The following is a 55,164-nucleotide window of genomic DNA, read 5'->3' as shown; positions in this document are numbered from 1 at the left end:
GCAGCAGCGTGATGTGTTCCATTTACCCAGGCAATCGTTCGACGTCATTGGCACGTGGAACGTAGGCAACTTGAGTGAACAGAAGATGAACTGAGCAGGGCGCTGCGGTGACCCCCGGAGCGGTGGCCGGGCGGCGCGGGGCGGGGCCGGAAAGGATCTTCGTATGAGTGACCGAGAGCACGTGGCGATCGCCCGGGGATGGGAGGCGGTCGTCGCCGCGGCGCGCCGCACGGCGGCCGAGGGACTGGTCGTCGGAACCTCCGGGAACGTGTCGCTCCGGGTCGGCGACACGGTGCTGGTCACCCCCAGCGGAGTGCCGTACGACCGACTGGGCCCCGAAGACCTGACCGGCGTCGATCCGGAAGGCAACCAGACCTTCGGGACACTCGCCCCCACCAGCGAACTCCCCCTTCACCTCGCCGTCTACCGGAACACCGACGCGCGGGCCGTCGTGCACACCCACGCGGTCCACGCCACGGCCGTCTCCACCCTCGTCGCGGAGGTCCCCCCGGTCCATTACGCCGCCGCGACGCTCGGCGGCACGGTCCGCGTCGCCCCCTACGCCCGGTACGGCACCCCCGAACTGGCCGCGAACATGCTCACCGCCCTCCGCGACCGCACCGGCTGCCTCCTCGCCAACCACGGGACCGTCACCTACGGCGCCACCCTCGACGAGGCGTACGACCGCACCGCCCAGCTCGAATGGCTCTGCCACGTCTGGCTCACCGCGAGCGCCGTACCCGGCCGCACCCCGGCCCTGCTGTCCGAGGGCCAGCTCGGCGAGGTCCTGGAGGCGCTGAAGGGGTACGGGCAGCGCCCGGAAGGCACCGGAGGCCGCTGAAGGGGGACGGGCGGCGGCGCCGGGACACGCCGAAGGGGCGCGGGCGGCCGGCGCCGAGGCGGCACCGGACGGCCCTGCCCACTGGCATTGCGCCGCCCGGGACCCGACACTGTGGGGGTGCGCCCGGTTACCGCGACGGCAGCGGCCGTCACCACACTCATCGGCGCCGGTGCGGCAGCGGTCGCGGCCGGCCGGTTCGCGGGCGACGTCGCCCTCAGGACGCCGCCCGGACGACCGCTCCCCGCCGACCGCGAACTCACCGTCCACGCGACGGCCGCCGGGCAGATCACCCTGACCCGGTCCCTCACCTCGCTGCGCCCCGGCACGTACGGGCTGACCGGCAAGGACGTCCACGCCGTCGTCGGCCCCGTGCTCGACCGCGCCCACCAGGCCGCCGACACCGTCGTGCGCCGGCTGGAACGCGTCGACCACGGCGTCCTGGCCCCCGGCGACAAGGTCCGGCTCACGCCCCAGGTGTACAGCGGCGACCCCGGCAGCGCGCTCGGCCTGGCCTTCCGGGAGGTGCGCATCCCCGGCGAGCTGGGCGAGCTGCCCGCCTGGTACGTCCCGGCCCCCCGCCGGATCTGGGTCATCACCGTGCACGGCATCGGCGCCACCCGCGAGCACCCGCTCAACGTCCTGGACTTCCTGCACGGCCGGCAGCTGCCCGTGCTCGACCTCGCCTACCGGGGCGACCCGGACGCCCCCCGCTCCCCGGACGGGCTCGGCCACCTCGGCGAGTCCGAGTGGCGCGACCTGGACGCGGCGATCCGCTTCGCCGTCCGCAACGGCGCCGAGCAGGTCATCCTGTACGGCTGGTCCACCGGCGCGTCCATGGCGCTGCACGCCTGCGCGGGCTCCGCGCTCCGCGACCGGATCTCCGGCCTCGTCCTCGACTCGCCGGTGCTGGACTGGACCGACACCCTGCGCGGCCTCGCCGCCGCACGCGGGGTCCCCGGCGCGCTGCTGCCGCTGGCCGTGCGCGCCGCCCAGGGGCAGACCGGACTCCACGGCACCGGGCTCCTGGACACCTCGGTCCCGGTGACCCTGCACGTGCCCACGCTCGTCTTCCACGGCCCCGACGACACCCTGGCCCCCTGGACCCACTCCCGCCGGCTCGCCGCCGCCCGCCCCGACCTCGTCTCCCTGCACACCGTGGACCGCGCTCCGCATGCGGCGATGTGGAACGCCGACCCGGCCCACTACGAGGAGACCCTGCGCCGCTTCCTCACGCCCCTGATGTGAGGTGATGCACCGGTTCGGCCGATTGGTCCCGGCCGGTGCGCGGGCCCGTCAACGCCGGTGACCCGGGTTCCGTTTGGGCTTTCGGGCCGTCAGGGGCAAGACTGCTCCCGTGACGTCCCGTACCCCGCGCGACTCCAGGCTGCGTCTTGTCCGCCCGCGACCCCTCGCCACCGCCCGAAGGGCTGTGACCACCCGGCGCACCAGGCCCGCGCCGCGCCCGCCCGAGGGCACCCCACCCCGGGCGGAGCTGGCCCGCCAGGCCAGGACGGTCCTCGCCGACGCCGTACGGATCGCCCGCTGGGCGGCCGACGGGGCGGCCCCCGGCACCACGCCCCCGGCCGCCCTCGAACACGCCGCCGCCGCGCTGGACATCTCCCCGGCACAGGTGCGCTCCGGCTGGGACCGGGCCCGGCTCGCCGGACTGGTCGAACTCCACGGCGACACCGCACGGCCCGGCTGGCGGCTGCGCGCCTGGGACCGGGACGACTCCGCGGTGCTGCGCGGCTGGGTGGCGCTCTTCGACGCCTGGTCGCTCGTCCACCCCGCGCCCCGGGGCGTCGAGTCCACCGCCGTCGCCGAGGCCGTCGAGGCCGTGCCCCAGGTCCTCTCGCTGCTCCAGCTCTCGGCCGGCCCGGTCACCGTGCCCGCCCTCCTCGACCTCCTCGGGCAGCGCGTCGCGGAGCTGCACGAGGAGCGCTGCGAGGTGCCGTACGGCCCCGAGCCGCTGCCGGCACCCGCCGAACCGGCGCCCACGGCCCACCCGCCGGCCCTCGTCGCCCGTCTGCTCGACTGGGCCCTGGAGGGCCTGGCCGACGTCGGGGCGCTCACCCTCGGCGCGGGCCAGGCCACGCTGACGCCGCTCGGCAACTGGGCGGTATGGGTCAAGCTGGAACAGATCTGCGTCGCCGCCCAGAGCCCCGCCGGCAACATCGAGCAGGCCGCCGCCGACATGCTCCTCGGCTGCGCCCGCCTCACCCCCGGCCCCGCCCGCGCCGAATACCGCGCCTGGCTGGCCGCCCGTCCCGTCGGCAGCGCCGTCGCCGAACTCCTCGACGTCGCCCGAGGCGAGGACGCCCTCCTGCGCGGCCTGGCCTTCGAGGCCCTGCGCGTCGTCGGCGCCCCCGCGGAGCCGGAGGTCCGGGCCGTCCTGACCGACCCGTCGCTGCGCCCGTACGCGCTGCTCTGGCTCGCCGAGTACGACGGCACGGACCCCGAGGACGCCCAGGAGGTCCTCAGCCGCGCGGAGGCCACGTGGCTCTGGGTCGACACGGCGGCGGCGGTCGCGGACCACGGTGAGACGGGCCTCCTGGTCCGCCACCTCGACTCGGCGGTCCAGGGCACGGTCCCGGCCCTCCTGGACGAGATCCGGGCCGTCGGCCACCCCCGTACGGTCCAGGTCCTGGTGGCCCTGGCCGCGGCCCACCCGGACCCGGCCCTGGCGAAGGCGGTCCGCAAGGCGGCGTTCCAGGTCCACACGGGCGGCTCGTGACCCGGGGGCGCTGCCCAGGATCCCGGGCCGGAGCCCCGAAGAAGTCGTTGGACACCGCCAGTAGACTGGTTTCCATGGCAGTTCTCCTTGTGCGTGTGCGTGAGTAGCGGCGTCGATCCGTCACCACCCGTCGTTCCTCCGCCCTTCCTTCCGCTCAGGAGTACCTCCCCGTGATCACCGCCTCCGGTATCGAGCTGCGCGCCGGCGCCCGTCTGCTCATCGAATCCGCCAGCTTCCGCATCGCCAAGGGCGACCGCATCGGCCTCGTCGGCCGCAACGGCGCGGGCAAGACCACCCTCACCAAGTGCCTCGCGGGCGAGGGCACCCCCGCCGCCGGCACCATCACCCGCTCCGGTGAGGTGGGCTACCTCCCGCAGGACCCGCGCACCGGCGACCTCGACGTCCTCGCCAGGGACCGGGTCCTGTCCGCGCGCGGCCTGGACGAGATCCTGCGCAAGATGCGGGAGAACGAGGACCGGATGGCGAACGGCAAGGGCGCCACCCGCGAGAAGGCGATGAAGAAGTACGAGCGCCTGGAGACGGAGTTCCTCACCAAGGGCGGTTACGCCGCCGAGGCCGAGGCCGCCACCATCGCCGCCGCGCTCAGCCTGCCCGACCGCGTGCTCGGCCAGCCGCTGCACACCCTCTCCGGCGGTCAGCGCCGCCGCGTCGAGCTGGCCCGCATCCTCTTCTCGGACGCCGACACGCTGCTCCTGGACGAGCCGACCAACCACCTCGACGCGGACTCGATCGTCTGGCTGCGCGACTACCTGAAGACCTACCGCGGCGGCTTCGTCGTGATCTCCCACGACGTCGAGCTGGTCGAGACGGTCGTCAACAAGGTCTTCTACCTCGACGCGAACCGCTCGCAGATCGACGTCTACAACATGGGCTGGAAGCTCTACCAGCAGCAGCGCGAGGCCGACGAGAAGCGCCGCAAGCGCGAGCGCCAGAACGCCGAGAAGAAGGCCGCCGCCCTCAACGCGCAGGCGGACAAGATGCGCGCCAAGGCGACCAAGACGGTCGCCGCGCAGAACATGGCCAAGCGGGCCGACCGGCTGCTGTCCGGCCTCGAAGAGGTCCGGGTCGCCGACAAGGTCGCCAAGCTGCGCTTCCCCGACCCGTCGCCGTGCGGCAAGACGCCCCTGATGGCGGAAGGGCTCTCCAAGTCCTACGGCTCGCTGGAGATCTTCACCGACGTCGACCTGGCCATCGACAAGGGCTCCCGCGTCGTCATCCTCGGCCTCAACGGCGCCGGCAAGACCACGCTGCTGCGGCTGCTCGGCGGCGCCGAGGCGCCCGACACCGGCCGCGTCGTGGAGGGCCACGGCCTCAAGCTGGGCTACTACGCCCAGGAGCACGAGACACTGGACCCGGACCGCACGGTCCTGGAGAACATGCGCTCCGCGGCGCCCGACCTGGACCTCGTCGCCGTCCGCAAGACGCTCGGCTCGTTCCTGTTCTCCGGGGACGACGTGGACAAGCCGGCCGGGGTGCTCTCCGGTGGGGAGAAGACCCGTCTGGCCCTGGCGACGCTGGTCGTCTCCTCCGCCAACGTGCTCCTGCTCGACGAGCCCACCAACAACCTGGACCCGGCCAGCCGCGAGGAGATCCTCGGCGCGCTGCGCACGTACAAGGGCGCGGTCGTCCTGGTCACGCACGACGAGGGCGCGGTCGAGGCCCTCCAGCCCGAGCGGATCATCCTGCTCCCGGACGGGATCGAGGACCTGTGGGGCGCGGACTACCGGGACCTGGTCGCGCTGGCCTGATCGCCCGACCGGATCATTCGGCCTACTCGTGATCCGTCATCTGTGTGAGTACGTCTCGTACCCCGGCGCGGCGCCCGGCGGATAGCTGCCGGGCGCACCCATGTCCGCCCCCCGGCCCGTGCGGGCCCTGACCTGGACGTTCCTTCCAGGACGCCCGTACGACACCTCGCGCGGCCTGTTGGAATGAGGCATTCCGGTCGCACCGGCGCACTCCCGGGGCGCGAATCCGCTCGCAGAGACCTTGCCGAATGGGTGGCCAGGAAGCGCCCGAGGGGTGATCATGAGAGTCCAGAGCGCACTTCCCATGAGGAGGCACGGGTGGCCGAGACTCTGAAGAAGGGCAGCCGGGTGACCGGCGCCGCGCGCGACAAGCTCGCGGCAGACCTGAAGAAGAAGTACGACTCCGGTGCGAGCATCCGGGCGCTGGCCGAGGAAACGGGCCGCTCCTACGGATTCGTCCACCGGATGCTCAGCGAATCCGGAGTGACGCTCCGCGGACGCGGCGGCGCCACACGAGGCAAGAAGGCCGCGACGGCCTGACGGCCGGCAGCGGATCGGGGCACGTCACGGGACGGCCCCGGGAGGTCCCTGGTTCCGGGTGCGCCCACCCGGTCGGCCGCAGGGTCGATCCGGTGGTTACTGTTCAGTCACTTAGCTTGATGTGCTGACTGCACCCGAACCGGAGGCCCCGTATGACCTCGCTCGACTCCGTGCTCGACCAGGACGGCGTACGACTCGTCGTCGACGACGCGGTTGCCACGGTGACCCTCACCAATCCGGCGAAGCGCAACGCCCAGTCTCCCGCTCTGTGGCGGGCGTTGACCGAGGCCGGACGGGCTCTGCCCGGCAGCGTGCGGGTCGTCGTGCTGCGCGCCGAAGGCGTGTCGTTCTCCGCCGGACTCGACCGTCAGGCGTTCACTCCCGAGGGATTCGACGGCGAGCCGTCGTTCCTCGACATGGGGCGCGGCCCGGAGGCCGAGCTCGACGCGCTGATCGCCGAGTACCAGGAGGCGTTCACCTGGTGGCGCCGCAACGACATCGTGTCGATCGCGGCCGTCCAGGGGCACGCCATCGGTGCGGGCTTCCAGCTCGCCCTCGCCTGCGACCTGCGCATCGTCGCCGACGACGTCCAGTTCGCCATGCGCGAGACCAGCCTCGGCCTGGTGCCCGACCTCACCGGCACGCATCCCCTGGTGCACCTCGTCGGGTACGCCCGCGCGCTGGAGATCTGCGCCACCGGCCGCTACGTCCACGCCGAGGAGGCGGAACGCACCGGCCTGGCCAACCTCGTCGTGCCCGCCGCCGAGCTCGAAGGCGCCGCGCGCGACCTGGCGGGCGCCCTGCTGGCCGCCCCGCGCGACGCCGTCATCGAGACCAAGGCCCTGCTGGGCGGCGCCGTCTCGCGCACCTACGAGGAGCAGCGCGCCGCCGAACGGGCCGCGCAGGGCCGACGCCTCCGCGACCTGGCGAGCGCCCTCGGCTGACGTACGGGCGGGCCGGCCGGGGCCGTGACCGGCCCCCGCCGGCCCGCATCCGTACCGAGGCTCAGTCCGCCGCGCCGTCCTCCGAGACCGCAGTGACCAGCACCGCGACCGGCGGCCGTCCCCCGGCCGCGTCCGACACCGCCGCCCGCACCGCGCGGGCCACGTCCAGCGCGCGGTGACCGCTCTCCGTCGCCAGCTCGACGCGCACATGGTCCTCGCCCGTCCGCACCGCCGGACCCAGCACCCCGGTCAGCGCCGCAACGCCGGCCACCGACGCGGCGGCCCGCCCCGCGGCGTCCTCCGGGTCCACCGGGCGCACCTCCACCGGCTCCGGCGCCACCCGTTCGGGTGCGTGGTCGAGCAGTTCCGTCACCCGCAGGTCCACCTCGGACACCACCAGGCCGAGCCGGCGTGCGGCGGCCGACAGAAGGGCCGCGCGCAACGCGTCCGCGGCTGCGGTCAGGGGCCGGTCGGCCGTCGCGGTCATCGTCGCCTCGATTCGTAGGGGGCCCGGCGGCAGCGCGCTCGGGGGCGGGGGCACCTGTGCGGCGGGCGCCGCATCCGGGTTGGCCAGGGCGATCCGCAGCCCGCCGAGGACCGGACCGGGGCCCGGGCCCGCCACCGCCCGGCGCAGCACCGCGACCGCCGCCCGCTCCGCGATCCAGGCGCCGTCCGCCGGGCCGCCCAAAGGGAGCAGCCGGCCCAGCGAGAGCCGTTGCCGCACCGCGGCCGTCCACGCGTGGGCCCTGTGCGGGCCGTCAGCCGTCGTCATGGCCACCAGACTGCCGTATCCACGGCGCGAGTCGGGGCAAGCGCCCTTAATGTGGGCAAAGTAGTCAAATCTGCCCCGAAGGGAAGAGTGGCGATGACCGAGACCCCACAGCGGAACCGGCCCGAGAACTCCGACGGCAACGCCTCGGGCGGCAGCAGCCTGACCAAGCGCGGCGGAGGCGACCCCGGCACCCGCGGCCGTACGACGATCGCCGACGGAGTGGTCGAGAAGATCGCCGGAATGGCGGCACGCGACGTCGTCGGGGTGCACGCCATGGGCAGCGGCCTGTCCCGCACGTTCGGCGCGGTCCGCGACCGGGTCCCCGGCGGCTCCAAGTCCGTCACCCGCGGCGTCAAGGCCGAGGTCGGCGAGACCCAGACCGCGCTCGACCTGGAGATCGTCGTGGACTACGGCGTGTCGATCGCCGACGTCGCCCGCGACGTACGGGAGAACGTCGTCGCGGCCGTCGAGCGCATGACGGGCCTGGAAGTCGTCGAGGTCAACATCGCCGTCAGCGACGTGAAGCTGCCCGACGAGGACGACGATGACGACGACTCAGAATCCCGCGTCCAGTAGTCCCGGCGTCCCCGAGCGGTTGAGGAGCACACGATGAGCATGGCTGTGGCCGGCCTGTTGGCCGGCATGACGCTCGCTTTCGCCGGGTACTTCGGCGGGTTCGGCGCGTTCGTGCTGGTGGCCGTCCTCGGAGCGGTCGGCTTCGTCGCCGGCCGCTTCTTCGACGGCGACCTGGAACCCGGCGACTTCTTCCGCAGTCGCGAGCGCGGCGACCGACGGCGGTGACGGCGGTGTCGGGGGCGAGCGGCCCGGTCCCGGCCGGGCAACGGGGAGAGACGCGGATCGCCGACCGGGTGGTCGCGAAGATCGCCGCGCAGGCGGCCAAGGAGGCGGTCGACGCGACCCCGAAGGAGGCGGCGTCGCCGCGCGCCACGGTCACCGTGCACCGCGACACCGCCCGCGTACGGGTGAGCCTGGAGCTCGGATATCCCGCTGACATCGGCCACCAGTGCGGTGCCGTGCGTCGGCGGGTCGCCGAGCGGGTAAAGGCGTTGGCGGGGATGGAGGTGCCCGAAGTGGCCGTCCAGGTCGAACGCCTGCATCCCACCGGAGCGAGCCTGGCGGCACAGGGGAGGATTCGATGACCGAGCCCCACGATCCGGACGACGGCACGCGGCGACCGGCCGAGGCCGAGGCGGGGGAACACGGCAGTGTCCTCGCGCTCGACCAGTCGGCCTCCGCCGCGGCCTACGACCCCGCGCCCGACAAGGAACGGCCCGAAGGCGGCGCGGGGCGCTTCTGGTCCGCCCGCCGGATTCCCGCGGGCATCGTCGCCGCGGTGGTCCTCGGCGCGAGCGGCCTGCTCCTCTACGACGTGGCGGCGGTCCGCGCCGGACACTCCGCGATGCAGTGGCGCCGCACCCTGGCGGACGAGCTCGCGACGCGGAAACTCGACGACGTCTGGGTACTGACCGGCGCGTCCGTCGCGGCGGCCCTCGGCCTGTGGCTGCTGCTCCTCGCGCTCACGCCCGGGCTGCGCGACCTGCTGCCGATGCGCCGTGAACACACCGACGTGCGCGCCGGGCTCGACCGGACGGCGGCGGCCATGGTGCTGCGCGACCGGGCCGTCGAGGTGGCCGGCGTCCAGTCGGTCCGGGTCCGCATGGGCCGGAGCAAGGTGGAGGTGCGTGCCGTCGCGCACTTCCGGGAACTCGATGACGTACGGGCCGACCTGGACACCGTGCTCTCCACAGGCATCCGGGAACTGGGACTCGCCAGGCAGCCGAGCCTGTCGGTCCACGTCCGCCGGCCGGCGAAGAAGGGGTGAGCGGCGTGCTCAGGACCGTCAACCGGGTACTGCTGGCCCTGGCCGGACTGGTGCTGCTCTGCGTGGGCGGCGGGGTGCTCGCCGCGGCGGCGGGCCTCTCCGTGCCGTCCTGGTGGCCCTGGTACGGCAAGAACGACGTCCTGCTCAGCGAGGCGGACCGGGACCGCTGGCGCGCCGAGGGCTGGTGGTGGCCGACGGTGATCGCGGTCCTCGCCGTCCTCGTGGTCCTCGCCCTGTGGTGGCTGCTGGCGCAGTTCCGCCGCTCCCGCCTGAACGAGGTGCTGGTCGACAGCGGCGACGGCGAGGGCGCCCTGCTGCGCGGCCGGGCCCTGGAGAGCGTGCTCGCCGGGGAGGCGGACGCCCTGGACGGGGTCTCCCGCGCCCAGGTCACCCTGACCGGCAAGCGCTCCACCCCGGCCGCCCGGGTCCGGCTGCTGATGGAGCCGCACGCCGCGCCCGGCGAGGCGCTGGGGAGGCTGAGCGACGAGGCGCTGGCCCACGCCCGGGACTCCGCCGGGCTGGCCCGGCTGCCCGCCGAGGTCCGGCTCAAGGCCGTCAAGCACCGGGCGGCGCGGGTGAGCTGAAGCGATACGGGGGCGGCGCCGCCGCCCCCGTATCACCGCGTACGGCTCAGAAGCCGTGCCGGTGGCCGCCGTCGACCGGCACCATGATGCCCGTCAGGTACGAGGCGGCGGGGGACAGCAGGAACGCGGCCGTGCGGCCGAACTCCTCCGGGGTGCCGTAGCGGCGCAGCGGGATGTTCGCCTCGTTGGCGGTACGCGCGGCCTCCGCGTCGCCCGACAGCGCGTCCAGCTCCCGCACCCGGTCCGTGTCGATCCGGGCCGGGAGCAGGCCCACCACCCGGATGCCGCGCGGGCCCAGCTCGTCGGCCATCGACTTGGCGACGCCGGCCAGGCCGGGGCGCAGCCCGTTGGAGACGGTCAGCCCGGGAATCGGCTCGTGGACGGAGCCGGAGAGCACGAAGCCGATGACCCCGCCCTCGCCGAGCGCCGCGGCGGCCGCCCTGGCCAGCCGTACCGCACCCAGGAACACCGAATCGAAGGCCGCCTGCCACTGCTCGTCGGTGTTGTCCGCGATCCCGCCCGGCGGCGGGCCGCCGACGCTGATGAGGATGCCGTCGAGCCGGCCCAGGCCCTCCTGGGCCGCCTCCACCAGCCGTTCGGCCGCCACCGGGTCGGCGTTGTCGGCGGCGAGACCGACCGCGTCCGGGCCCAGATCGGCGGCGGCCCGCTGGGCGCGCTTCTCGTCCCGGCCGGTGACGATCACCTTCGCACCGTCCGCCACCAGGGCCCGCGCGGTGGCGTAGCCGAGCCCGCGCGTCGCTCCGGTGACGATGTACACACGGTCCTTCAGTCCAAGATCCATGGCCCTATCCTGCCGTGCCGCCCGGGCCCGTGTCCTCGGCGGCCCGCTCCTCCGCGGGCCGCGCCCCGGCCAGCGCCACCGCCGTACCGACCAGGCCGATGTGGCTGAACGCCTGCGGGAAGTTGCCGAGCTGGCGCCCCGCCGCCGTGTCGTACTCCTCGGCCAGCAGGCCCACGTCGTTGCGCAGGGCGAGCAGCCGCTCGAAGAGCTCGGTGGCCTCCTCGGCGCGCCCGGTCAGCCGCAGGGCGTCCGCCAGCCAGAACGAGCAGGCCAGGAACGCGCCCTCGCCGCCCGGCAGCCCGTCGATCGAGCCGCCGTCCGTGCTGTAGCGGCGCACCAGGCCGCCGCTGCCCAGCTCCTCGCGGACCGCGTCCACCGTGCCGATCACCCGGGGGTCGTCCGGCGGCAGGAAGCCGCTCCGGGCGATCAGGAGCGTCGCGGCGTCCAGCTCGCGGGAGCCGTACGACTGGGTGAAGGTGTTGCGCACCGGGTCGTAGCCCTTCTCGCACACCTCCCGGTGCACGGCGTCCCGCATCGCCCGCCAGCGGTCCGCGTCCCCGGCCAGCGAGGGGTCGTCCTCCAGGCTGCGCACCGCCCGGTCGGCCGCCACCCAGGCCATCACCTTGGAGTGCACGAAGTGGCGCCGCTGCCCGCGGATCTCCCACAGGCCCTCGTCCGGTTCGCGCCAGGTGGACTCCAGGAACCCGAGCAGGCTGAGCTGGAGGCTCCAGGCGTGCGGTTTGTCGTCCAGGCCCGCGTCACGGGCCAGCCGGAGCGAGTCGATGACCTCCCCGTACACGTCCAGCTGGCGCTGGCGCACCGCCGCGTTGCCGATCCGGACCGGGGCGGAGTTCTCGTAGCCGCGCAGCCACGGCAGCTCGGACTCGGGCAGTCTGCGCTCGCCGGCCAGCCCGTACATGATCTGGAGGTCGGCCGGGTCCCCGGCGACCGCGCGCAGCAGCCAGTCCCGCCAGGCGGCGGCCTCCTCCAGATAGCCGGCCGAGATCAGCGCGCCGAGGGTGAGCGTGGAGTCCCGCAGCCAGCAGAATCGGTAGTCCCAGTTCCGTACGCCGCCGATCTCCTCCGGGAGCGAGGTGGTCGGGGCCGCCACGATGCCGCCGGTCGGGCCGAAGGTCAGCGCCTTGAGGGTGATCAGCGAGCGGATCACGGCGTCCCGGTACGGCCCCTCGTACGCGCAGCGGGCGGACCACTCGGTCCAGTCGGCAAGGGAGTTCTCCAGCGCCTGGTACGGGTCGACGAGCTTGGGCCGGGGCGAGTGCGAGGGGTGCCAGGTCAGCACGAAGGCCACCTTCTCGCCCTCGGAGACGGTGAAGGACGAACAGGTGGAGAACTGCTGGCCCCACGTCTTGACCTGCGGTTCGCTGCGCAGCCAGGCGGAGTCCGGGCCGGCGACGGCGACCCGGTGGCCGTCCGAGCGGCGCATCCACGGCACGATGGACCCGAAGTCGAAGCGCAGCCGGATCACCGACGACATCTCGACGGTGCCGCTGACCCCCTCGACGATCCGCATCACGTCCGGCTCCTTGTCGCGCTGCGGCATGAAGTCGATCACCTTGACGGTGCCGGTGCGCGTCTCCCAGTACGTCTCCAGGACGAGGGACTCGCCCGCGTAGCCGCGCCGGGTGCAGGTGTCCGCGCCCTTCGGCGCGATCCGCCAGTGGCCGTTGTCCTCGTCGCCGAGCAGGGCGGCGAAGCAGGCGCCCGAGTCGAAGCGGGGCAGGCACAACCAGTCGACAGAACCGTTTCTGCCGACCAGGGCCGCGGTCTGGAGATCGCCGATGAGGGCGTAGTCCTCGATGCGTGGGGTCACGTTCAGGCGTCTTCCCGAACCCGGCCCCCGTTAAGCAGACTGCGTGCCGGAAGAGGCGGGTCTCACCCCTGGGCGGGCTCGGGCTCCGGCTCGGACGCCGCTTCCTCGGCCGCCGCCGCCGCGGCGGCGACCCGGTCGCGCTTCTCGCGCCGGGCCAGGACCACGAATCCCACCGGGACCCCGGCGGCGAACAGCCACCACTGCACGGCGTACGCCATGTGCGGGCCGATGGAGCTGTCGTCGGGGGCCTCGATCGGCTCGGGGGAGCCGTTCTCCGGCGCCGGGCCGGTCAGCTCGATGTAGCCGCCGAGCACCGGCCGGTCGAGCAGCCGGGCCTGCTGGGCGCTGTTGATCAGCATCACCTGACGGTCCGGAAGGTCCGAGATGTCCTTGATGCCGCTCGCGCCGGTCGTCTCGTCCGCCTTGAGCCGCCCGGTGACGGTCACCTCGCCCTTCGGGGCGGCCGGCACGTCGGGGAAGGCGTGCTGGTCGTCGGCGGAGGGGACCCAGCCCCGGTTGACCATCACGGTGCCGCCGCCCTTGAGGTCGAACGGGACCAGCACATGGACGCCGATGGAGCCGTCGGTGGCGGTCCTGCGGCGGACGACGACCTCGTGCTTCTCGTCGAACGTCCCGGTGGCCGTCACGGTGCGCCAGTAGTCCGCGCGCGGAACGGTGTGCCCGGGGGAGGTGAGCGCGGACACGGCGACCGGGTCCGCCTTGAGATTGCGCGAGATCAGGGCGTTCTGCGCGACCTTGTGCTCGTGCCGGTGCAGCTGCCAGAAACCCAGCTCGATCATCGTGGGGATGAGGACGAGCGAGAGGAGGGCGAGGATCAGCCACTGCCGGGTCATCAGGAAGCGGTACACCCCACGACGGTACAACCGGCCGCGGGGTGCCCCGCGCACGGGGTGGCCGAAGGGGTGGCCGCCCCGCGCCCTCACACCCGGTCGACGATGCCCACCTTCCCCTCCGCGCGGGCGCAGTGCCCGCCGCAGAACCAGTGCCCGTCGACCTCGACGCCCTGGCCGATGACCTGGACCCGGCAGTGCTCGCAGATGGGCGCCATGCGGTGGATGGCGCAGGCGAAGCAGTCGAAGACGTGCACCGCGCCCTGCGCGTGCACCTCGAAGGACATCCCGTAGTCGTTTCCGCAGACCTCACAACGTGCCATGCGCCACAGGGTGGGACGCGGAAGCGGCGACGGGCGGCCGGCGGGCGGCGAGTCGCCCCCGGTTCACTCCGATGACGGCGTGGGCCCCGGCACCTTCGCGACGGCCGGGGCGACGTCGCGCAGCAGATGCGTGAACGCGCTCTCGTCCAGGATCGGGGTGCCGTACGCCTTCGCCTTCACCGTCTTCGACGTCGCCGAGTCCGGGTCGTTGGTGACGAGCAGGCTGGTCAGCCGGGACACGCTGGTCGCCACGTGCAGTCCCGCCTCCACCGCGCGGTCCTCCAGCAGTTCGCGGTCGACCGAGGTGTCCCCGGAGAACGCCACCCGCATGCCCTGCATGAGCGGTTTGTCCTTCTCGTACCGTCCCGGATTCGGATACGGGCAGGCCGGTCGCTTGCGCGAGGCGCGCCAGGTGGTGTGCCCCCCGTACGAGGGAGAGGAGCCGGACCGCGGGGCCACCGGCGAGTGCGACCACTCGGTCAGCGGCCGGCACTCCAGCAGCGGCAGCCGCACCCCGCCCCGCGCCGCCGCGTGCAGGCTCGGCCGGAACGCCTCCGCCAGCACCCGCGCGTCGTCCAGCGCGTGGTGCGCGTGCTGCTGGACCACGCCGAAGTGCTCCGCGAGGGACGCCAGCTTGTGGTTGGGCAGCGGCAGCCGGAGCTCTTTGGCGAGCGCGATGGTGCACAGCCGCTGCCGGACCGGCGCGGTGACCGAGGCGCGCGCGTACTCCCGCGCCAGCATCGACCAGTCGAACGCGGCGTTGTGCGCGACGAGCACCCGGTCCGCGAGCCGTTCGGACAGCTCGGCGGCGATCTCCGGGAAGAGCGGCGCCCCCTCCAGCACATCGCTCGTCAGCCCGTGAATCCAGACGGGGCCCGGGTCGCGCTCCGGATTGACCAGCGTGTACCAGTGGTCCTCGACCTCGCCCCGCGCGTCCAGACGGTAGACGGCAGCGGACACTATCCGGTCGTCCCGGGCGAGCCCGGTGGTCTCCACGTCGACGACCGCGTACCCCTGCGGGTAGGCGGCCGGCCATGGTGCTGCGGTCTGCGGGTCGTCGAGCATGGTCACAGAGAATACGGGCCGTGTCGGACAGTCCCCTATTCGACCGTCCACCCGGCTCGCGACCGGACGCCGCCGAACCCGTCCGTCCCGCGGCCCGTCTGTGGCAGGCTGATCCGCTACCGGACGGGCCCGAGGGGGAGGCGACGAAGGCCGTGGGGGACAGCAGGCAGGCACTGATCATCGCGGTGCCGCAGTACGAACTGAGTGACCATTTCCCGGACCTGACCCAAGCGGTGGTCAAGGACACGGAGTTGCTGGACTCGGCGCTGCGGTCCTCCGGGTACACCGTCGAGACGCTGGGGCTCACCGCCGACCGCCCGGCGCTCCGGTCCCGGATCATCAGCGCCATCAGCCGCGTCTGCTGCACGGCTCCCGAAGGCGGCACCGTTCTGATCCACTTCACCGGACACGGGCTCTCCGTGGACGGCTCCGACTACCTCGTCCCCTCCGAGGCCCAGCTCAACTGGTCGACCGATCCACCGCACGTCGACGTCGCCGGCTTGATCGGCCTCGACCTGACGACCCTGCTCAGAGGCTGCCGGGCCGGCACCGTGCTGCTCACCGTCGACGCCTGCCGCGACGTCCAGCCCGACGCGGAGGCCTCCTTCGGCGGTCCTGCCACCAACTTCCCCTCCTGGCGCGACCGGGTCGCCGTCCTCTTCGGCTGCGCGGCCGGCCAGACCTGCGGCTCCGACGACCACGAGGGCAGCCACTTCACCCGGGCGCTCGCGGAGGCACTCGCCTCCGACAGCTCCCCGCGCACCGTGGGCGAGGTGATCACCCACACCGTCCGGAGGACCACGGAGTTCGCCCGCGCCGCCCAGCACGAACAGCGGCCCGCCCCGCAGTACGCGCCGAGCGGCCCCGGCGCCATCGACGACGTCGAACTCTGCGCCGGGCGGACCCTCCAGGAGGAGTGGTCCGTGGCCGTCGGCGATCCCGAGCTGTGGGCCGCCGTCCAGTGCGACGACGACCGCCGGCGCGAGCTCCAGCACGCCCTGCGGCAACTGGTCCTGGAGTGCGCCAAGTGGCGGGCCGCCGCCCTGGCCGCGGTCACCGACCCCTGGGCCGACGACAACTACCCCGTACGCGTGCTCACGGCCGGGCTGCGGGCGCTCCTCGCCCCGTCCGTCACCCAGGGCGGCCCCCTCCTGGACCCCTGTGAGTTCGCCGTCCTCATGGCCGCCCCCTTCGTCCGCGAGGCCGTCTACGCGATGGGCGTGAAGGAGGCCGCCGCAGCCGAACCCCTCCGGCTCGACCCGGCCACCGGGGAGCTCGGCGCCGACGCGGCGCGCATCGACCTGGAGCACACGTACGCCGCCCATCCGCTGATCTGGCGCAAGGGCCGCGAACTCGCCGGACGGGGGACCGCCGAGGAGGCGGGCGCCGTCGCCGCCTGGCTGCTGCACCGTCACGTCATGGGCCGCGAGGATCTGTGGGACGTCTACGCGCCGGGCCTGCTGCGCCCGCTGGCCGCCGCGATGCTCGGCAGCGAGGAGTCCGCCCGGTTCGCGGAGACCCTGGACGGCCTGATCCGGGTCTGCCGGCAGACCGCCGTCCCGCCCACCCAGCCGGACGCGGGCGAGCGCGAGGCCGCCGACGAAGCGCAGCGCCCCTCGGACATCACCCCGCGCACCGGACCCGTCGAGCGGTGGCGGGCCAGGGAGCTGTCCTGGCTCATCGGGCTCGCCGGGCTGCTCGGCGGTGACCTGCGGGACATGCCGGGCGTCCTGGTCGACAACATCGGCGTCACGGACGGCCTCGTGCCCGCCCAGGCCGTCACCGGCGTCCAGGAACTGCGCTGGTCCCGCGGCCCGCTCGGCACCGGCATCGACCTCGACCTGCCCTGCCCGCACCCGGCGGTCCACGCCGCGCTGGAGACGCTGACCGGGTGGGCGGACGACGCCGTCCAGCACATCAAGCAGCACCTCGGCTCCGCGGGCTCCGCCGGGCCCCTCGCCCACCTCCCCGAACGCGTCACGTGCCGCAGGCTACGCCCCCGGTACAACGCGGACGGGCACGGCGAGGCGTACGGGCTCCCGCTCATGCGGTTCAGTCTCGCCGAGGACGAGATGCGCGAACTCCTCATGGGCTCCCAGCTCTACGGGGACCGCACGCTGGCCCTGCGCGAGCTGTACCAGAACGCCCTGGACGCCTGCCGCTACCGAGGCGCCCGGGTGCGCTACGGCGAGCTGAAGGAAGGCATGCGCCAGCAGTGGGAGGGCGAGATCGTCTTCCGCCAGGGCGTGGACGAGGAGGGCCGCGCCTATGTGGAGTGCGAGGACAACGGCGTCGGCATGAGCCAGAACGCCCTGCGCGGCACGTTCGCGCGGGCCGGGCGCCGCTTCGAGCAGTCCCGCGAGTACCGCAGGGAGCAGGCGCGCTGGCGGGCCGTCGACAAGGACCTCCGGATCTTCGCGAACAGCCGTTTCGGCATCGGTGTGTTCAGCTACTTCATGCTGGCCGACGAGATCAGCATCTGGACCCGGGTCACGGACGAGTTCGGCCGCCCCGAGTCCGGGCGCGGGCTGCGGGTGGACATCGCGTCGAGCGGGAGCCTGTTCCGTATCAGGGAGAGCGACGTCTCCCAGCCGGGCGGCGGTACACGGGTGCGGCTCTACATCAACGACGACGCCCTTGAGGCCGCCGACGAGCTGGCGAAGTATGTGTGGCGGTGCGACTACGCGATGCGCGTCGAGAAGGACGGCGCGGTGATGAAGGAGTGGGAGGCGGATGTCCTCTACTACGACGGCGACCGCGTCAGCCCGGTGCGGGCGGACCGGGATGTGTGGTGGGTGCCGGGGCCGGGCTGCCGGCTCGTGGACGGGATCTGGACGCCGGAAGACGGTCAGGAGCTGAGGTCCGGGGAGTCGTTCCGTTCCCTCTCACGGAGGCTGGACAACGTGTCCTTCGGCTGCGTCGTAGACCTCCGGGAAACCCACTCGCCGGACCTGAACACCAGCAGGACGACCATCCTCGAATACGACAAGGGCTGGGTGGCGGAGCGCATTCGCACCCTCGCCGAGCGGATGGACCTGCCGCCTTGGTTCACGGTGGAATGGCTGTGGGACTTCGCGCACGACCACGGCTCGGGCGCGCGGCCGCTGGTCGCCAGGCTTCTCGATGCGGACGCCGTGCTGCCCAGCACGACGGGCTGGGCAGGAGGAGAGGGCGTTCGCCTGCGCCTGCTCGGCTGTTTCCCCGCCGATGTCGTACTGCACGAGGGAGCCACCTCGCCCATTTCCCGGTACGGCCGGCTCACGGCGACCGCCTCCGGGGTGCTGGCCTGGCGGGTGGCCGCCCTGCGCGACGTGCGGATCCCCGTGGCCGAACCCTGGGCGGACGCGCCGGCACCGGAGTCCCTGGAGGGATATCCGCAGCCGATGCCCTGGGAGGTACGCGCGATCGCGGCTGAGTACGGGAGCCGCATGCAACTTGAAGAAGCCGTGGTGCCTCAGGAATGGGAGCCGTCCGTCACCCTGGGGGAACTACTCCGGAGGCTGCGTCGCTACGCCATTGCCGGAATCGACGTCCCGGCCGTCGCTGACCTGGACGCCGCGCACGCGATGCAGTTGGACCCGGTGGATCGGGAACTACTTGGGGGCCTGGGGGCCCTCGGCACGTCGCTGCTCAGGATGTGGGGGGCGAACTGGGAGGAAGCCGAGTCCTGGCGGCATTCGCTGCTTTTCGTGCTCCGCCGCTTCTCCGCCGGGATCGGGCTGCCCTGGCGGGCGGCGCTGGGGCGGGCCCAACGCTTCACCCGACTCGGCTTCCCGCTGGTGCCGTTCGAGTACGACCTCGACGCGGTCCCGGCCGGCGACGACACGGTGGCCACCGAGCGCGATGTGCAACTGTTGTCCCTGCATCCCGTGTTCAGCACAGGCCGAGGCAGGCCTGTGCTGAACAAACCACCCTCCCGGCAGGAGTACGAACGGGTGGTCCGCCGTTACGCCTGGCTCGGCCTCTCGGTGGAGGACGACATGGTCGAGCACAGGCGAAGGGGCGACGTGACTCAGGAACTCGAGGAGGTGGAGAAGGCGTTCGGGCGGCGTTTCTGGTCGAGGCGCAGCCCTTCCCGGCGGCACTGGGCCGTGGCCGCGGCTCGGATGGACACGACGGTGGAGGAGGTGCGCGCCCGATTCGTCGACTTCTTCGAAGAGTGGGACATCTCCGTAGCCCAGACCGACGGGCTGAAGAATGCCCGCTTCACGAAGTTGCAGGGCCTCCTGCTGGCCGATCCGTCCATGTCGCGGGACAGACTCGAGGTATACGTCGACCGCGACGACGAGCGTGACGTCGCCGGTGACTATCTGGCGCCCCTCGCCGAGATCGCCGTAACCGCACGCTCCTCCCAGGCCGCCCCGGCCGACATCGTCGAGGCCCTGAGCGGCCTGGCGGACGCCGGGCTGGTGGACGGCCGGGCCCCCGGGCTCGCGGAGCGCTGGCTCGCCGCCCCTCAGGAGGACATGCCCCTGCTCATGCCCTGGTCCTGGGGGCTGGAGTGGCTCAGCAGGCCCAACGGGCCCACCCGTCTGGACTCTGTCTATGCCCTGCTGGCAGCCGCCGGAAGCCGGCGTACCCTCGGCGCGGTCCACACGGCGCTCGCTCAACTCGCCCCGCTCCTGGGCATGGGCCCCGACTTCGCGCCGCTCCCCGGCGAGCTCGCCGGGCTCTCGGTGACGTCGGCCGAGGCCGAGGCGTCGTGCGAGTGGGCGGTGGACGGCGCGCGATGGCTGCCCCGCCCCGGTGCCGCCCAACTCGTGCGGCACGCCCGCAGTAAGGGCACCACCCTCGGCGACAGCGTCAAGGCGCTCAGCCGCTTCGCCCCCCTCGGCAGCCCCTGGCAGCCCCGCGACGACATGGCCGACGCCGAATGGGCCCGGTGGCGCCCCACCCCGCACGACACCGCGATGTTCGAGGACGACCTCGCCGGAGACCGGCCCGTGGGGCCGCTCGACCTGCTGCGGGTCGCCGCTCGCTTCGGCTGGCCGATGGACCGGGCCTGGGACCGGCTCGCCCTCTACCGGCCCTTCGGCGTCGAACTCCTCACCGAGCGGCCCGACTTCTCCGGCATCCCGTTGTGGCAGGACCTGATCCTGCTCACCGAGGAGTACACCGGCCGGGCCCCCGCGTTGGCCGGCCCGGTGTCCGGCGAGCGGATCGCCGTCAGCGCGCGGGAGCTGGAGTGGACCACGGACCGGGTCGTGGAACGGCTGCGGCTGTACGCGGACGTGTTCGGCCTCGACGTACCGGAGACGTACCCCGACGCCCCCGCCCCCACGCCGCCCGCGCGGTCGTACCACGACGACGCGCCGTACGAGAGGAAGGCAGATGCCGCCCGCGCATGATTTGACCCCGTTCCGCGAACAGCAGCTCGCCCCCGTCGGAACCCCGGCCGCCACGCGCTCCGCCGACGGTCGCTGGTACGTCGTGACGAGCGACTGCCCGAACTGCCACGCGAGCAGCGTCTTCCGGGTGTCGTACGGGGTGCTCGGCCCGTACAAGGGCAAGGGCAGGCTGCTCGGCCGCCGCAGGACCCCGGAGAAGCTGTCGGGGAGCATTCCGGTCTACTGCCAGTGCGGCTACCCGCACCCCGACCGGCCCGCCGAGTCCCCGGACTCCGGCTGCGGCGCCTTCTGGGACGTGCCGGTGCCGTGACGGACCTGACCAGGAAGCGGTTCGCCCAGCTCGGCCAGCAGCTGCAACTCGAACAGCTCACCGCCGTACGCCGGCAGGCCGAGGGCTGGCGCAACGGGCTCACGGCGCTGACCGGGCTCGTCGGAGTCGTCTTCGTCCTCAAGGGACCGGAGAGCGTCGCGGGCCTCACCCCGGCCTGGCGCCTGCTCACCGCCGGCCTGCTCGTCCTGGCCTTCCTGCTGCTCCTGCGGGGCGCCCTGCTCGCGGTGCGCGCCGCGCACGGACGCCTCGGGGCGGGCACCTGGCTGACCGGGGACGCGCTGCTGTCCGCCGTCCTCGACGAGGTCGAGGGCATCCAGGACGTGCTGGCCTCCGCGCGCCGCTGCTCGGTCGCCGGACTGACCGCGGTCGTCGCGGCCATCGCGGTCACCTGGGTCGTCCCGGCCGAGAAGGCGGCGGCGCCGAAGCCGGCGGGCCCGCTCGTCGTCGTCTCCACGGCCACCGGCACCACCTGCGGCGAGCTCGTCCTCAGCGACCGCGAGGCGGTGACCCTCAAGGTGCCCGGCCGCAAGGCTCTGCGCCGCGTTCCGGCCCGCAACGTCCGCGCGCTGGCCCCGGCCGCGCGGTGCTGAGCGCGGCGCCCCCGGCGGTGTCGGGCCGGGGCCGGGGCGCCGGAGGTGAGACCATCCCGGGATGACGCGATCGCCGGAGCACGACGAACCGCACGGGGCCGGGCTCGGCGCCCGGCTCAACTGGCTGCGGGCCGCCGTGCTCGGGGCGAACGACGGTGTGGTGTCCACCGCCGGGCTCGTCGTCGGTGTCGCCGGCGCCACCGACGACCGGGGCGCCCTGCTGACGGCCGGGCTGGCCGGGCTGCTCGCCGGGTCGCTGTCGATGGCGGCCGGCGAATACGTCTCGGTGTCCACCCAGCGCGACTCGGAGAAGGCCGCGCTGGCCACCGAGAGGCGGGAGCTCCAGGAGACCCCGGAGGCGGAACTCGACGAGCTGACCGGCCTGCTGGAGGGCAAGGGGCTGAGCCATGAGGTCGCCCGCGAGGCCGCCGTCCAGCTCACCGAGCGGGACGCGCTGCGCGCCCACGCGGAGGTCGAGCTCGGCATCGACCCGGACGACCTGACCAACCCCTGGCACGCGGCGGGCGCCAGCTTCCTGGCGTTCACGGTGGGCGCGCTGCTGCCGTTGCTGGCCATCGTGCTGCCCCCGGCCACCGCCCGGGTCCCGGTGACCGTGCTCTCCGTCCTCGCGGTGCTGGCCGTGACGGGCTGGTGGAGCGCCCGCCTGGGCGAGGCGGCCCCGGGCCGGGCGGTGCTGCGGAACATGGGCGGGGGAGCGGTGGCCATGGCGGTGACGTACGCGGCGGGGCATTTGCTGGGGGCGGCGGGCGTTTAGGAGCTCCACGCAGACGCCAGACGACGCCCGCCCTGTCGGAAGGTGCCAAAGAGTGCTGACAGCCGGTCTCACATACTTGTTGGTAACAACATCTGGCCCCCGGCCGACCCCGGCCCTACCGTGCAGGCATGCCGACGAACCTGCCCGATGTAGTGCTCTGGTCCATACCGGCCTTCGTCCTGCTCACCGTCCTGGAGATGGCGCTGCACCACTTCCATCCCGACGAGGACGCCGCCGGCTACGAGGCGAAGGACGCCGCCACCAGCATCACCATGGGGCTGGGCAGCCTGGTCTTCGACCTGCTGTGGAAAGTGCCCATCGTCGCCGTCTACACCGCGGTGTACGAGCTCACCCCGCTGCGCGTCCCGGTCCTGTGGTGGACGGTCCTGCTGATGCTGCTCGCCCAGGACTTCTTCTACTACTGGTCCCACCGGGGCCACCACGTCATCCGCATCCTGTGGGCCTGCCACGTGGTCCACCACTCCAGCGAGAAGTTCAACCTCTCCACCGCGCTGCGCCAGCCCTGGACCTCGCTGACCTCCTGGCCGTTCTATCTGCCGGTCATCGCGTGCGGGGTGCATCCGGCGGCGCTCGCGTTCTGCTCCTCGGCCAATCTCGTCTACCAGTTCTGGGTGCACACCGAGCGGATCGACAAGCTCCCCCGGCCCTTCGAGTACGTCCTCAACACCCCCTCCCACCACCGGGTGCACCACGCCTCGCAGGGCGGCTACCTCGACCGCAACTTCGGCGGCATCCTCATCGTGTGGGACCGCTGGTTCGGCTCGTTCGCCCAGGAGACGGTGCGGCCGGTGTACGGGCTCACCAAGAACATCCACACGTACAACCCGCTGCGCGTCGCCACCCACGAGTACGCCGCCATCGCCCGGGACGTGCGCGCGGCGAGCGGCTGGGGCGAGCGGGCCGGGCGGGTCTTCCGCGGCCCGGGCTGGCAGCCGGCCGCGGCCCGCACCGCCGCGGCCCCCGCCCCCGCCACCGCGCCCGCGCCGGAGCGCACCGCGTGAGCGGGCGGTACGCGCGCCCCCTGCTCGTCGCCTTCCTCGTCGCGTGCGCCGTCGACCTCGTCGGCGTACTCACCGGCCCCGACTGGCTCCACCTCGGCGCCAAGCCGCTCCTGATGCCGCTGCTCGCCGGGTACGCGTTCGCCCGGCGCGGGCCGAGGCTCCTGATCGCGGCGCTGCTGTGCGGCTGGGCGGGCGACGTGTTCCTGCTGGCCGACTCCGATCCGGCGTTCCTCGTCGGGATGGCCGGGTTCGCCGCCGGGCACGTCTGCTACCTGGTGCTGTTCGGCCGGGCGCGCGGGGCGCTGCTCCCGGCGCTCGCGTACGCCGTCGTGCTCACCGTGTTCGTCGCCCTGCTCTGGGACGGGCTGCCGGCCGGGCTGCGCGTCCCGATGGCCGGCTACAGCCTGCTGCTGACCGCCATGGCGTACCGCGCCGGCGTCCTCGGCCGGTACGCGGCGACCGGCGGGGCCCTCTTCCTGCTCTCCGACGCGCTCATCGCCACCGGCATCGCGGACTGGCCGCAGCTCCCCGCCCCCGGCTTCTGGGTGATGCTCACCTATGTCGCCGCGCAGCTGCTGCTCACCCTGGGGGCGCTCGCCCCGGCCGGGGAGAACGCCGGCCCGGGGGCGTACCGTGAAAGGAGTATCAGCATCTGAGATCAGCAAGGACCCCCACGCATGCGCGCCACCGTCATCCACGCCCCCCACGACATCCGCGTGGAGGAGGTACCCGACCCGGTGATCCAGCAGCCCACCGACGTGGTGCTGCGGGTCCTCCGGGCCTGCATCTGCGGCAGCGACCTGTGGGCCTACCGCGGTGAGTCCGCGCGGCAGCCCGGCCAGCGCATCGGCCACGAGTTCCTGGGGATCGTCGAGGAGGCCGGGTCCGAGGTGCGCGGCTTCTCCGCCGGGGACCTGGTCGTCGCCCCGTTCGTCTGGTCCGACGGCACCTGCACGTACTGCGCCGAGGGCCTGACCACCTCCTGCCCGCAGGGCGGCTTCTGGGGTTCGGTGGGCTCCGACGGCGGGCAGGGCGAGGCGGTCCGCGTCCCGCACGCCGACGGCACCCTGGTCGCCCTGCCCGCCGCCGCGGCCTCCGACGACCGGCTGCTCACCGGCCTGCTGGCCCTCTCCGACGTGCTCGGGACCGGTCACCACGCGGCAGTCGGAGCGGGCGTACGGGCCGGCTCGACCGTCGCCGTCGTCGGGGACGGGGCCGTCGGGCTGTGCGGCGTGATGGCCGCCAAGCGGCTCGGCGCGGAGCGGATCATCGCGCTCGGCCGGCACCCGGCGCGCACGGACATCGCCCGGGACTTCGGCGCCACCGACGTCGTCTCCGAGCGCGGCGACGCGGCGGTCGCGGCCGTCCGGGAGCTGCTCGGCGGCGAGGGCGCGCACTGCGTGATCGAGGCCGTGGGCACCGAGCAGTCGATGCGCACCGCCGTCGGCATCGCCCGGGACGGCGGGGCCATCGGCTACGTCGGCGTCCCGCACGGCAGCGGCACCGGGCTCGACCTCGGCGACATGTTCGACCGGAACATCGCCCTGCGCGGCGGTGTCGCCCCGGTGCGCACGTACATCCCGGAGCTGCTGCCGGACGTGCTGGACGGCACCATCGACCCCTCGCCCGTCTTCGACCTGTCCGTCGGGCTCGACGGCGTACCGGCGGGATACAAGGCGATGGACGGGCGCACGGCGCTCAAGGTCCTCATCAAGCCGTGAGCCACGCCGTGGTCCGGCGGTCCGGGGGCCGTGACGCACCGGCCCCCGGACCCCGGCGTCACCAGCGCACGGCGTCCAGCGCGTCCACCACTCCGGCCCCGTAGAAGCCGTTGCGGTTCTTGCCGCCCTCGCAGACCGCGTCGGCCGTGCCGTCACCGTCGATGTCGTACGGCGCGTCGCACGCCTTCGCGTCCGCCTCCACCGTCAGCAGCGCCTTGACCGCGGCGGGCGGGGCGTACGGGTGCTTCGACTTGATCAGCGCCACGACGCCGGCGACGTGCGGGGACGCCATCGACGTACCGGCCTTGTAGCCGTACTTGCCGCCCGGCAGCGTCGAGAGGATCAGCCCGCTCGTCGCCGGGGGCTCGGGTGTCTGGTAGACCGTCGAGTCCCCGCCGGGCGCGGCCACGTCGATGACCCCGTTCCCGTAGTTCGAGTACGACGCCTTCAGGCCCTTCGCGCCCGTCGCCGACACCGTGACGACGCCCGGGAGCATCGTCGGGATGTCCAGGCATTGGCGCGGGTCGACGGTCCGGCTGCCCGGGGTGGTGTCGTTCGGGCTGGTGGTGTCGTCGAGCGAGTCCGCCGCCAGGTCCTCGGCCGAGTTGCCGGCGGCCGCGACGTTGACCGCGCCCTTGCGCTCGGCGTACCGGGTGGCCCGGTGGACGGCCTCGACCAGGGCGCCCTGGTCCGGGTCGTTCTTGCAGTTGTACAGCCACGGGTCGGTGTAATAGCTGTTGTTGGTGACGTCCACGCCGTGCTCGGCGGCCCAGACGAAGCCGCACACCACGGCTTCCGTGTAGAAGAAGCCGTCCGGGTTGGCGACCTTGATGCCGGACACCTTCACGCCCGGCGCCACACCCGTCACGCCCACGCCGTTCTTGGCCGCCGCGATGGTGCCGGCGACGTGGGTGCCGTGGTCGCTCTCGCCGGGCTTCGGACGCCAGGCGCCCTCCGAGGTGTCCGGGGCGCCCGACACGCAGTTCGCGGAGGCCGCGCGGTCGAAGTTGGCCGCGAGGTCCGGGTGGGTGTCGTCCACCCCGGTGTCGATGACCGCGACCGTCACCTTCGAGCTGCCCAGCGACTTCTTGTGCGCCTGGTCCGCCTTGATCGCCGGCAGGTCCCACTGCAACGGCTCCATGGGGTCCTGGTCCGCCGTCGCCTCCGCCGCCGCGGCCTTCTCCTGCGCGGCCGTCAGGGGCTGCTCGACCCCGATGTCCTTGGTGGCCTGGGGCACGATCGGGTTGGTGCGCGTGGCGCCCGCCGAGCTGACGCCCCTGACCTTGCGGACCGTCTTCGCGAAATCCGGGTTCTTCGAGTGGACGACGACGACGCCGATCCGGTCATAGGCGATCACCACCGTGCCGCCGGCCCGTTCTATCGCCTTGCGCACCTGCTTGACGGTCCCGGGACCGCCCTGGGTGTTGACCACGTACGACAGTTCCGGACCGTCCGCCGGCACCGCCGCCGCGGGGGCACCGTGCCCCGCCGGAGCGGCGGAGGCGGCGCCCGCCGGCAGGAAGCCGAGCGAGGCGGTGAGGGCCAATCCGACGGGCAGCGTCAGTGCGCGCGCCCGTCCGGATACCAGATGAGCCATGGGGTCTCCACTTCATCCGTGTCAGCCGACCGGGCACCAGGTGCGCCCAGTCGCGTACATGACCAGTGAAGCTAGCGCCGATCATCCCGGCACATCAATCGATTCGCACGAACACGTGCACACCGGACCGCCCGAAGGGGTGACGGAGAGAACGGGAGAACCCGAGTGAACCGCTTCGCCGCGCGTTGCGTGCCGTTGTCAGGGGAAGCGCATCACCACCCCCGAACACGAGGTCCCCAGTGCAACCGACCGTTCCCACCACCGCACCCGCGTCGCGAGGAGAATCCGTGGCTACCGATGCACCGCCGCCCGAGGGCAATACGGAGAAGAGCCCTGCCCAGCCCACGACCGAGGCGTTCCTCGCGGAGCAGGGCAGCGCGGAGTTCGGCGAACTGCGCCGCTCCCACCGCTCGTTCGCCTTTCCGCTGACCGTCGCCTTCGTCCTCTGGTACCTGCTGTACGTGCTTCTCTCCAACTACGCGCACGGCTTCATGGGCACCAAGGTCTTCAGCAACATCAACGTGGCCTTCGTCTTCGGCCTCGCCCAGTTCGTCACCACCTTCCTCATCGCCTGGTTCTACTCGCGCCACGCCAACGCGAAGCTGGACCCGAAGGCCGAGGCCATCAAGGACCGCATGGAGGCCGACGCATGAGCGCCGCGTACCACTCCCACACCGCCGTGACCCTCGCCGCCTCGTCCACCAGCGAGCACCGGCCGCTCATCATCACGCTGTTCGCCGTCTTCGTCGCCGCCACCCTCGGCATCACCGTCTGGGCCGGCCGCCAGACCCGCAGCGCCTCCGACTTCTACGCGGGCGGGCGCCAGTTCACCGCCTTCCAGAACGGACTCGCGGTCTCCGGCGACTACATGTCCGCCGCGTCCTTCCTCGGCATCGCGGGTGCCATCGCCCTCTTCGGCTACGACGGGTTCCTCTACTCCATCGGCTTCCTCGTCGCCTGGCTGGTGGCCCTGCTGCTCGTCGCCGAACCGCTGCGCAACTCGGGCCGTTACACCATGGGCGACGTCCTCGCCTACCGGATGCGCCAGCGCCCGGTGCGCACCGCGGCGGGCGTCTCCACCATCATCGTGTCGATCTTCTACCTGCTGGCACAGATGGCGGGCGCCGGAGCACTGGTCACCCTGCTCCTCGGCATCAGCAGCGACGGCGGAAAGATCCTCATCGTTGCGCTGGTCGGCGTACTGATGATCGTCTACGTCACCATCGGCGGCATGAAGGGCACCACCTGGGTCCAGATGGTCAAGGCCGTCCTGCTCATCGCCGGCGCCCTCCTGATGACCCTCATGGTGCTGTGGAAGTTCGACTTCAACGTCTCCGACCTGCTGGGCACCGCCGCCGAGAAGAGCGGCCACGGCTCCGCGTTCCTGGAGCCCGGACTGAAGTACGGCGCCACCGGCACCTCGAAGCTGGACTTCCTCTCCCTCGGCCTGGCCCTGGTCCTCGGCACCGCCGGACTGCCGCACATCCTGATCCGCTTCTACACGGTGCCCACCGCCAAGGCCGCCCGTAAGTCCGTCAACTGGGCCATCGGCATCATCGGCGCCTTCTACCTGATGACCATCGCCCTGGGCTTCGGCGCCGCCGCGCTGATCGGTCCGAAGAACATCGCGGCACCGGGCAACACCGCCGCACCGCAGCTCGCCGAATACCTCGGCGGGACCGGCACCACCGGCGGCGCGGTCATGCTCGCCGTCATCTCCGCCGTCGCCTTCGCCACCATCCTCGCCGTCGTCGCCGGACTGACCCTCGCCTCCTCGTCCTCCTTCGCGCACGACATCTACGCCAACGTCATCCGCAAGGGGAAGGCCACCGAGCAGGAGGAGATGAAGGCGGCCCGCTGGTCCACCGTCTTCATCGGCGCCGCCGCGATCGTCCTCGGCGTCTTCGCCCGCGACATGAACGTCGCCGGCCTCGTCGCCCTCGCCTTCGCCGTCGCCGCCTCCGCCAACCTGCCGACGATCCTCTACAGCCTCTTCTGGAAGCGCTTCACCACCCGGGGCGCGCTCTGGTCGATCTACGGCGGTCTGGCCTCCTCCGTCATCCTGGTGCTGTTCTCGCCGGTCGTCTCCGGCAACGAGAAGAGCTCGATGTTCAAGGGCGTCGACTTCGCCTGGTTCCCGCTGGAGAACCCCGGCCTGATCTCCATCCCGCTCGGCTTCCTGCTCGGCTGGATCGGCTCGCTCCTGTCCAAGGAGGAGCCGGACAAGGGCAAGTACGCCGAACTCGAGGTCAAGTCCCTCACCGGCATCGGGGCCCACTGACCCGGCCCGCACGAGGCTGCGTCGTAGGGTCCTACGACGCAGCCTCGCCGTACCTCGTGCAAACGGAACCCCCTCCGCGCCCACCGGTCTCGCGTAGGCTCGAAAGAGTCAGATACCGCGACCGGGAAGTCACCGGGGGAGGGGGCCACCATGCTCATCGACACCTACGGCCGGGTCGCCACCGACCTGCGCGTCTCGCTCACCGACCGGTGCAACCTGCGCTGCACCTACTGCATGCCCGAGGAGGGCCTGCAGTGGCTGGCCAAGCCCGATCTCCTCAGCGACGACGAGATCGTCCGGCTCGTCCGCATCGCCGTCACCATGCTCGGCGTCACCGAGGTCCGCTTCACCGGCGGCGAACCGCTGCTGCGCCCCGGCCTCGTCTCCATCGTCCAGCGGTGCGCCGGGCTGGAGCCCCGCCCGAGGATGTCCCTCACCACCAACGGCATCGGGCTGAAGCGGACCGCCGCCGCCCTGAAGGACGCCGGCCTCGACCGGGTCAACGTCTCGCTCGACACCCTGCGGCCCGAGGTGTTCAAGACCCTCACCCGCCGCGACCGCCACCACGACGTGCTGGCCGGCCTGGCGGCCGCCCGCGACGCCGGGCTCACCCCCGTCAAGGTCAACACCGTCCTGATGCCCGGGCTCAACGACGACGAGGCCCCCGAGCTGCTCGCCTGGGCCGTCGAGCACGGTTACGAGCTCCGCTTCATCGAGCAGATGCCGCTGGACGCCCAGCACGGCTGGAAGCGCGACGGCATGATCACCGCGGGTGACATCCTCGCCTCCCTGCGCACCCGCTTCGACCTCACCCCCGAGGACGACGGCGAGCGCGGCTCCGCCCCCGCCGAGCGCTGGACCGTCGACGGGGGGCCGCACCGGGTCGGCGTCATCGCCTCCGTCACCCGCCCCTTCTGCCGGGCCTGCGACCGCACCCGCCTCACCGCCGACGGACAGGTCCGCACCTGCCTGTTCGCCCGCGAGGAGACCGACCTGCGCGCGGCGCTGCGCTCGGAGGCGCCCGACGAGGAGATCGCCCGGATCTGGAAGCAGGCGATGTGGGGCAAGAAGGCCGGATCCGGCCTTGACGACCCGAGCTTCCTCCAGCCCGACCGTCCGATGTCCGCGATCGGCGGCTGACCCCGCCCGGTCACGGGGACGCGGGGCGCGACTCCCACTCCGCCAGCGTCACCACGTCCTTGAGGAAGCCCCGCACCCCGAGGAACGAGGACAGGTGCTCCCGGTGCTCCTCGCAGGCCAGCCACGTCTTGCGGCGCTCCGGCGTGTGCAGCTTCGGGTTGTTCCAGGCCAGCACCCAGACGGCGTCGGCCCGGCAGCCCTTGGCCGAACACACGGGGGCGGGATTCTCGGCGGATTCCGGGGAGTTCACGGACTCAACCCTAGAGGGTGCCGGACGCGCGTTCCGACGCGGGAATGGCGACGCCGGGCAGCCACGGGGGGAGCTGCCCGGCGTCGGTCCGTCGCTCCGACGGGGGATGCGGAGCGCGTACAAAGTATGTCACGCAGACCCTGCCGCAGTGCACCGGAACTTCATGATTGATCTGAGCTTTTCTTGAGCTTGGGCCCGTTCCGGGCTCAGTCGTGCTCCGCCGCATCCGAAGACCGGAAACCGCGTCCGGACTGCGGTGAGGGCGTCGCCGCACCGGCTTCCAGAGCCGGGTACGACTGGGGCGGGAGCACGAATGTGGACGGCAGCGCGGGGCTGGTCTCGCGGCCCGCGTTGGCGATGACGACGGCCACGTACGGCAGCAGCACCCCCAGGCCGAGCGCGACGAACGCGATGTGCCGTTCCACGTTCCACAGGACCGCGGCGGCCACCACCGACACCGTGCGCACGCTCATCGAGATCACATACCGGCGCTGTCTGCCGCGCACGTCGTCCGCGAGCCCCTGCCGGGCCCCCGTGATCCGGAAGACCTCCGCACCACCCTGTTTGCGCACCACGTCCCCACCAACCTTCCCCGGACCCGGACCGGCCGCTCCTACGCTACGCCCGGCCCTCGCCCCGTACGAGACCGGGGCACGCCGTATGCGTACATTCCGCCTCGCCCCCACGGACCCGCACAACGTGCGGCGGGCCGCCGCAGCGTCGAGACTGGGCGGGACATGCGCGACACCGCGTCGCTCAAGGAGGCAGCATGGGCTGGTTGTGGGCAATCATCGTGGGCCTGGTGCTCGGACTGATCGCCAAGGCGATCCTGCCGGGCAAGCAGCAGATCCCTCTCTGGCTGACGGTCATCTGCGGCATGATCGGCAGCATCCTCGGAAATGCTGTCGCCACGTGGATCGGGGTCAACGACACCAAGGGCATCGACTGGACGCGCCATGTGCTCCAGCTCATCGGCGCGGTGGTGGTGGTCGGTGTCGGCGACATGCTGTACGCCTCGCTGAGGGGCAACAGACAGCGCACCTGAACCCCCTCCGGCACCCCCGGAACGGGCGGAGCGGCCGGACACGCGTGACGTGTCCGGCCGGGGCGCCCGCGGGCCGGGGCACGCGCCGCCGGCCGGCTCCACGATGGCCGCCAGGGTCTTCTTGCCCCGGCGCAGCACCAGCCAGCGCCCGTGCAGCAGCTCCTCGCGGGCCGGAGCGGCCTCGCCGTCGACGGCCTTGACGTTGTTCACGTACGCGCCGCCCTCCTTGACCGTGCGCCGCGCCCCCGACTTGCTCGGCGCCAGGCCGGCCTCCACCAGCAGGTCCACCAGCGGGCCCAGCTCGGTGACCCGGGCGAGCGGCACCTCGGACAGGGCGGCGCCCAGCGTCGCCTCGTCCAGCTCACCCAGCTCGCCCTGGCCGAACAGGGCCTTCGAGGCGGCGACGACGGCGGCGCACTGGTCCGCCCCGTGCACCAGCGTCGTCAGCTCCTCGGCCAGCGCGCGCTGCGCCGTCCGCGCCTGCGGGCGCTCCTCGGTGACCTTCTCCAGCTCCGCCAGCTCGGCCGGGGTCCGGAAGCTGAGGATGCGCATGTAGCGCGAGATGTCCCGGTCGTCCACGTTCAGCCAGAACTGGTAGAACGCGTACGGCGTCGTCATCCCGGCGTCGAGCCAGACGGCCCCGCCCTCCGACTTGCCGAACTTGGTGCCGTCCGCCTTCGTCATCAGCGGCGTCGCCAGCGCGTGCACCTCGGCGCCCGGCTCCAGGCGGTGGATCAGGTCCAGGCCGGCCGTGAGGTTGCCCCACTGGTCGCTGCCGCCCTGCTGGAGGGTGCAGCCGTAGCGGCGGTACAGCTCCAGGAAGTCCATGCTCTGGAGCAGCTGGTAACTGAACTCGGTGTAGCTGATGCCCTCGTCGGACTCCAGCCGGCGGGCGATGGACTCCTTGGTCAGCATCTTGTTGACCCGGAAGTGCTTGCCGACGTCCCGCAGGAACTCGATCGCGGACATCCCCGCGGTCCAGTCCAGGTTGTTCACCATGACCGCGGCGTTCTCGCCCTCGAAGGACAGGAACGGCTCGATCTGCGAACGCAGCCGGGCCACCCACCGGGCGACGGTCTCCGGGTCGTTCAGCGTGCGCTCGGCGGTCGGCCGGGGGTCACCGATCTGCCCGGTGGCCCCGCCCACCAGGGCGAGCGGCCGCAGGCCGGCCTGCTGGAGCCGGCGCATGGTGAGCACCTGCACCAGGTGGCCGACGTGCAGGCTGGCCGCGGTGGGGTCGTAGCCGCAATAGAACGTGACGGGACCGTCCGCGAGAGCCTTGCGCAATGCGTCCTCGTCGGTGGACTGGGCGAACAGCCCGCGCCACTTCAGCTCGTCGACGATGTCCGTCACGGTTCCTGTGCTCCTTACGGCAGTGAGTTGTACGGCTCAGTCTAGGCGGGTCACACGCCCCGGCTGACCGAGCTCATGTTGAAGTCCGGGATGCGCAGCGCGGGCATCGCGGCCCGGGTGAACCAGTCGCCCCACTCGCGCGGCAGCGTCTTCTCGGTGCGGCCCGCCTCGGTGGCCCGGGACAGCAGGTCGACGGGGGACTCGTTGAACCGGAAGTTGTTCACCTCGCCCACCACCTCGCCGTCCTCCACCAGGTACACCCCGTCCCGGGTCAGCCCGGTCAGCAGCAGCGTGGCCGGGTCCACCTCGCGGATGTACCAGAGGCAGGTCAGCAGCAGCGCGCGGCCGGTCGTCGCGGCGACCATCTCCTCCAGCGACCGGTCGCCCCCGCCCTCCAGGAGGAGGTTGTCGACCGCCGGGGCGAGCGGGAGCCCGGTCAGGGCCGCGGTGTGCCGGGTCGTCGTCAGCTGCTCCAGACGGCCGCCGGCGATCCAGTCGGTCCGGGCCAGCGGCAGCCCGTTGTCGAAGACCGAGGCGCCGTCCCCGGACGAGTGCGCGACGACGAAGGGCGCCGACTCCAGGCCCGGCGCGTGCGGGTCGCTGCGCAGGGTCAGCGGCAGCGGGGACAGCGTCTCGCCGAGCCGGGTGCCGCCCCCCGGCTTGGAGAACACCGTGCGGCCCTCCGCCGCGTCCCGTGCCGTGGAGGACCAGAGCTGGTAGATCAGCAGGTCGGCGACCGCGGTCGGGGGCAGCAGCGTCTCGTACCGCCCGGCGGGCAGCTCGATCCGGCGCTCCGCCCAGCCGAGCCGGCGCGCCAGCTCCGCGTCCATCTCCGCCGGGTCGACGTCCTTGAAGTCCCGCGTGGAGCGGCCCGCCCAGGCGGAACGGGTGCGGTCGGGCGACTTGGCGTTCAGCTCCAGCGTGCCGTTCGGCTGGTCGTGGCGCAGCCGCAGCCCCGTGGAGGTGCCGAGGTAGGTGGAGGTCATCTGGTGGTGGGCGAAGCCGTACAGCTCGCGCCCCCCGGCCCGGGCCCGGGCGAAGGCGTCCCCGAGGGCCGGGGCGAACGCGGCGAACACGTCGGAGTCCGTCTCGGCCGGCGCGTCCGTGAAGTCGGGCGACGCGGGCACCCCGGTGACCAGCGGCTGGGCGTCCTCGGCCGGCCCCGCGGCGCGCGCGGCGGCCTCGGCGGCCCGGACCAGCGGCTCCAGGTCGTCCGCGGTGACGGCGGCCCGGGAGACCACACCGGAGGCGGCGCCCTCGGCGCCGTCGACCGTGGCGACGACGGTCAGGGTCCGGCCCCGGGTGACCCCGTTGGTGGTCAGGGCGTTGCCGGCCCAGCGCAGATTGGCCGACGACTCCTCGTCCGCGATGACCACACAGCCGTCGGCGGTGGACAGTTCGAGCGCCCGTTCGACGATCTCGTACGGCTTGCTGACGCGGCTCATCGCCCGGCCTCCTGCGTCGTATTGAGGATGTTCACGCCCCGGAACAGGGCGGAGGGGCAGCCGTGCGAGACGGCCGCGACCTGGCCCGGCTGGGCCTTGCCGCAGTTGAAGGCGCCGCCCAGCACGTACGTCTGCGGGCCGCCGACCTTCTCCATCGAGCCCCAGAAGTCCGTCGTCGTCGCCTGGTACGCCACATCGCGCAGCTGCCCGGCCAGCCGGCCGTTCTCGATGCGGAAGAACCGCTGCCCGGTGAACTGGAAGTTGTACCGCTGCATGTCGATGGACCACGAGCGGTCCCCGACCACGTAGATCCCGCGCTCCACCCCGCCGATCAGATCCTCCGTGGAGAGCCCGCCCGGGTCCGGCCGCAACGACACGTTCGCCATGCGCTGCACGGGGACATGGCCGGGCGAGTCCGCGTAGGCGCAGCCGTTGGACCGGCCCAGGCCCGTGAGCTTCGCGATCCGGCGGTCCGTCTGGTAGCCCACCAGCGTCCCGTCCTTCACCAGGTCCCAGGACTGCGCCTCGACGCCCTCGTCGTCGTAGCCGATCGTCGCGAGCCCGTGCTCGGCGGTGCGGTCGCCCGTCACGTTCATCACGGGCGAGCCGTACGCCAGCTTCCCCAGCTGGTCGAACGTGGCGAACGACGTTCCCGCGTAAGCCGCCTCGTAACCCAGCGCCCGGTCCAGCTCGGTGGCGTGCCCGATCGACTCGTGGATCGTCAGCCACAGGTTGGACGGGTCCACGACCAGGTCGTACGTCCCCGCCTCCACACTCGGCGCCCGCATCTTCTCGGCCAGCAGCCCGGGAATGCGCTCCAGCTCGTCGGACCAGTCCCAGCCGGTCCCGGTCAGGTACTCCCAGCCGCGCCCCACCGGCGGCGCGATGGTGCGCATCGAGTCGAACTCGCCGGTCGCGGAGTCCACCGCCACGGCCGTGAACTCCGGGTGCAGCCGGACCCGCTGCTGCGTGGTGACCGTGCCCGCCGTGTCCGCGTAGAACTTGTTCTCGTGCACCGCCATCAGCGAGGCGTCCACATGTGCCACGCCCTCGGCCGCCAGCAGCCGCGCGCTCCACTCGGCGAGCAGCCCGGCCTTCTCCCCGGCGGGCACGTCGAAGGGGTCGACCTCGTACGCCGAGACCCAGGTGCGCTCCCCGTGCGAGGGCTCGTCCGCCAGCTCCACCCTCTCGTCGGAACCCGCCGCCGCGATCACCTTCGCCGACAGCTTCGCCATCGCGACGGCCTGCGAGGCGACCCGCGCCGCCGCGTCCATCGTCAGGTCGACGCCCGAGGCGAACCCCCAGGCCCCGCCGTGCACGACCCGGACCGCGTAACCGAGGTCGGTGGTGTCGGAGCCGCCGGCGGGCCGGGCGTCCCGCAGCCGCCAGGTGGCACTGCGCACCCGCTCGAACCGGAAGTCGGCGTGCGCCGCCCCGAGCGCCCGCGCCCGGGCGAGCGCCGCGTCGGCGAGGGCCCGTAGCGGAAGCGCCAGGAACGACTGATCTACCTCATGGGGCACGGGCGGCCTCTCCTTCGCGGTCACATACCCTCGGATGGTTCAGGACGCAGTGAAGCACGGCGCACGCTCCGTCGCGGAGGAATTGCCCCGGACGACCGGGTTCTCCGACTGTAGGAACCCGACAGTGCCCGGCCGAAGGCGCTGTCAGGGGCCGATTCCCCGCCGCGCGGACGGTACCGATAGGTTTCCGAGGTACCAGACCGCTAACGAAAGGGTGATCCGTTGAGCCGCTCGGTTCTCGTCACCGGAGGAAACCGGGGCATCGGCCTCGCCATCGCCCGCGCTTTCGCCGACAACGGCGACAAGGTCGCGATCACCTATCGTTCCGGCGAGCCGCCCGCCGAGCTCACCGAGGCCGGTGTTCTCGCGGTCCGTTGCGACATCACGGACCCCGAGCAGGTGGAGCAGGGCTACAAGGAGATCGAGGAGAAGCACGGCAACGTGGAGGTGCTGGTCGCCAACGCGGGCATCACCAGGGACCAGTTGCTGATGCGGATGTCCGAGGAGGACTTCACGTCCGTACTCGACACCAACCTCACCGGCACCTTCCGGGTCGTCAAGCGCGCCAACCGCGGCATGCTGCGCGCCAAGAAGGGCCGCGTCGTCCTGATCTCCTCCGTCGTCGGCCTCCTCGGATCGGCGGGCCAGGCCAACTACGCGGCCTCCAAGGCCGGTCTGGTCGGATTCGCCCGGTCCCTGGCGCGTGAGCTGGGCTCGCGGAACATCACTTTCAACGTCGTCGCGCCCGGCTTCGTCGACACCGACATGACGCAGGTGCTCACCGAGGAGCAGCGCAAGGGCATCGTGGCCCAGGTGCCGCTCGCGCGTTACGCGCAGCCCGAGGAGATCGCCGCCGCGGTGCGCTTCCTCGCCTCCGACGACGCGTCGTACATCACTGGAGCCGTCATCCCCGTTGACGGCGGATTGGGCATGGGTCACTGATCACCATGAGCGGAATTCTCGACGGCAAGCGCATCCTCATCACGGGTGTGCTGATGGAGTCGTCCATCGCGTTCCACACCGCCAAGGTGGCGCAGGAGCAGGGCGCGGAGGTCATCCTCACCGCGTTCCCGCGGCCCACCCTGACCGAGCGCATCGCCAAGAAGCTCCCGAAGCCCGCCAAGGTCATCGAGCTGGACGTGACCGACCAGGAGCACCTGGACCGCCTCGCCGGTCTGGTCCGCGACGAGCTGGGTTCGCTGGACGGCGTGGTGCACTCCATCGGCTTCGCGCCGCAGGACGCGCTCGGCGGCAACTTCCTCAACACCCCGTTCGAGTCGGTCTCCACGGCGATGCACGTCTCGGCGTTCTCGCTGAAGTCGCTCGCCATGGCGTGCAAGCCGCTGATGGGCGAGGGTGGCTCGATCGTCGGCCTCACCTTCGACGCGCAGTTCGCCTGGCCGCAGTACGACTGGATGGGCCCGGCCAAGGCCGCCCTGGAGGCCACCTCCCGCTACCTGGCCCGCGACCTGGGCCCGGACGGCATCCGCTGCAACCTCATCTCGGCCGGGCCGCTCGGCTCCATGGCCGCCAAGTCCATCCCGGGCTTCGACGGGCTCGCGGACGTGTGGAACACCCGCGCGCCGCTGGCCTGGGACATGAAGGACCCGGAGCCGGCCGGCCGCGGCGTCGTCGCGCTGCTCTCGGACTTCTTCCCGCGTACCACCGGCGAGATCATCCACGTCGACAGCGGCGTGCACATGATGGGCGCCTGACCCTCAGGTCCGTACGGTCCGGCCGCGCACCGCCCCCCGAAGCTCCGGGAGGCGGTGCGCGGCCGTTTCCGTCGCCCCCGGCGTACGCCCTCGCGGCGCTCAGGTCGAAAAGCCCGACGATCCACCGCAGAATGTGGAGGAACCGGACTTCCGGTCAGCCGTGGGGAGGAGATCGCCGTGCGTCGCACACCTCACCGGACCCGGTCCCTGCTGGCCTCCGGCACGGTCGTCGCCGCGCTGCTCGTCCCGGCCGGCCTGTACGCCGCCGGGCACGTCGGAGCAGCCGGTACGGCCGCACCGCCCGCGCCCAGCCCCGAACCGGCCGGCGCCGAGTGCCGCACGTCCGTCGAGGGCTCCCGGGTCGTCGCCTACTGCCACAACCCGTACCCCTCGGCCGACCGCGTCCAGCTGCACACCGAGTGCGCCCGCTGGTGGGACGTGGACGCGGACTCCAGGCCGGTCCCGGTCCCGCCGGGGCGCACGGTGCGCCTGACCGACCGCTGCTGGAAGGAAGTCGCCTCCGCGTGGGTCACCCACAGCGCGGCACCCGGGGCGTAGGGCCTGTCGTCAAACTGCCCCAGGCCCCTCAGACCCGGTCCGCCAGGCAGTTCAGCGCGTGGCTCGCGGCCTCCGTCGCCGCCGTCTCCGCGTCGCCCGCCCGGATCGCCTCGACCAGGCGGCCGTGGTCCATGTGGTTCTCCGGCCGCAGCTCCTGGCCGACGTCGCCGCGCAGATAGTCCCGCAGCAGGTCGCCCAGGTCCGCGTAGAGCCCCGTCAGCACGTCGTTGTGGGAAGCGGCCACCACGGCCAGGTGCAGCGTCGCGTCGGCGGCCACGAACGCCTCGGCGTCACCGGCCGCCCACGTCTCCTCGCGCCGCCGCATCAGCGCGTCCAGCTGCTTCAGGTCCCGGTCGGTGCGCCGGACCGCGGCGAGGCGCGCCGCCGAGGACTCCAGGGTCGACCGGAGCTCCGCGATGTGGCGCGGGTCCGCCGAGGCGAACCGGCGGTGCATCACCCCGGCCAGCTCACTGGTGGCGGCCACATAGGTGCCCGAGCCCTGCCGGATGTCCAGCAGCCCGTTGTGCGCGAGCGCCCGGACCGCCTCGCGGACCGTGTTGCGGGCCACCCCCAGCTGCTCGACCAGCTCGGGTTCGGTCGGGATGCGGGAACCCACCGGCCACTCGCCCGTGGTGATCTGGTTCCTCAGCTGGGCAATCACCTGGTCGGCGAGTGCCGAACGCCTCGGGGACGTCAGCGCCATGGTGCTCCTCGGTCGCAACGGCTCATGGACCCGATCCTCCCAGGCTTCCGGTGGGCGGACGGAATGGACAACCAATCATCCCATGATTCTATGATGGCTCCATGCGTGACGAAGAGACCACTCCCCAGACCGCGACCGGGACCCTGAGCCCGGGCGCCCCGGCAGCCACCCGCGCCGACGCCGCCGCACCGCGGACCGGGCCCGCGCCGTGGGCGCTGCGCCTGGTCGCCATCGGGCTCGTCCTCACCGCGCTCAACCTCCGCCCCGCCATCACCAGCCTCGGCGCCCTCCTCGAAGAGGTCCGGGACGGGCTGCACATGAGCGGCAGCGTCGCCGGGGTCCTCACCTCCGTGCCCCCGCTCTGCTTCGCCGTCTTCGGAGTCATGGCACCGCGCCTCGCCCGCCGCTTCGGCCCCGGTGCGGTGGTCTGCGCGGGCATGGTCGCCATCACGGCGGGCCTGGTGATCCGGCCCCTGGTCGGCGGCACCGCGGGCTTCCTCGCCGCCAGCGCCCTGGCCCTCATGGGCATCGCCGTCAGCAACGTCCTGATGCCGGTGATCGTCAAGCGCTGGTTCCCCGACCGCGTCGGCTCCATGACCGGGCTCTATTCCATGGCCCTGGCCCTCGGCACCTCGCTCGCCGCCGCCGTGACCGTGCCCCTCACCGACGCCATGGGCGGCAGCTGGAAGGCCGGCCTCGGCATCTGGGCCGTCCTGGCCGCCGCCGCGATCCTGCCCTGGATACCGCTCGTCCGGGACCGGGCCACCGCCCACGAGCCGGTCTCCGCCACCGCCCGGCCGCAGGCCCAGGAGCTCCGGATCACCCGCAGCCGGACCGCCTGGGCCCTCGCCTGCTTCTTCGGCCTCCAGGCCACCGCCGCGTACATCACCATGGGCTGGATGCCGCAGATCTTCCGGGACGCCGGGGTCTCCGCAGGCACCGCGGGCGTCCTGCTCGCGGTCACCATGGCCATGGGCGTCCCGCTCGCCTTCGTGATCCCGCGCGTCGCCGCCCGGATGCGCACCCAGGGGCCGATCGTCGTCTTCCTCGGCGCCTGCGGCCTCACCGGCTACGCGGGCCTGTACCTGGCCCCCTCCGGCGGCGCCTGGGCCTGGGCGCTGCTGCTGGGCATCTCGAACTGCGCGTTCCCGCTCGCCCTCACGATGATCGGCATGCGGGCCCGCAGCGGCGCCGGAGTGGTCCGGCTGTCCGCGTTCGCCCAGTCCACCGGCTACCTGATCTCCATCCCCGGGCCGCTCCTGGTCGGCGTGCTCTACCAGCACAGCGGCGGCTGGGGAGTGCCGATCGCGCTGATGGCCGCCCTGATGGTGCCGCAGATGGTCATGGGCGTCCTGGCCGGCCGGGACCGGACGATCGAGGACGAATCCTGAGATGCGAGACTGGGCCCATGTCACCTGTGCTCGATCCGAATCCCCAGAACGGTCAGAAGAAGCTGCTCCTCGTCTTCGGGGCCATGCTGCTGATCACGGTCGTCGTCGGCGTCATCGCCGCCATCGCGTCCCCGTGACGCCCCGGCCCGGCGATGGTGGGGCCAGCACCACCATCCCCTAGGGGGCCAGGGTCAGGGTGAAGTGGGTGGCCCACCGGATGGGAGCCGCGTCCCCGCCTCCGTAGGTTCTGAGTACCAGAACCGACCACCCACGGAGGCGGACATGCCGGCCCGTACGCACACCACCCGTCCGGAGCCGAGCGGCGTCGACGTGCGGCTGCCGTGGTGGGCCGTCGCGCTGCCCGCCGTCGCCTTCGCCGCGCTCCTGCTGCTGGTCGCCGGACCGGGCCAGGCGCAGGCCGCCACCGGGGAATCGGCGACCGGGCAGCTGCTGCGGCACCTCGTGGAGCTGCTGACCCGCTGACCTCCGCGGGCGGGGGCACGAAGCCTCCAACACCCTGCGCCAGCTGGCGCGTTTCATGCGAAGCTGAGGTGTATGAGCGCCGATACATCTCGCAGGATTGTCCTTCTCAGGCATGCCAAGGCGGAATGGTCGCAGGAGTCCGACCACGAGCGGCCGCTGGCCGAGCGCGGCCGCATGGAGGCCCCCATGGCGGGCCGCAAGCTGGCCGATTCCGGGATCGTCTTCGACCTGGCCCTCTGCTCGACCGCCGTCAGAACGCGTGAGACGTGGAAGCTGGCCGTGCACGAGATGCCCGAGCGCCCGAGGACCGTGTACGAGGAGCGGCTCTACGAGGCGTCGCTCGGCGAGCTGATCGCCCTGGTGAACGAGACCCCGGACGACGTCGCCGATCTGCTGGTCATCGGCCACAACCCCGGCATGCACGCGCTCGCCGATGCCCTCTCCGGCAGCGGCGAGGGCGACGCGCTCTCCCGGATGGCGCGCGGCGGCTTCCCGACCGCCGCCTTCGCCGTGGTCGGGTTCACCGGCTCCTGGAAGACCGTCGAGCACGGCGTCGGCCGGCTCGCCGAGTACTGGACCCCCAACGACTGACCCGCCGCCGTACGGGGAGGGCGGCGGAACCTACTCCACGAGGCCGTCGGCCGCCTCGACCTCCTCGCGGGTGACGCCGAGCAGATAGAGCACCGTGTCCAGGAACGGCACGTTCACGGCCGTGTGCGCCGCCTCGCGGACCACCGGCTTCGCGTTGAACGCGACCCCCAGCCCCGCCGTGTTCAGCATGTCCAGGTCATTGGCGCCGTCACCGATCGCCACCGTCTGCGCCAGCGGCACCCCCGCCTCGGCGGCGAAGCTCCGCAGCAGCCGGGCCTTGCCCGCCCGGTCCACGATGGCCCCGGTCACCCGGCCGGTGAGCTTCCCGTCCACGACCTCCAGCGTGTTGGCGGAGGCGAAGTCGAGCCCCAGGCGCTCCTTCAGGTCGTCCGTCACCTGCGTGAAACCGCCCGAGACGACGCCCACTTGGTAGCCGAGCCGCTTCAGCGTGCGGATCAGCGTCCGGGCCCCCGGCGTCAGCCGTACCTCGGAGCGGACCTTGTCCACCACGGACACGTCAAGACCCGCGAGCAGCGCCACCCGGGCGTGCAGTGACTGCTCGAAGTCCAGCTCGCCGCGCATCGCCCGCTCGGTCACCTCGGTGACCTCGGCCTCGCAGCCCGCGTGCGCCGCGAACAGCTCGATGACCTCGTCCTGGATCAGCGTCGAGTCGACGTCCATCACGACGAGCCGCTGCGCCCGGCGGCTCAGACCCGCCGAGACGACCGCCACGTCCACGCCGATGCCCGCGGCCTCCGGCGCCAGCGCGGTGCGCAGCTCCTCGGTCCCCGTACCGGACACCGCGAACTCGACGGCCGTGACGGGATACTTCGCCAGCCGGAAGATGCGGTCGATGTTCCCGCCGGTCGAGGTGATCCGGGCCGCTATGGCCGCCGTGGACTCCGCGGTCAGCGGGTGCCCCAGCACCGTGACATGGGAACGGCCGACGCCGCGCGGCCGGTTGTCGCCGGTGCCGGAGATGATCTCGGCCTGGAGCTTCAGCGACTCCGCCCAGCTGTGCACGGTGGCCCGCAGCTCGCCCTCGGTGGTCCCGCCCGCGGTGGGGGCGGTGACCAGCGCGCACAGGACGATGCGGCCCCGGGTCACGACCTGCTCGATGTCGACCACGTCGACCGAGTAGGCGGCGAGGGTGTCGAAGAGACCCGCGGTGATCCCGGGGCGGTCCTTCCCGAAGATCTTCACGAGAAGGGTCGGTACGTCCGGACCCTGCCGGGACGCGGCGGGCTCGGGAGACAGGGCGGGCTCAGGAGGCCGGGATACGCTCATGGTGCCTCCACCGTATCGGTCCCCGAGCGCTCCCAGGCAGCCCGTCCCGAGTGCCGGACACCCCGGGCACCCGCACCCGGTCCGTCCCCTTTCGCCTGGCCGCGCAGGTCTCGGTGAGGTCACCCTGGGCCGCCCGGCTTTCGTATCCGGGACTGCTCCTGGAATAGTTCCCCACGATGTTCAGCATCCCTAGACTCCCTGCGACGGGGGTAACACGGGGGACAACTAGTGGGGCGCGGAGTGCCGGAACTCGTACTGGAATTGAATGGCAGGACCTGGACGCTCGATCCGTCCAGGGCATACACCCTGGGGCGGGACCCTCAGGGGGACATGACGATCGACGACGCCAGAGTGTCGTGGCGGCACGCCACGATCAGCTGGAACGGCCGTAGTTGGTTCATCGAGGACCACGGCAGCACCAACGGCACGTACGTGCACGGCCAGCGGATCCACCAGCTGGAGATCGCGGCCGGCTCCACCGTGAACCTGGGCAACGCCACCGACGGACCCCGCCTGAGCCTGAGCGCCGCGGACGTCTACAGCGGCCGGGCCGCCGGCCCCGCGCAGCCGCAGCAGACCCCGCCGCACCAGCCCCAGCAGGGCGGACCGGGCTGGCAGCAGCCGGCCCCCCAGCAGCCGGCACCCCAGCAGCCCGTCCCGCAGCAGCAGGGCTGGCAGCAGCCCGCGCCGCAGCAGCCGCACGTGCCGCAGCAGGGCGGGGCCCCGGCACCGCCCGGGCCCGGCGTCGGCCCGGCGGGAGCCGCGCCGGTCTACGGGGACCGCAGCCCGACCACGTTCCACCAGCTGGCGCTCGGCCGGGTGATGCGGATCGGCCGTGCCCTGGAGAACGATCTCGTCGTCTCCGACCTCCAGGTCTCCCGGCACCACGCCGAGTTCCACGCGACGCCCGACGGCCGCTTCGAGATCCGCGACCTCGGCTCGCACAACGGCACGTACGTCAACGGCCAGCCGCTCTCCAAGTCCGGCTCGGCGCTCATCGGCCCGAACGACACCGTCGGTGTCGGCCACTCGACGTTCCGGCTCGTCGGCGACCGGCTGGAAGAGTTCGTCGACACCGGTGACGTCTCCTTCGCCGCCCGCCACCTCACGGTCACGGTCGACGGCGGCAAGCAGATCCTCAAGGACGTCTCGTTCGGTGTCCCCGAGAAGTCGCTCATCGGCGTCATCGGCCCGTCCGGTTCGGGGAAGTCCACCCTGCTCAAGGCGCTCACCGGCTACCGGCCCGCCAACCAGGGCGACGTCCTCTACGACAACCGGAACCTCTACAAGCAGTTCGCCGAACTGCGCCAGCGCATCGGCCTGGTCCCGCAGGACGACATCCTGCACAAGGAACTGACCGTCACCCGCGCGCTGAAGTACGCGGCCAAGCTCCGCTTCCCCGCGGACACCACCGAGGCCGAACGCCAGGCCCGGATACACGAGGTCCTGACCGAGCTCAAGCTCGACGTCCACAAGGACAAGAAGGTCACCTCGCTCTCCGGCGGCCAGCGCAAGCGCGTCTCCGTGGCGCTCGAACTGCTCACCAAGCCGTCGCTGATCTTCCTGGACGAGCCGACCTCCGGCCTCGACCCGGGCATGGACCGCGACGTGATGCAGCTGCTGCGCGGACTGGCCGACGACGGCCGCACCGTTCTGGTCGTCACGCACTCGGTGGCCGAGCTGGCCATCTGCGACAAGCTCCTGGTGATGGCGCCGGGCGGCGCCGTGGCCTACTTCGGCCCGCCGGACGAGGCGCTCAACTTCTTCGGCTACACCACCTGGGCCGACGTGTTCTCCGCGTTCGAGAACTACCGGGACTACGACTGGTCGGGCCGCTGGCGGGGTTCGCAGCACTACCAGATGTACGCCGCCGACATCGACGCCGCCGCCGTGCAGTCCGTACACATGCCGCCGCCGCAGCAGATGCGCCCGCCGAAGCCGCAGGGCTGGGGCACGCAGCTGTGGACGCTGATGCGCCGCTACCTGTCGGTGATCGGCTCCGACAAGGGCTTCATGGGTCTGATGGTGATCCTGCCCGCGGTGCTCGGCATCGTCAGCGTGGTGATCCCGTCGGACTACGGCCTGGCCCCGCCGAAGCCGCCGCACAAGTTCAACGGCGACGCCGGAACGATCATGCTGATCCTGACGATCGGCATGTGCTTCTCCGGCGCGGCCAACTCCGTACGCGAACTGATCAAGGAACGCGTCATCTACGAACGGGAACGGGCCACCGGCCTCTCCCGGTCCGCGTACCTGATGTCCAAGGTGATCGTCCTCGGCCTGATCACGGCCCTCCAGGGCGTCATCATCTGCGGCATCGGCTTCGCCACCCGCGATCTGCCCGAAGAGGGCCTGATCATGCCGCCGGCCGTCGAGCTGTGCCTGACGGTCATCGCGCTCGGCTTCACCTCGATGATGTTCGGCCTGGTCATCTCCTCGCTGGTGAAGACCGCCGAGAAGACCATGCCGCTGCTGGTCATGTTCGCGATCGTCCAGGTCGTCTTCACCGGCATCCTCTTCCAGGTGTACGGATCGCCCGGCCTGGAGCAGTTCGCCTGGCTGATGCCGTCCCGCTGGGCCATCGCCGGCGCCGGCTCGACGCTGGACCTGGCCCACCTCATGCCGCCGTGGGACCAGAACAACCCCACCGACCTGGACCCGCTCTGGGAGCACTCGGTGAGCCAGTGGGGGATCAACATCTCGGTCCTGCTGCTCATCGGCGTCGTCTGCGGCTTCGCGGTCGCGCGGCTGCTGCGCCGCCACGAGCCCGAGGTCATGCGCAAGTAACCGGCCCGGACACGCGCCGAAGGGCGGCACCCGCGCGGGGTGCCGCCCTTCGGCGTCTGCCGTCGGCGCTACGGATCGCGGCGGATCAGTACGCGCTGTTGACGTTGTCGATCGAGCCGTACTTGTCGGCGGCGTAGTTGGCCGACGCGGTGATGTTGGCGACCGGGTCGTACTGCGTGTGCGGGGTGCCCGGCACGTGGTAGTAGTCGAAGGTCGGCTTGATGATCTGGAGCAGACCGATCGACGGCACGCCGTTCTGGGCGTTGATGTCCCAGTCGTTGATGGCGTTCGGGTTGCCGCTGGACTCACGGATGATGTTGCGGTGCAGGCCCTCGTACGTGCCCGGGATGCCCTTCTTGTGCATGATGTCGAGGGACTCCCGAATCCAGCCGTCCAGGTTGTTGGCGTACATGTGCGTACGCGCGGAAGAGCGGTTGGCGCGCGACTCGGACGTGTGGGACTTGGCCTTGGTGTGCGACTTGGCCTTGGCCTTCTTCTTCGGCTCGGCCTTCTTCTCGGCCTTCTCCGCCTTGGCCTCGGCCTTCTTCTTCACCGCGGCGGCCTTCTCGGCCTTGGCGGCGTCGGCGGCCTTGACCAGCTTCTCGGCGGTCGAGTGCTGCTGGATGACGCTGTCCTGGATCGCCCGGGCCTGCTTGGAGTGCGCGGAGTCGAAGAGGACCGGGGAGGCGGAGAGAGCCTGCGGTTCGGTCTCGGCCTCGGCGTGACCGGGCACCAGGGACAAGGAGAGTGCAGCGGCGGCGACGGCGGAGACGCCGGCGGCGGAGAGCTTCTGGGTCTTGTTCAGGTTACGGAGACGGCCGGTGAAGCGGGACGCGGACATACAGGCTTACCTCTTCGAATTCGGGGGGTCCTCACGGAGGACGAAGACGGGAGCGACTGCGCATCTCCGTCGGGGACGAGCTCAATTCTTAGCGGCGGCAAAATGCCGTGGCAAAGGTGTGACGTACGAAGCCGGGTAGTGGAATGGCGGGCGGTTTGCCGGGTTCGCTCCCAGGTCATCACCACCCAAATCGCCCTTTTCGCTCCACTAGGCGGCTTCGTAAGTGACCTGGGCCCTATGCCCGGCCTCACACCGGGCAGGCGCCTGCCTCGCTCTGCGTTGCCGAAGCAATGCGGAATGCGACGTTCCGGACCGGGGTTCGCGGGTCCGTGCCGGCCCCGGGCGCAGACCACCGCCGCAGGTCCTAGTCCCTCCGCCCCGGTCCCCGGCCGCCTCCGGTCCGATACGGGGCGCGGAACCCGCCGGTACGGTGAGGCGCATGAGCCACCGACCGCCCTCCGGCCTCGCCGCCGTCAGCGCCGCGCTGCTCGCCATGAGCCGCCACCTGGAGGTACGGGACGTCCTGAAGACGATCGTCGCCTCGGCCCGCGAACTCCTGGACGCCGAGTACGCCGCCCTCGGCGTCCCCGACGACCACGGCGGCTTCGCCCAGTTCGTCGTGGACGGCGTCAGCGACGAACAGTGGAAGGCCATCGGCCCGCTGCCCCGGCAGCACGGCATCCTCGCCGCGATGCTCCACGGCGCGAAGACCGAGCGCCTCGCCGACGTCCGCAAGGACCCCCGCTTCGAGGGCTGGCCCAGCACCCACCCCGACATGTCCGACTTCCTCGGCCTCCCCATCCGGGACGGCGACGAGACCATCGGCGCGCTCTTCCTCGCCAACAAGAGGTGCCCCAAGCCCGAGGGCGTCTGCGGATTCACCGCCGAGGACGAGGAACTGCTCTCGATCCTCGCCCAGCACGCGGCCATCGCCCTCACCAACGCCCGCCTCTACGAACGCAGCCGCGAGCTCACCATCGCCGAGGAGCGCTCCCGCCTCGCCCACGAGCTGCACGACGCGGTCAGCCAGAAGCTCTTCTCGCTCCGGCTCACCGCCCAGGCCGCCACCGCCCTGGTCGACCGCGACCCGGCCCGCGCCAAGGGGGAGCTCCAGCAGGTCGCCGCCCTCGCCGCCGAGGCCGTGGACGAGCTGCGCGCCGCCGTCGTGGAGCTGCGCCCGGCCGCCCTGGACGAGGACGGCCTCGTCGCCACCCTCCGCACCCAGGTCCAGGTCCTCGACCGGGCCCACACCGCCCGGGTCACCTTCGCCGGTGCCGGCGTCCGGGCCCTGCCCGCCGCCCAGGAGGAAGCGCTGCTCCGGGTCACCCAGGAGGCCCTGCACAACGCCCTGCGCCACGCGGACGCGGACCACGTCGACGTCACCCTCGCCCGCCGCGACGGCGCCACGGTGCTGCGCGTCACCGACGACGGCCGGGGCTTCGAACCGGCCGCCACCCGCCGGGCCGGGCGCCACCTGGGCCTGGTGTCGATGCGGGACCGGGCGAGCGGCGTCGGCGGCAGCCTGACCGTCGAGTCCGAGCCCGGCAAGGGCACCACGATCGAGATGGAGATCCCCGGTGGCTGACAGGATCATCAGGGTGCTGCTCGTCGACGACCACCAGGTCGTCCGCCGCGGCCTGCGCACGTTCCTGGAGATCCAGGACGACATCGAGGTGGTCGGCGAGGCGGCCGACGGCGCCGAGGGCGTGGCCAGGACGGAGGAGCTGCGGCCCGACGTCGTACTGATGGACATCAAGATGCCCGGCACCGACGGCATCGAGGCGCTGCGCCGCCTCCGCGAGCTGGAGAACCCGGCCAAGGTGCTGATCGTCACCAGCTTCACCGAGCAGCGGACCGTCGTCCCCGCCCTGCGCGCCGGCGCCTCCGGCTACGTGTACAAGGACGTCGACCCGGACGCCCTGGCCGGAGCCATCCGCTCGGTGCACGCCGGACACGTCCTGCTCCAGCCCGAGGTGGCCGGGGCGCTGCTGGCCCAGGACGAGCCGGGCACCGGCACCGGCCGGGGGAGCACCCTCACCGAACGCGAACGGGAAGTGCTCGGCCTGATCGCCGACGGCCGGTCCAACCGGGAGATCGCACGGGCCCTGGTCCTGTCCGAGAAGACGGTCAAGACCCACGTCTCGAACATCCTCATGAAGCTCGACCTGGCCGACCGCACCCAGGCAGCGCTCTGGGCGGTCCGCCACGGAGCGGCGGGCTGAGACGGGCGAGCGGGAGACCGCGCCCGGACCGGGCGCCCGGTCCGGGCGCCCCGGGGCGCCCGCGCCCCCCGACAGCGCCTACCGCGCCCGCTCCTCCACGTACGCGTTGTACGCCGCCACCTGCGCCCGCCGCGCGACCCGCTCCACGGGCCGCAGGGCCTCGCCCCGCGCCGCCATCTCCGACGCGCTCACCGCACCGCCGTGCCCGTTCTCGTACGCCACCGAGATCAGCAGCCCCACCCGCTGGGCCAGCTCAAGGACCCTCACCGCCCTCGGCGGGTACCCGGGGGCCAGCACCTCGCGCCCCCGCTCCGCCCGCGCCCGGTACGCGTCCACCGCCGCCTCGGCCACCGGCCCCGAGCCGGCCACGTCGAGCCGGGTCAGCAGCGCCGTCGCGTCCCGCAGCGCCTCGGCCAGCTCCCGTTCCGCCTCGCCCAGCGAGGGCACGTCGGCCGGCGGAGCCTCCCGGACGGCCAGGCAGTGCCACACCACGTCCACGTGCACATCACCGGCCGGGCCCGCCTCGCGCACCTCGGGCACCAGCCCGTACGGCGCGCCGAAGGTGACGACCGCCTCCTCCGCCTCCAGCGCCCGGGCGTTGAAATCGGCCGGACCGCTCAGCCCCAGCGGGTGCCCCGGCACCGGCAGCGCGACCCGGAAGCCGCTCACCCCCAGCGCCCGCAGCCGCCCCAGCGCGAACGTCAGCCCGACCGGACCGGCCTCACCCGGCAGCCCCTCGACGCGGTGCACCGCGTCCTCCCCGACGATGGCGAGCGCCGCGTCGTCCGGCGACACGAGCCCCGCCAGCAACGCGTTCCCCCAGGCGGCCAGCAGCCCTGAACGTGGTTCCGAAAGCATGCGGACAGCTTAGGGGGCCCCTTGTGGGGGCAGGGCCGGTCACGGCCGGGTCCGTGACGGCGGGCCCAGCGCCGCCGGTACTCGCGCGGTGGCGTAGGTTTTCCCTGGGAGCTGTGCCCACAGGCACGCGACGATCTCGACACTGCATGGGGAGACAACGCGCTCATGAGCGATGTACTGGAGCTGGTGGACGTATCCGTGGTCCGCGACGGACGCGCTCTGGTGGACGACGTCTCCTGGTCGGTCAAGGAGGGGGAGCGCTGGGTCATCCTCGGCCCCAACGGCGCCGGCAAGACCACCCTGCTCAACATCGCGTCCAGCTACCTCTTCCCCACCAAGGGCAGCGTCAGCGTCCTCGGCGAGCGCCTCGGCGGCGTCGGCACCGACGTCTTCGACCTGCGCCCCCGCATCGGCATCGCGGGCGTCGCCCTGGCCGAGAAGCTGCCCCGCCGCCAGACGGTCCTCCAGACGGTGCTCACCGCCGCCTACGGCATGACCGCCACCTGGAACGAGAACTACGACAAGGTGGACGAGGACCGCGCCCGCGCCTTCCTCGACCGGCTCGGGATGACCGAGTACCTCGACCGGAAGTTCGGCACCCTCTCCGAAGGCGAGCGCAAGCGCACGCTGATCGCCCGCGCCATGATGACCGACCCCGAGCTCCTCCTCCTGGACGAGCCCGCCGCCGGTCTCGACCTCGGCGGCCGCGAGGACCTGGTCCGCCGCCTCGGCCGGCTGGCCCGCGACCCGTACGCGCCCTCCATGATCATGGTGACCCACCACGTCGAGGAGATCGCCCCCGGCTTCACCCACGTCCTGATGATCCGGCAGGGCAAGGTGCTCGCCGCCGGCCCCATGGAGACCGAGCTCACCTCCCGCAACCTCTCCCTCTGCTTCGGCCTGCCCCTCGTCGTCGAGCACCAGGGCGACCGCTACACCGCCCGCGGACTGCCGCTCGGCTAGGCGTTGTTGCCCGGTTGCGCCCTGTCCGTAGGGGTGCATGCGGTCCTACCATGACCACGTGGACATCGACGCGTGGGTGTGGTGGCTGATCGGCGCGGTGGGACTGGGCATTCCGCTCGTCCTGACCGCGATGCCCGAGTTCGGCATGTTCGCCGTGGGGGCCGTCGCCGCCGCGGTCGTCGCGGCCCTCGGCGGCGGAATCGTCGCCCAGGTCCTGGTCTTCGTCATCGTCTCCGTGGCGCTGACGGCCGTGGTGCGCGTGATCGCGGGGCGGCAGCGCGCGGACCGGGCCCCCGTGCACGCGACCGGCATCGACGCACTGAAGGGCCGTCAGGCCGTCGTCCTGGAACGGGTGACCGGCGGCGGTGGCCGCATCAAACTGGCCGGTGAGGTCTGGTCAGCGCGCGCATTCGACACCGGATTCAGCTACGAGCCCGGCCAGCAGGTCGACGTCGTGGACATCGACGGGGCGACGGCCATCGTCATGTGACCGAACTGCCCCCACACCAAGGCGCGTTCTGTCAGACTCGATGACGATCATCAACCGAAGGGCACGAGGAAACGATGCAACCGATCATCATCGTCCTGATCATTCTGGTGGTGCTCGTCTTCATCGCCCTGATCAAGACGATCCAGGTCATCCCGCAGGCCAGCGCCGCCATCGTGGAACGCTTCGGCCGGTACACCCGCACCCTCAACGCGGGCCTGAACATCGTCGTCCCGTTCATCGACTCGATCCGCAACCGGATCGACCTGCGCGAGCAGGTCGTGCCCTTCCCGCCGCAGCCCGTCATCACCCAGGACAACCTGGTCGTCAACATCGACACCGTCATCTACTACCAGGTGACCGACGCCCGGGCCGCGACGTACGAGGTCGCCAGCTACATCCAGGCCATCGAGCAGCTCACCGTCACCACCCTCCGCAACATCATCGGCGGCATGGACCTGGAACGGACCCTCACCTCCCGCGAGGAGATCAACGCGGCCCTGCGCGGCGTCCTCGACGAGGCCACCGGCAAGTGGGGCATCCGCGTCAACCGCGTCGAGCTCAAGGCGATCGAGCCGCCCACCTCCATCCAGGACTCGATGGAGAAGCAGATGCGCGCCGATCGCGACAAGCGCGCCGCCATCCTCCAGGCCGAGGGCACCCGCCAGTCCGCGATCCTCACCGCCGAGGGCGAGAAGCAGTCCGCGATCCTGCGCGCCGAGGGTGAGGCCAAGGCCGCCGCCCTGCGCGCGGAGGGCGAGGCCCAGGCCATCCGCACGGTCTTCGAGTCCATCCACGCCGGCGACCCGGACCAGAAGCTGCTCTCGTACCAGTACCTCCAGATGCTGCCGAAGATCGCCGAGGGCGACGCGAACAAGCTCTGGATCGTCCCCAGCGAGATCGGCGACGCCCTCAAGGGCCTCAGCGGCGCCTTCGGCAACCTCCCCACCGGCGCCCCCGGCTTCAACACCGGCAAGGAACGGCGAGAGGAACCCCCGGTCGACTGACGTGTACACCCCCCGTGCATGATTCGGTGCAGCAAGCACCGATCACGCACGGGGGATACGCCATGTCCATCTGGGAGATGCTCGCCGTCTTCACCGCGGGGATCAGCGCCGGAGCGATCAACACGATCGTCGGCTCCGGCACACTCATCACCTTCCCCGTCCTGCTGGCCACCGGCCTGCCCCCGGTCACCGCCACCGTCTCCAACGCGCTCGGCCTGATCCCCGGCTCCATCAGCGGCGCGATCGGCTACCGCAAGGAACTCGAAGGCCAGCGCTCCCGCGTCCTCAAACTCTCCGTGGGCGCCCTCATCGGCGGCCTCACCGGCGCCACCCTGCTCCTGGCCCTGCCCTCCACCGCCTTCGAGACCATCGTCCCGGTCCTGGTCGCCCTGGCCCTGGTCCTGGTCATCCTGCAACCGCGCATCAGCAAGGCCGTCCAGGACCGGCGCGCCCGCACCGGGGCGTCCGCCCACCCCGACGGCGGCCCGCTGCTCTCCATCGGCCTGACCCTCGCCAGCGTCTACGGCGGATACTTCACGGCCGCCCAGGGGATCATTTACCTCTCCCTCATGGGCATGCTGGTGGACGACACCATGCAGCGTCTCAACGCCGTCAAGAACGTCCTCGCCGCCGTCGTCAACAGCATCGCCGCGCTGTTCTTCCTCTTCGTCGCCGACTTCGACTGGACCGCCGTCCTCCTGATCGCGGTGGGGTCCGCCATCGGCGGCCAGATCGGCGCCAAGGTCGGCCGCCGCCTCAGCCCCGCCCTGCTGCGCGCCCTCATCGTCACCGTCGGCACGGTCGCCATCGTCCAGCTGCTGCTCCGCTGAACGGCCGAGGCCCGCCTCCCCGGGGGAGACGGGCCTCGCTCACCTCGACGTCGCGCGTACGGCGGCTACGCCGCGCTACGCGCCAGCCACTCCGGCAGCGCCGACCGGTCACCGGCCCCCAGCGCCAGCAGCATCGCCTCCGCGGGGGAGGGCACGAAGGGCTTCCGCAGCAGCGGCATCCCCGCCTGCTCCGGCGTACGGTCCGCCTTGCGGTGGTTGTCCTCCGCGCACGAGGCCACCGTGTTGAGCCAGGTGTCCTGCCCGCCCTGCGCCCTCGGCACCACGTGGTCGACGGTGCTGGCCCGCTTCCCGCAGTACGCGCACCGGTGCTGGTCCCTGACCAGGACGCCCCTTCTGGACCACGGCGCCTGTCTTCGGAACGGCACCCGTACGTACCGGCAGAGCCTGATCACCCGGGGCACCGGGATGTCCACATCGGCACCGCGCATCCGGAGGCCGGGGTGGGACTGCTCGACGACGGCCTTGTCCTGAAGGATCAGCACCACCGCGCGGTTCAACGTCACCGTCGACAGCGGCTCGAAGCTCGCGTTGAGTACCAGCGTGTCCCGCATCCCGCCCACCTCCCGTGTGCCGGCCGCCCCCTGGCAGGCCCGGATCAACTCTGGCCCCGGCACGCCGTGATGGACAACGCATTAAAAAGTGCCCTGCCCTGATCTCTCCAAGACCGGGGCAGGGCAAACGGATGCGGGCGTTTTGGTACTCAGGCGTTTTCGGCGGGCTCCGCGTACTCGGTGACCAGCTGGGCCCGGCCCAGGGTGTGGAACCGCAGATTGAATCCGACCACCGCGGGCGAGGCGTCGCTGTCGGGGCCCAGCTTCTCGCTGTCCACCGCGTACACCGTGAACACGTAGCGGTGGTTCTCCCCGGCCGGCGGGGCGGCTCCGCCGAAGTCCTTGGTCCCGTAGTCGTTGCGCGCGTGCACGGCGCCGGCGGGCAGCCCTTCGAACGTCCCGCCGCCCGCGCCGGCCGGCAGCTCCGTGACCGACGCGGGAATGTCGAAGAGCACCCAGTGCCAGAACCCGCTGCCGGTGGGGGCGTCGGGGTCGAAGCACGTCACCGCGAAGCTCTTCGTCTCCGCCGGGAAGCCCTCCCACCGCAGCTGCGGCGAGGTGTTCCCCGCCGCGTAGACCTGCGCGTCCGGGAGCACGGCACCCGGGGCGACGTCCTCGCTCACCACGGTGAACGAGGGAACCTCCGGATGGAAGTCGTGCGGCAGCGGCGCCCTCTTCGGCTCGGTCACGTCAGCACCTCTCTGTCGGCTCTGTCGGATGACGCTTCCGACCCTAGAGCCAGTTGCGCTGACCGCCGACCTGCGCCAGCCACTGGTTCAGGTATGCCGCCCAGTCGGTCTCCTGGAAGTTGTGCAGACCGACCTTGAAGGCGCGGTACGAGTCGCTGCCCTCGCTGAACAGACCCGCCTTCTTGTCCATCTCCAGGATGACGTCCATCTCGCGGTCGTCCGCGACGAACGACAGCTCCACCTGGTTGAGACCCCGGTACTGCTGGGGCGGGTGGAACTCGATCTCCTGGTAGAACGGCAGCCGCTGCCGCGTACCGCGGATGTGGCCGCGCTCCATGTCGGCGCTGCGGAAGCTGAAGCCGAGCCGGCCGAAGGCGTCGAGGATGGCCTCCTGGGCCGGCAGCGGGTGCACGTTGATCGGGTCGAGGTCGCCGGAGTCCAGCGCCCGCGCGATCTCCAGCTCGGTCGTCACCCCGATGTTCATGCCGTGCAGGTGCTGGCCCGCGAACATGGTGATCGGCGTCTCCCAGGGGATCTCCAGGCCGAACGGCACCACGTGCACCGCCCCCGCCTGCACCTGGAACGCCCCGCCGACGCGCATCTTGGTGAACTCGATGTCCTGCTTGGTCTCCTGGTCCTGGCCCTCGACCTCGACCCGGGCCTGGAGGCCCACGGAGAGCCCCTCGATCTGCTGGTCGACGGAGCCGCCCTGGATTCGCACCTCGCCCTGGACGACCCCGCCGGGGACGACGTTGACCTCGGTCAGCTCCGTCTCCACCGAGGCGCCGCCGGCACCCATGCTCGCGAGCAGCCGCTTGAAGCCCATGTTTTCTCCTCCTAGGTCCTGACCCCTACATACGCGCGACGACCGTAGTCGGTTCCCAGTAACCTCGAACCTCATGATCGATGGTCCGGACCGTACGCCGCTGACGCGGGACTTCTTCGACCGCCCCGTACTGGAGGTGGCGCCCGACCTTCTCGGCCGCACCCTGGTCCGCAGCACCCCGGAGGGCCCGATCGCCCTGCGCCTCACGGAGGTGGAGGCGTACGCGGGCGAGATCGACCCGGGCTCCCACGCCTTCCGGGGCCGGACGCGGAGGAACGACGCGATGTACGGCCCGCCGGGCCACGCGTACGTCTACTTCACGTACGGCATGTGGCACTGCATGAACCTGGTGTGCGGCCCCGAGGGCAGGGCGAGTGGGGTGCTGCTCCGGGCCGGCGAGATCTTCGAGGGCGCCGAGCTGACGCGTAAACGTCGACTTTCGGCCCGCAATGACCGAGAACTGGCCAAAGGCCCGGCCCGCCTCGCGACCGCCCTGGACATCGGCCGTGCGCTGGACGGCACCGACGCCATCGCCCACGAGGGCGCCGAGCTGTCCGTCCTCCACGGCACCCCGCCCCCGGGTGACCAGGTGCGCAACGGTCCGCGGACCGGAGTGGGCGGGGACGGGGCGGTGCATCCGTGGCGGTTCTGGATCGACGGGGACCCCACGGTGAGCCCGTACCGCGCCCATGTGCCGCGCCGCAGGTCAACTTGACTCGCTCGGGTGGGGCCCCTAATGTTGTCCGAGTCGCTTGACACGGGTATAGCTGTTGGTTCGGTCCATCGGATCGAGAGCCGCACACACCTGAAGCGGCCAACCACTACCTACGATTCACCCTCAGAGGGTGCGCTTTTCGGCATGCCGGAATTCGTTCCCACTGACTCGATTATGAGTAACCGAGGGAATCCGCTAAAGTAGTGGACACGCCGAAAGGCGAAAAAGAAAGACCCGCTTCGACCGGGAATCGGACACGAAAGAGTCTGATAGAGTCGGAAACGCAAGACCGAAGGGAAGCGCCCGGAGGAAAGCCCCAGAA

56 protein-coding genes and 1 pseudogene (1 of these 57 only partly in view) are annotated in these 55,164 nt (G+C 72.1%); 37 read left to right on the top strand and 20 right to left on the bottom strand.

Features of this window, described 5'->3' with window-relative positions; all coding sequences use genetic code 11:
* Nucleotides 1–22 carry the beginning of an anion permease gene (locus ACFUJY_RS13090; RefSeq protein ID WP_383298171.1) on the bottom strand. The gene continues 1,250 nt to the left of window position 1, outside the view, so only the first 22 of its 1,272 coding nucleotides appear in the window; its start codon is at nt 20–22; the stop codon falls past the left edge of the window.
* A gap of 141 nt (nt 23–163) precedes the next feature.
* Here ACFUJY_RS13090 and ACFUJY_RS13085 point away from each other — a divergent pair, with 141 nt between their 5' ends.
* The 6 genes from ACFUJY_RS13085 to ACFUJY_RS13060 all read left to right on the top strand — a co-directional run bounded on the left by ACFUJY_RS13085 (nt 164) and on the right by ACFUJY_RS13060 (nt 6,828).
* Nucleotides 164–841: a class II aldolase/adducin family protein gene (locus tag ACFUJY_RS13085; RefSeq protein WP_383298169.1), complete on the top strand. Its 678-nt coding sequence runs from the start codon at nt 164–166 to the stop codon at nt 839–841.
* Nucleotides 842–958: 117 nt separating this feature from the next.
* Nucleotides 959–2,086, top strand: a complete 1,128-nt coding sequence (locus ACFUJY_RS13080; protein WP_383298168.1) for an alpha/beta hydrolase — start codon at nt 959–961, stop codon at nt 2,084–2,086.
* Nucleotides 2,087–2,270: 184 nt separating this feature from the next.
* Nucleotides 2,271–3,575: a hypothetical protein gene (locus tag ACFUJY_RS13075; RefSeq protein WP_383298630.1), complete on the top strand. Its 1,305-nt coding sequence runs from the start codon at nt 2,271–2,273 to the stop codon at nt 3,573–3,575.
* Between the two features lie 170 nt (nt 3,576–3,745).
* Complete coding sequence (locus ACFUJY_RS13070) at nt 3,746–5,344, top strand: ABC-F family ATP-binding cassette domain-containing protein (protein WP_383298166.1); 1,599 nt, start codon at nt 3,746–3,748, stop codon at nt 5,342–5,344.
* A 318-nt stretch (nt 5,345–5,662) separates the two neighbouring features.
* The gene (locus ACFUJY_RS13065; RefSeq protein WP_018518904.1) at nt 5,663–5,884 is read left to right on the top strand and encodes a helix-turn-helix domain-containing protein; all 222 of its coding nucleotides are present in this window, start codon (nt 5,663–5,665) and stop codon (nt 5,882–5,884) included.
* Nucleotides 5,885–6,036: 152 nt separating this feature from the next.
* Nucleotides 6,037–6,828 carry an enoyl-CoA hydratase/isomerase family protein gene (locus tag ACFUJY_RS13060; protein ID WP_383298164.1) on the top strand — a complete coding sequence of 264 codons (792 nt, stop codon included), beginning with the start codon at nt 6,037–6,039 and terminating at the stop codon, nt 6,826–6,828.
* Nucleotides 6,829–6,889: 61 nt separating this feature from the next.
* Here the strand turns inward: ACFUJY_RS13060 and ACFUJY_RS13055 are convergent, their stop codons facing one another.
* Nucleotides 6,890–7,600, bottom strand: a complete 711-nt coding sequence (locus ACFUJY_RS13055; RefSeq protein WP_383298162.1) for a hypothetical protein — start codon at nt 7,598–7,600, stop codon at nt 6,890–6,892.
* A 93-nt stretch (nt 7,601–7,693) separates the two neighbouring features.
* Here ACFUJY_RS13055 and ACFUJY_RS13050 point away from each other — a divergent pair, with 93 nt between their 5' ends.
* Genes ACFUJY_RS13050 through amaP form a run of 5 tightly spaced genes read left to right on the top strand, consistent with a single transcriptional unit; the run spans nt 7,694 to nt 10,027 of the window.
* Nucleotides 7,694–8,176: an Asp23/Gls24 family envelope stress response protein gene (locus ACFUJY_RS13050; protein ID WP_383298160.1), complete on the top strand. Its 483-nt coding sequence runs from the start codon at nt 7,694–7,696 to the stop codon at nt 8,174–8,176.
* A gap of 33 nt (nt 8,177–8,209) precedes the next feature.
* Nucleotides 8,210–8,401 (top strand): hypothetical protein, encoded by a 192-nt coding sequence (locus ACFUJY_RS13045; RefSeq protein WP_383298158.1) that lies wholly within the window; start codon nt 8,210–8,212, stop codon nt 8,399–8,401.
* Entirely contained in the window at nt 8,398–8,760 is a 363-nt protein-coding gene (locus ACFUJY_RS13040; protein ID WP_383298156.1) for an Asp23/Gls24 family envelope stress response protein, read from the top strand. The genes ACFUJY_RS13045 and ACFUJY_RS13040 overlap by 4 nt, the downstream gene beginning before the upstream one ends.
* Nucleotides 8,757–9,443 carry a DUF6286 domain-containing protein gene (locus ACFUJY_RS13035; RefSeq protein WP_383298154.1) on the top strand — a complete coding sequence of 229 codons (687 nt, stop codon included), beginning with the start codon at nt 8,757–8,759 and terminating at the stop codon, nt 9,441–9,443. Before ACFUJY_RS13040 ends, ACFUJY_RS13035 begins: the two co-directional genes overlap by 4 nt.
* Nucleotides 9,440–10,027, top strand: a complete 588-nt coding sequence (gene amaP, locus ACFUJY_RS13030; protein WP_383298153.1) for an alkaline shock response membrane anchor protein AmaP — start codon at nt 9,440–9,442, stop codon at nt 10,025–10,027. Before ACFUJY_RS13035 ends, amaP begins: the two co-directional genes overlap by 4 nt.
* 46 nt (nt 10,028–10,073) lie before the next feature.
* On the opposite strand, the gene ACFUJY_RS13025 is transcribed toward amaP, so the two are convergent.
* The 5 genes from ACFUJY_RS13025 to ACFUJY_RS13005 all read right to left on the bottom strand — a co-directional run bounded on the left by ACFUJY_RS13025 (nt 10,074) and on the right by ACFUJY_RS13005 (nt 14,905).
* Nucleotides 10,074–10,829, bottom strand: coding sequence for an SDR family oxidoreductase (locus ACFUJY_RS13025; RefSeq protein ID WP_383298151.1), 756 nt, complete (start codon nt 10,827–10,829; stop codon nt 10,074–10,076).
* 4 nt (nt 10,830–10,833) lie between these two features.
* Nucleotides 10,834–12,660: a glycoside hydrolase family 15 protein gene (locus ACFUJY_RS13020; RefSeq protein ID WP_383298149.1), complete on the bottom strand. Its 1,827-nt coding sequence runs from the start codon at nt 12,658–12,660 to the stop codon at nt 10,834–10,836.
* Between the two features lie 62 nt (nt 12,661–12,722).
* Nucleotides 12,723–13,529 carry an SURF1 family protein gene (locus ACFUJY_RS13015; RefSeq protein ID WP_383298147.1) on the bottom strand — a complete coding sequence of 269 codons (807 nt, stop codon included), beginning with the start codon at nt 13,527–13,529 and terminating at the stop codon, nt 12,723–12,725.
* Between the two features lie 71 nt (nt 13,530–13,600).
* On the bottom strand, nt 13,601–13,834 hold the full coding sequence (locus ACFUJY_RS13010; RefSeq protein WP_026171732.1) for a hypothetical protein: 234 nt from the start codon (nt 13,832–13,834) through the stop codon (nt 13,601–13,603).
* A gap of 63 nt (nt 13,835–13,897) precedes the next feature.
* Nucleotides 13,898–14,905 carry a DEDDh family exonuclease gene (locus ACFUJY_RS13005; protein ID WP_383298145.1) on the bottom strand — a complete coding sequence of 336 codons (1,008 nt, stop codon included), beginning with the start codon at nt 14,903–14,905 and terminating at the stop codon, nt 13,898–13,900.
* A gap of 146 nt (nt 14,906–15,051) precedes the next feature.
* On the opposite strand from ACFUJY_RS13005, the gene ACFUJY_RS13000 reads away from it, so the two are divergent.
* From ACFUJY_RS13000 to ACFUJY_RS12970, 7 genes are all read left to right on the top strand, one after another.
* Entirely contained in the window at nt 15,052–20,247 is a 5,196-nt protein-coding gene (locus ACFUJY_RS13000) for a caspase family protein (RefSeq protein ID WP_383298144.1), read from the top strand.
* On the top strand, nt 20,231–20,557 hold the full coding sequence (locus ACFUJY_RS12995) for a hypothetical protein (RefSeq protein WP_383298142.1): 327 nt from the start codon (nt 20,231–20,233) through the stop codon (nt 20,555–20,557). Before ACFUJY_RS13000 ends, ACFUJY_RS12995 begins: the two co-directional genes overlap by 17 nt.
* Nucleotides 20,554–21,168, top strand: coding sequence for a hypothetical protein (locus ACFUJY_RS12990; RefSeq protein WP_383298140.1), 615 nt, complete (start codon nt 20,554–20,556; stop codon nt 21,166–21,168). Before ACFUJY_RS12995 ends, ACFUJY_RS12990 begins: the two co-directional genes overlap by 4 nt.
* Before the next feature lie 61 nt (nt 21,169–21,229).
* Nucleotides 21,230–21,943: a VIT family protein gene (locus ACFUJY_RS12985; protein WP_383298138.1), complete on the top strand. Its 714-nt coding sequence runs from the start codon at nt 21,230–21,232 to the stop codon at nt 21,941–21,943.
* 128 nt (nt 21,944–22,071) lie between these two features.
* On the top strand, nt 22,072–22,965 hold the full coding sequence (locus tag ACFUJY_RS12980) for a sterol desaturase family protein (protein WP_383298137.1): 894 nt from the start codon (nt 22,072–22,074) through the stop codon (nt 22,963–22,965).
* Nucleotides 22,962–23,621: a lysoplasmalogenase gene (locus ACFUJY_RS12975; protein ID WP_383298136.1), complete on the top strand. Its 660-nt coding sequence runs from the start codon at nt 22,962–22,964 to the stop codon at nt 23,619–23,621. The genes ACFUJY_RS12980 and ACFUJY_RS12975 overlap by 4 nt, the downstream gene beginning before the upstream one ends.
* A 21-nt stretch (nt 23,622–23,642) precedes the next feature.
* Nucleotides 23,643–24,686, top strand: a complete 1,044-nt coding sequence (locus tag ACFUJY_RS12970; RefSeq protein WP_383298135.1) for a zinc-dependent alcohol dehydrogenase family protein — start codon at nt 23,643–23,645, stop codon at nt 24,684–24,686.
* A 58-nt stretch (nt 24,687–24,744) separates the two neighbouring features.
* Here the strand turns inward: ACFUJY_RS12970 and ACFUJY_RS12965 are convergent, their stop codons facing one another.
* Nucleotides 24,745–26,283, bottom strand: a complete 1,539-nt coding sequence (locus ACFUJY_RS12965) for a S8 family serine peptidase (protein ID WP_383298134.1) — start codon at nt 26,281–26,283, stop codon at nt 24,745–24,747.
* 287 nt (nt 26,284–26,570) lie between these two features.
* Here ACFUJY_RS12965 and ACFUJY_RS12960 point away from each other — a divergent pair, with 287 nt between their 5' ends.
* The 3 genes from ACFUJY_RS12960 (at nt 26,571) to moaA (ending at nt 29,704) form a co-directional block, all read left to right on the top strand.
* A complete protein-coding gene (locus ACFUJY_RS12960) occupies nt 26,571–26,936 on the top strand; it encodes a DUF485 domain-containing protein (protein ID WP_383298133.1) in 366 nt (121 codons plus the stop codon).
* Nucleotides 26,933–28,564 carry a cation acetate symporter gene (locus ACFUJY_RS12955; protein WP_383298131.1) on the top strand — a complete coding sequence of 544 codons (1,632 nt, stop codon included), beginning with the start codon at nt 26,933–26,935 and terminating at the stop codon, nt 28,562–28,564. The genes ACFUJY_RS12960 and ACFUJY_RS12955 overlap by 4 nt, the downstream gene beginning before the upstream one ends.
* A 150-nt stretch (nt 28,565–28,714) precedes the next feature.
* A complete protein-coding gene (gene moaA / locus ACFUJY_RS12950; RefSeq protein WP_383298129.1) occupies nt 28,715–29,704 on the top strand; it encodes a GTP 3',8-cyclase MoaA in 990 nt (329 codons plus the stop codon).
* Between the two features lie 10 nt (nt 29,705–29,714).
* On the opposite strand, the gene ACFUJY_RS12945 is transcribed toward moaA, so the two are convergent.
* Together ACFUJY_RS12945 and ACFUJY_RS12940 are read right to left on the bottom strand one after the other, a co-directional pair.
* A complete protein-coding gene (locus tag ACFUJY_RS12945) occupies nt 29,715–29,954 on the bottom strand; it encodes a hypothetical protein (protein WP_361030976.1) in 240 nt (79 codons plus the stop codon).
* Nucleotides 29,955–30,160: 206 nt separating this feature from the next.
* Nucleotides 30,161–30,529: a DUF3099 domain-containing protein gene (locus ACFUJY_RS12940; RefSeq protein WP_383298128.1), complete on the bottom strand. Its 369-nt coding sequence runs from the start codon at nt 30,527–30,529 to the stop codon at nt 30,161–30,163.
* 194 nt (nt 30,530–30,723) lie between these two features.
* Between ACFUJY_RS12940 and ACFUJY_RS12935 the strand changes: the two genes are divergently transcribed.
* Nucleotides 30,724–30,999, top strand: coding sequence for a GlsB/YeaQ/YmgE family stress response membrane protein (locus tag ACFUJY_RS12935; RefSeq protein WP_383298628.1), 276 nt, complete (start codon nt 30,724–30,726; stop codon nt 30,997–30,999).
* An 87-nt stretch (nt 31,000–31,086) separates the two neighbouring features.
* Here ACFUJY_RS12935 and tyrS read toward each other — a convergent pair.
* The 3 genes and pseudogenes from tyrS to ACFUJY_RS12920 all read right to left on the bottom strand — a co-directional run.
* Nucleotides 31,087–32,352 (bottom strand): annotated as a pseudogene (gene tyrS / locus ACFUJY_RS12930) (tyrosine--tRNA ligase); the annotation flags it as partial.
* A gap of 50 nt (nt 32,353–32,402) precedes the next feature.
* Nucleotides 32,403–33,797 (bottom strand): metallopeptidase TldD-related protein, encoded by a 1,395-nt coding sequence (locus ACFUJY_RS12925; RefSeq protein ID WP_383298127.1) that lies wholly within the window; start codon nt 33,795–33,797, stop codon nt 32,403–32,405.
* Nucleotides 33,794–35,317, bottom strand: coding sequence for a TldD/PmbA family protein (locus ACFUJY_RS12920; RefSeq protein WP_383298125.1), 1,524 nt, complete (start codon nt 35,315–35,317; stop codon nt 33,794–33,796). The genes ACFUJY_RS12925 and ACFUJY_RS12920 overlap by 4 nt, the downstream gene beginning before the upstream one ends.
* Before the next feature lie 222 nt (nt 35,318–35,539).
* Here ACFUJY_RS12920 and fabG point away from each other — a divergent pair, with 222 nt between their 5' ends.
* From fabG to ACFUJY_RS12905, 3 genes are all read left to right on the top strand, one after another.
* Complete coding sequence (fabG, locus tag ACFUJY_RS12915) at nt 35,540–36,259, top strand: 3-oxoacyl-[acyl-carrier-protein] reductase (protein WP_383298123.1); 720 nt, start codon at nt 35,540–35,542, stop codon at nt 36,257–36,259.
* 5 nt (nt 36,260–36,264) lie between these two features.
* Entirely contained in the window at nt 36,265–37,032 is a 768-nt protein-coding gene (fabI, locus tag ACFUJY_RS12910; RefSeq protein WP_383298121.1) for an enoyl-ACP reductase FabI, read from the top strand.
* Nucleotides 37,033–37,209: 177 nt separating this feature from the next.
* Nucleotides 37,210–37,590 carry a hypothetical protein gene (locus tag ACFUJY_RS12905; RefSeq protein ID WP_383298119.1) on the top strand — a complete coding sequence of 127 codons (381 nt, stop codon included), beginning with the start codon at nt 37,210–37,212 and terminating at the stop codon, nt 37,588–37,590.
* Nucleotides 37,591–37,618: 28 nt separating this feature from the next.
* Here ACFUJY_RS12905 and ACFUJY_RS12900 read toward each other — a convergent pair whose 3' ends face one another.
* Nucleotides 37,619–38,293, bottom strand: a complete 675-nt coding sequence (locus ACFUJY_RS12900) for a FadR/GntR family transcriptional regulator (RefSeq protein WP_383298117.1) — start codon at nt 38,291–38,293, stop codon at nt 37,619–37,621.
* Between the two features lie 101 nt (nt 38,294–38,394).
* Here ACFUJY_RS12900 and ACFUJY_RS12895 point away from each other — a divergent pair, with 101 nt between their 5' ends.
* The 4 genes from ACFUJY_RS12895 to ACFUJY_RS12880 all read left to right on the top strand — a co-directional run bounded on the left by ACFUJY_RS12895 (nt 38,395) and on the right by ACFUJY_RS12880 (nt 40,758).
* Nucleotides 38,395–39,684 carry a CynX/NimT family MFS transporter gene (locus ACFUJY_RS12895; RefSeq protein WP_383298116.1) on the top strand — a complete coding sequence of 430 codons (1,290 nt, stop codon included), beginning with the start codon at nt 38,395–38,397 and terminating at the stop codon, nt 39,682–39,684.
* Between the two features lie 26 nt (nt 39,685–39,710).
* Nucleotides 39,711–39,821 carry an SGM_5486 family transporter-associated protein gene (locus tag ACFUJY_RS12890; RefSeq protein ID WP_260697003.1) on the top strand — a complete coding sequence of 37 codons (111 nt, stop codon included), beginning with the start codon at nt 39,711–39,713 and terminating at the stop codon, nt 39,819–39,821.
* Between the two features lie 145 nt (nt 39,822–39,966).
* Nucleotides 39,967–40,167: a hypothetical protein gene (locus tag ACFUJY_RS12885; RefSeq protein WP_383298114.1), complete on the top strand. Its 201-nt coding sequence runs from the start codon at nt 39,967–39,969 to the stop codon at nt 40,165–40,167.
* 72 nt (nt 40,168–40,239) lie between these two features.
* Complete coding sequence (locus ACFUJY_RS12880) at nt 40,240–40,758, top strand: SixA phosphatase family protein (RefSeq protein ID WP_383298112.1); 519 nt, start codon at nt 40,240–40,242, stop codon at nt 40,756–40,758.
* 30 nt (nt 40,759–40,788) lie between these two features.
* Here ACFUJY_RS12880 and serB read toward each other — a convergent pair whose 3' ends face one another.
* Nucleotides 40,789–42,045 (bottom strand): phosphoserine phosphatase SerB, encoded by a 1,257-nt coding sequence (gene serB / locus ACFUJY_RS12875; protein WP_383298110.1) that lies wholly within the window; start codon nt 42,043–42,045, stop codon nt 40,789–40,791.
* A gap of 228 nt (nt 42,046–42,273) precedes the next feature.
* Between serB and ACFUJY_RS12870 the strand changes: the two genes are divergently transcribed.
* Nucleotides 42,274–44,832, top strand: a complete 2,559-nt coding sequence (locus tag ACFUJY_RS12870) for an FHA domain-containing protein (RefSeq protein ID WP_383298108.1) — start codon at nt 42,274–42,276, stop codon at nt 44,830–44,832.
* An 85-nt stretch (nt 44,833–44,917) separates the two neighbouring features.
* Here ACFUJY_RS12870 and ACFUJY_RS12865 read toward each other — a convergent pair whose 3' ends face one another.
* Nucleotides 44,918–45,673, bottom strand: coding sequence for a transglycosylase SLT domain-containing protein (locus tag ACFUJY_RS12865; protein WP_383298106.1), 756 nt, complete (start codon nt 45,671–45,673; stop codon nt 44,918–44,920).
* Nucleotides 45,674–46,112: 439 nt separating this feature from the next.
* On the opposite strand from ACFUJY_RS12865, the gene ACFUJY_RS12860 reads away from it, so the two are divergent.
* Both ACFUJY_RS12860 and ACFUJY_RS12855 read left to right on the top strand, forming a co-directional pair.
* Complete coding sequence (locus ACFUJY_RS12860) at nt 46,113–47,258, top strand: GAF domain-containing sensor histidine kinase (RefSeq protein ID WP_383298104.1); 1,146 nt, start codon at nt 46,113–46,115, stop codon at nt 47,256–47,258.
* Nucleotides 47,251–47,895, top strand: coding sequence for a response regulator transcription factor (locus ACFUJY_RS12855; protein ID WP_073968438.1), 645 nt, complete (start codon nt 47,251–47,253; stop codon nt 47,893–47,895). The genes ACFUJY_RS12860 and ACFUJY_RS12855 overlap by 8 nt, the downstream gene beginning before the upstream one ends.
* Nucleotides 47,896–47,973: 78 nt before the next feature.
* On the opposite strand, the gene ACFUJY_RS12850 is transcribed toward ACFUJY_RS12855, so the two are convergent.
* Nucleotides 47,974–48,753, bottom strand: coding sequence for a hypothetical protein (locus ACFUJY_RS12850; RefSeq protein ID WP_365685903.1), 780 nt, complete (start codon nt 48,751–48,753; stop codon nt 47,974–47,976).
* Between the two features lie 165 nt (nt 48,754–48,918).
* Here ACFUJY_RS12850 and ACFUJY_RS12845 point away from each other — a divergent pair, with 165 nt between their 5' ends.
* The 4 genes from ACFUJY_RS12845 (at nt 48,919) to ACFUJY_RS12830 (ending at nt 52,040) form a co-directional block, all read left to right on the top strand.
* Nucleotides 48,919–49,716: an ABC transporter ATP-binding protein gene (locus tag ACFUJY_RS12845; protein WP_383298101.1), complete on the top strand. Its 798-nt coding sequence runs from the start codon at nt 48,919–48,921 to the stop codon at nt 49,714–49,716.
* Between the two features lie 58 nt (nt 49,717–49,774).
* Entirely contained in the window at nt 49,775–50,206 is a 432-nt protein-coding gene (locus ACFUJY_RS12840; RefSeq protein WP_164401002.1) for an NfeD family protein, read from the top strand.
* A 74-nt stretch (nt 50,207–50,280) separates the two neighbouring features.
* The gene (locus ACFUJY_RS12835) at nt 50,281–51,210 is read left to right on the top strand and encodes an SPFH domain-containing protein (RefSeq protein WP_383298099.1); all 930 of its coding nucleotides are present in this window, start codon (nt 50,281–50,283) and stop codon (nt 51,208–51,210) included.
* A gap of 62 nt (nt 51,211–51,272) precedes the next feature.
* Nucleotides 51,273–52,040, top strand: a complete 768-nt coding sequence (locus ACFUJY_RS12830; RefSeq protein WP_383298098.1) for a sulfite exporter TauE/SafE family protein — start codon at nt 51,273–51,275, stop codon at nt 52,038–52,040.
* A gap of 65 nt (nt 52,041–52,105) precedes the next feature.
* Here the strand turns inward: ACFUJY_RS12830 and ACFUJY_RS12825 are convergent, their stop codons facing one another.
* The 3 genes from ACFUJY_RS12825 to ACFUJY_RS12815 all read right to left on the bottom strand — a co-directional run bounded on the left by ACFUJY_RS12825 (nt 52,106) and on the right by ACFUJY_RS12815 (nt 54,127).
* Nucleotides 52,106–52,612 carry an HNH endonuclease gene (locus ACFUJY_RS12825; protein WP_073968443.1) on the bottom strand — a complete coding sequence of 169 codons (507 nt, stop codon included), beginning with the start codon at nt 52,610–52,612 and terminating at the stop codon, nt 52,106–52,108.
* A gap of 149 nt (nt 52,613–52,761) precedes the next feature.
* Complete coding sequence (locus ACFUJY_RS12820) at nt 52,762–53,301, bottom strand: YbhB/YbcL family Raf kinase inhibitor-like protein (protein ID WP_383298096.1); 540 nt, start codon at nt 53,299–53,301, stop codon at nt 52,762–52,764.
* Nucleotides 53,302–53,344: 43 nt separating this feature from the next.
* Complete coding sequence (locus ACFUJY_RS12815) at nt 53,345–54,127, bottom strand: sporulation protein (RefSeq protein WP_383298094.1); 783 nt, start codon at nt 54,125–54,127, stop codon at nt 53,345–53,347.
* Nucleotides 54,128–54,200: 73 nt separating this feature from the next.
* On the opposite strand from ACFUJY_RS12815, the gene ACFUJY_RS12810 reads away from it, so the two are divergent.
* Entirely contained in the window at nt 54,201–54,842 is a 642-nt protein-coding gene (locus ACFUJY_RS12810; RefSeq protein WP_383298092.1) for a DNA-3-methyladenine glycosylase, read from the top strand.
* Nucleotides 54,843–55,164 lie beyond the last annotated feature (322 nt).

Origin of the sequence: Streptomyces sp. NPDC057249 (assembly GCF_042669245.1) — a bacterium.
In the GTDB taxonomy this organism is placed as follows: Bacteria; Actinomycetota; Actinomycetes; order Streptomycetales; family Streptomycetaceae; genus Streptomyces.
This window is presented reverse-complemented; position numbering and strand designations above follow the sequence as displayed.

Excerpts from the sequence above, each read along its gene's own strand:
- ACFUJY_RS13085 (WP_383298169.1), top strand. The coding sequence starts at position 164 with ATGAGTGACCGAGAGCACGTGGCGATCGCCCGGGGATGGGAGGCGGTC.
- ACFUJY_RS13060 (WP_383298164.1), top strand. The coding sequence starts at position 6,037 with ATGACCTCGCTCGACTCCGTGCTCGACCAGGACGGCGTACGACTCGTC.
- ACFUJY_RS13055 (WP_383298162.1), bottom strand. The coding sequence starts at position 7,600 with ATGACGACGGCTGACGGCCCGCACAGGGCCCACGCGTGGACGGCCGCG.
- ACFUJY_RS13050 (WP_383298160.1), top strand. The coding sequence starts at position 7,694 with ATGACCGAGACCCCACAGCGGAACCGGCCCGAGAACTCCGACGGCAAC.
- ACFUJY_RS13045 (WP_383298158.1), top strand. The coding sequence starts at position 8,210 with ATGAGCATGGCTGTGGCCGGCCTGTTGGCCGGCATGACGCTCGCTTTC.
- ACFUJY_RS13035 (WP_383298154.1), top strand. The coding sequence starts at position 8,757 with ATGACCGAGCCCCACGATCCGGACGACGGCACGCGGCGACCGGCCGAG.
- ACFUJY_RS13025 (WP_383298151.1), bottom strand. The coding sequence starts at position 10,829 with ATGGATCTTGGACTGAAGGACCGTGTGTACATCGTCACCGGAGCGACG.
- ACFUJY_RS13010 (WP_026171732.1), bottom strand. The coding sequence starts at position 13,834 with ATGGCACGTTGTGAGGTCTGCGGAAACGACTACGGGATGTCCTTCGAG.
- ACFUJY_RS12995 (WP_383298142.1), top strand. The coding sequence starts at position 20,231 with ATGCCGCCCGCGCATGATTTGACCCCGTTCCGCGAACAGCAGCTCGCC.
- ACFUJY_RS12985 (WP_383298138.1), top strand. The coding sequence starts at position 21,230 with ATGACGCGATCGCCGGAGCACGACGAACCGCACGGGGCCGGGCTCGGC.
- ACFUJY_RS12980 (WP_383298137.1), top strand. The coding sequence starts at position 22,072 with ATGCCGACGAACCTGCCCGATGTAGTGCTCTGGTCCATACCGGCCTTC.
- ACFUJY_RS12970 (WP_383298135.1), top strand. The coding sequence starts at position 23,643 with ATGCGCGCCACCGTCATCCACGCCCCCCACGACATCCGCGTGGAGGAG.
- ACFUJY_RS12965 (WP_383298134.1), bottom strand. The coding sequence starts at position 26,283 with ATGGCTCATCTGGTATCCGGACGGGCGCGCGCACTGACGCTGCCCGTC.
- ACFUJY_RS12955 (WP_383298131.1), top strand. The coding sequence starts at position 26,933 with ATGAGCGCCGCGTACCACTCCCACACCGCCGTGACCCTCGCCGCCTCG.
- moaA (WP_383298129.1), top strand. The coding sequence starts at position 28,715 with ATGCTCATCGACACCTACGGCCGGGTCGCCACCGACCTGCGCGTCTCG.
- ACFUJY_RS12935 (WP_383298628.1), top strand. The coding sequence starts at position 30,724 with ATGGGCTGGTTGTGGGCAATCATCGTGGGCCTGGTGCTCGGACTGATC.
- ACFUJY_RS12925 (WP_383298127.1), bottom strand. The coding sequence starts at position 33,797 with ATGAGCCGCGTCAGCAAGCCGTACGAGATCGTCGAACGGGCGCTCGAA.
- fabI (WP_383298121.1), top strand. The coding sequence starts at position 36,265 with ATGAGCGGAATTCTCGACGGCAAGCGCATCCTCATCACGGGTGTGCTG.
- ACFUJY_RS12900 (WP_383298117.1), bottom strand. The coding sequence starts at position 38,293 with ATGGCGCTGACGTCCCCGAGGCGTTCGGCACTCGCCGACCAGGTGATT.
- ACFUJY_RS12895 (WP_383298116.1), top strand. The coding sequence starts at position 38,395 with ATGCGTGACGAAGAGACCACTCCCCAGACCGCGACCGGGACCCTGAGC.
- ACFUJY_RS12885 (WP_383298114.1), top strand. The coding sequence starts at position 39,967 with ATGCCGGCCCGTACGCACACCACCCGTCCGGAGCCGAGCGGCGTCGAC.
- ACFUJY_RS12880 (WP_383298112.1), top strand. The coding sequence starts at position 40,240 with ATGAGCGCCGATACATCTCGCAGGATTGTCCTTCTCAGGCATGCCAAG.
- serB (WP_383298110.1), bottom strand. The coding sequence starts at position 42,045 with ATGAGCGTATCCCGGCCTCCTGAGCCCGCCCTGTCTCCCGAGCCCGCC.
- ACFUJY_RS12865 (WP_383298106.1), bottom strand. The coding sequence starts at position 45,673 with ATGTCCGCGTCCCGCTTCACCGGCCGTCTCCGTAACCTGAACAAGACC.
- ACFUJY_RS12860 (WP_383298104.1), top strand. The coding sequence starts at position 46,113 with ATGAGCCACCGACCGCCCTCCGGCCTCGCCGCCGTCAGCGCCGCGCTG.
- ACFUJY_RS12850 (WP_365685903.1), bottom strand. The coding sequence starts at position 48,753 with ATGCTTTCGGAACCACGTTCAGGGCTGCTGGCCGCCTGGGGGAACGCG.
- ACFUJY_RS12845 (WP_383298101.1), top strand. The coding sequence starts at position 48,919 with ATGAGCGATGTACTGGAGCTGGTGGACGTATCCGTGGTCCGCGACGGA.
- ACFUJY_RS12835 (WP_383298099.1), top strand. The coding sequence starts at position 50,281 with ATGCAACCGATCATCATCGTCCTGATCATTCTGGTGGTGCTCGTCTTC.
- ACFUJY_RS12830 (WP_383298098.1), top strand. The coding sequence starts at position 51,273 with ATGTCCATCTGGGAGATGCTCGCCGTCTTCACCGCGGGGATCAGCGCC.
- ACFUJY_RS12825 (WP_073968443.1), bottom strand. The coding sequence starts at position 52,612 with ATGCGGGACACGCTGGTACTCAACGCGAGCTTCGAGCCGCTGTCGACG.
- ACFUJY_RS12815 (WP_383298094.1), bottom strand. The coding sequence starts at position 54,127 with ATGGGCTTCAAGCGGCTGCTCGCGAGCATGGGTGCCGGCGGCGCCTCG.
- ACFUJY_RS12810 (WP_383298092.1), top strand. The coding sequence starts at position 54,201 with ATGATCGATGGTCCGGACCGTACGCCGCTGACGCGGGACTTCTTCGAC.